Annotated in this window: 49 protein-coding genes and 1 pseudogene (1 of these 50 only partly in view); 26 read left to right on the top strand and 24 right to left on the bottom strand. The window is 54.1% G+C overall.

What is annotated here, in order from left to right; translation table 11 throughout:
- The 3 genes from BG55_RS22770 to BG55_RS04315 form a co-directional block, all read left to right on the top strand.
- On the top strand, positions 1 to 987 hold a 987-nt coding region (locus BG55_RS22770), incomplete at its 5' end, for a hypothetical protein (protein ID WP_034934684.1).
- 25 nt (positions 988 to 1,012) lie between these two features.
- Entirely contained in the window at positions 1,013 to 1,267 is a 255-nt protein-coding gene (locus BG55_RS04320; protein ID WP_034934681.1) for an acyl carrier protein, read from the top strand.
- Between the two features lie 382 nt (positions 1,268 to 1,649).
- Positions 1,650 to 2,201, top strand: a complete 552-nt coding sequence (locus tag BG55_RS04315) for a YagU family protein (RefSeq protein ID WP_034934679.1) — start codon at positions 1,650 to 1,652, stop codon at positions 2,199 to 2,201.
- A gap of 59 nt (positions 2,202 to 2,260) precedes the next feature.
- On the opposite strand, the gene BG55_RS04310 is transcribed toward BG55_RS04315, so the two are convergent.
- Complete coding sequence (locus BG55_RS04310) at positions 2,261 to 3,589, bottom strand: MFS transporter (protein WP_034934677.1); 1,329 nt, start codon at positions 3,587 to 3,589, stop codon at positions 2,261 to 2,263.
- Positions 3,590 to 4,040: 451 nt separating this feature from the next.
- Here BG55_RS04310 and BG55_RS04305 point away from each other — a divergent pair, with 451 nt between their 5' ends.
- From BG55_RS04305 to BG55_RS04295, 3 genes are read left to right on the top strand one after another with little or no spacing between them, the layout of a single operon-like run.
- Entirely contained in the window at positions 4,041 to 5,141 is a 1,101-nt protein-coding gene (locus tag BG55_RS04305; protein WP_034934675.1) for an efflux RND transporter periplasmic adaptor subunit, read from the top strand.
- An 11-nt stretch (positions 5,142 to 5,152) separates the two neighbouring features.
- Complete coding sequence (locus tag BG55_RS04300) at positions 5,153 to 8,260, top strand: efflux RND transporter permease subunit (protein ID WP_034934673.1); 3,108 nt, start codon at positions 5,153 to 5,155, stop codon at positions 8,258 to 8,260.
- Entirely contained in the window at positions 8,260 to 9,315 is a 1,056-nt protein-coding gene (locus BG55_RS04295; RefSeq protein ID WP_034934670.1) for an AI-2E family transporter, read from the top strand. The genes BG55_RS04300 and BG55_RS04295 overlap by 1 nt, the downstream gene beginning before the upstream one ends.
- 50 nt (positions 9,316 to 9,365) lie before the next feature.
- Here the strand turns inward: BG55_RS04295 and BG55_RS04290 are convergent, their stop codons facing one another.
- On the bottom strand, positions 9,366 to 10,814 hold the full coding sequence (locus BG55_RS04290) for an alpha/beta hydrolase (RefSeq protein ID WP_034934667.1): 1,449 nt from the start codon (positions 10,812 to 10,814) through the stop codon (positions 9,366 to 9,368).
- Positions 10,815 to 11,456: 642 nt separating this feature from the next.
- On the opposite strand from BG55_RS04290, the gene mgtA reads away from it, so the two are divergent.
- Positions 11,457 to 14,126, top strand: a complete 2,670-nt coding sequence (mgtA, locus tag BG55_RS04285) for a magnesium-translocating P-type ATPase (RefSeq protein ID WP_235192712.1) — start codon at positions 11,457 to 11,459, stop codon at positions 14,124 to 14,126.
- Positions 14,127 to 14,261: 135 nt separating this feature from the next.
- On the opposite strand, the gene BG55_RS04280 is transcribed toward mgtA, so the two are convergent.
- A complete protein-coding gene (locus BG55_RS04280) occupies positions 14,262 to 14,504 on the bottom strand; it encodes a DUF1158 family protein (RefSeq protein WP_034934663.1) in 243 nt (80 codons plus the stop codon).
- Positions 14,505 to 14,903: 399 nt separating this feature from the next.
- Here BG55_RS04280 and mntP point away from each other — a divergent pair, with 399 nt between their 5' ends.
- Positions 14,904 to 15,473, top strand: a complete 570-nt coding sequence (gene mntP / locus BG55_RS04275; RefSeq protein ID WP_034934661.1) for a manganese efflux pump MntP — start codon at positions 14,904 to 14,906, stop codon at positions 15,471 to 15,473.
- Between the two features lie 257 nt (positions 15,474 to 15,730).
- On the opposite strand, the gene BG55_RS23380 is transcribed toward mntP, so the two are convergent.
- Positions 15,731 to 15,856 carry a hypothetical protein gene (locus BG55_RS23380; protein ID WP_268745050.1) on the bottom strand — a complete coding sequence of 42 codons (126 nt, stop codon included), beginning with the start codon at positions 15,854 to 15,856 and terminating at the stop codon, positions 15,731 to 15,733.
- Positions 15,857 to 16,076: 220 nt separating this feature from the next.
- Here BG55_RS23380 and BG55_RS04270 point away from each other — a divergent pair, with 220 nt between their 5' ends.
- Positions 16,077 to 16,547: a VirK family protein gene (locus BG55_RS04270; RefSeq protein ID WP_034934659.1), complete on the top strand. Its 471-nt coding sequence runs from the start codon at positions 16,077 to 16,079 to the stop codon at positions 16,545 to 16,547.
- Between the two features lie 579 nt (positions 16,548 to 17,126).
- On the opposite strand, the gene BG55_RS04265 is transcribed toward BG55_RS04270, so the two are convergent.
- The 6 genes and pseudogenes from BG55_RS04265 to BG55_RS04245 all read right to left on the bottom strand — a co-directional run bounded on the left by BG55_RS04265 (position 17,127) and on the right by BG55_RS04245 (position 20,313).
- A complete protein-coding gene (locus BG55_RS04265) occupies positions 17,127 to 17,471 on the bottom strand; it encodes a hypothetical protein (protein WP_152542619.1) in 345 nt (114 codons plus the stop codon).
- Between the two features lie 56 nt (positions 17,472 to 17,527).
- Positions 17,528 to 18,139 carry a peptidoglycan recognition protein family protein gene (locus BG55_RS04260; protein ID WP_034934653.1) on the bottom strand — a complete coding sequence of 204 codons (612 nt, stop codon included), beginning with the start codon at positions 18,137 to 18,139 and terminating at the stop codon, positions 17,528 to 17,530.
- Between the two features lie 21 nt (positions 18,140 to 18,160).
- Entirely contained in the window at positions 18,161 to 18,646 is a 486-nt protein-coding gene (locus BG55_RS04255) for an Hcp family type VI secretion system effector (RefSeq protein ID WP_034934651.1), read from the bottom strand.
- A gap of 126 nt (positions 18,647 to 18,772) precedes the next feature.
- Positions 18,773 to 18,963: pseudogene (locus BG55_RS23155) on the bottom strand (transposase); the annotation flags it as partial.
- Between the two features lie 286 nt (positions 18,964 to 19,249).
- Entirely contained in the window at positions 19,250 to 19,597 is a 348-nt protein-coding gene (locus tag BG55_RS04250; RefSeq protein WP_034934648.1) for a hypothetical protein, read from the bottom strand.
- A 263-nt stretch (positions 19,598 to 19,860) separates the two neighbouring features.
- The gene (locus BG55_RS04245) at positions 19,861 to 20,313 is read right to left on the bottom strand and encodes an SgcJ/EcaC family oxidoreductase (protein WP_034934646.1); all 453 of its coding nucleotides are present in this window, start codon (positions 20,311 to 20,313) and stop codon (positions 19,861 to 19,863) included.
- Positions 20,314 to 20,591: 278 nt separating this feature from the next.
- Between BG55_RS04245 and BG55_RS04240 the strand changes: the two genes are divergently transcribed.
- The gene (locus tag BG55_RS04240) at positions 20,592 to 20,864 is read left to right on the top strand and encodes a YdgH/BhsA/McbA family protein (protein WP_071994972.1); all 273 of its coding nucleotides are present in this window, start codon (positions 20,592 to 20,594) and stop codon (positions 20,862 to 20,864) included.
- Between the two features lie 81 nt (positions 20,865 to 20,945).
- On the opposite strand, the gene BG55_RS04235 is transcribed toward BG55_RS04240, so the two are convergent.
- From BG55_RS04235 to BG55_RS04220, 4 genes are read right to left on the bottom strand one after another with little or no spacing between them, the layout of a single operon-like run.
- Positions 20,946 to 21,587: an RpiB/LacA/LacB family sugar-phosphate isomerase gene (locus BG55_RS04235; protein WP_034934643.1), complete on the bottom strand. Its 642-nt coding sequence runs from the start codon at positions 21,585 to 21,587 to the stop codon at positions 20,946 to 20,948.
- A 44-nt stretch (positions 21,588 to 21,631) separates the two neighbouring features.
- On the bottom strand, positions 21,632 to 22,393 hold the full coding sequence (kduD, locus tag BG55_RS04230) for a 2-dehydro-3-deoxy-D-gluconate 5-dehydrogenase KduD (protein WP_034934641.1): 762 nt from the start codon (positions 22,391 to 22,393) through the stop codon (positions 21,632 to 21,634).
- A gap of 13 nt (positions 22,394 to 22,406) precedes the next feature.
- Entirely contained in the window at positions 22,407 to 23,546 is a 1,140-nt protein-coding gene (gene bglB, locus BG55_RS04225; protein WP_034934708.1) for a beta-galactosidase BglB, read from the bottom strand.
- 22 nt (positions 23,547 to 23,568) lie between these two features.
- On the bottom strand, positions 23,569 to 25,182 hold the full coding sequence (locus BG55_RS04220) for an MFS transporter (RefSeq protein ID WP_052018678.1): 1,614 nt from the start codon (positions 25,180 to 25,182) through the stop codon (positions 23,569 to 23,571).
- Positions 25,183 to 25,497: 315 nt separating this feature from the next.
- Between BG55_RS04220 and adhP the strand changes: the two genes are divergently transcribed.
- The 13 genes from adhP (at position 25,498) to BG55_RS04155 (ending at position 38,453) form a co-directional block, all read left to right on the top strand.
- Positions 25,498 to 26,511 carry an alcohol dehydrogenase AdhP gene (gene adhP / locus BG55_RS04215; RefSeq protein ID WP_034934635.1) on the top strand — a complete coding sequence of 338 codons (1,014 nt, stop codon included), beginning with the start codon at positions 25,498 to 25,500 and terminating at the stop codon, positions 26,509 to 26,511.
- Positions 26,512 to 26,892: 381 nt separating this feature from the next.
- Positions 26,893 to 27,903, top strand: a complete 1,011-nt coding sequence (locus BG55_RS04210) for an alpha/beta fold hydrolase (RefSeq protein WP_235192711.1) — start codon at positions 26,893 to 26,895, stop codon at positions 27,901 to 27,903.
- 130 nt (positions 27,904 to 28,033) lie between these two features.
- Entirely contained in the window at positions 28,034 to 29,041 is a 1,008-nt protein-coding gene (gene dgcN, locus BG55_RS04205) for an N-acetyltransferase DgcN (protein ID WP_034934633.1), read from the top strand.
- 2 nt (positions 29,042 to 29,043) lie between these two features.
- Positions 29,044 to 30,009 carry an N-acetyl-D-Glu racemase DgcA gene (dgcA, locus tag BG55_RS04200; protein ID WP_034934629.1) on the top strand — a complete coding sequence of 322 codons (966 nt, stop codon included), beginning with the start codon at positions 29,044 to 29,046 and terminating at the stop codon, positions 30,007 to 30,009.
- 23 nt (positions 30,010 to 30,032) lie between these two features.
- Complete coding sequence (locus BG55_RS04195) at positions 30,033 to 31,916, top strand: ABC transporter ATP-binding protein (RefSeq protein ID WP_034934704.1); 1,884 nt, start codon at positions 30,033 to 30,035, stop codon at positions 31,914 to 31,916.
- Positions 31,913 to 33,454, top strand: coding sequence for a glutathione ABC transporter substrate-binding protein (locus BG55_RS04190; RefSeq protein ID WP_034934627.1), 1,542 nt, complete (start codon positions 31,913 to 31,915; stop codon positions 33,452 to 33,454). The genes BG55_RS04195 and BG55_RS04190 overlap by 4 nt, the downstream gene beginning before the upstream one ends.
- 47 nt (positions 33,455 to 33,501) lie before the next feature.
- Complete coding sequence (locus tag BG55_RS04185; protein WP_034934625.1) at positions 33,502 to 34,434, top strand: ABC transporter permease; 933 nt, start codon at positions 33,502 to 33,504, stop codon at positions 34,432 to 34,434.
- Positions 34,431 to 35,330 (top strand): ABC transporter permease subunit, encoded by a 900-nt coding sequence (locus BG55_RS04180; RefSeq protein ID WP_034934623.1) that lies wholly within the window; start codon positions 34,431 to 34,433, stop codon positions 35,328 to 35,330. Before BG55_RS04185 ends, BG55_RS04180 begins: the two co-directional genes overlap by 4 nt.
- A 3-nt stretch (positions 35,331 to 35,333) precedes the next feature.
- Positions 35,334 to 36,398, top strand: coding sequence for a DmpA family aminopeptidase (locus BG55_RS04175; RefSeq protein WP_034934621.1), 1,065 nt, complete (start codon positions 35,334 to 35,336; stop codon positions 36,396 to 36,398).
- A gap of 60 nt (positions 36,399 to 36,458) precedes the next feature.
- Positions 36,459 to 37,280: a M55 family metallopeptidase gene (locus BG55_RS04170; protein WP_034934618.1), complete on the top strand. Its 822-nt coding sequence runs from the start codon at positions 36,459 to 36,461 to the stop codon at positions 37,278 to 37,280.
- 99 nt (positions 37,281 to 37,379) lie between these two features.
- Positions 37,380 to 37,691 carry a type II toxin-antitoxin system HigB family toxin gene (locus tag BG55_RS04165; protein ID WP_034934702.1) on the top strand — a complete coding sequence of 104 codons (312 nt, stop codon included), beginning with the start codon at positions 37,380 to 37,382 and terminating at the stop codon, positions 37,689 to 37,691.
- The gene (locus BG55_RS04160) at positions 37,688 to 38,131 is read left to right on the top strand and encodes a helix-turn-helix domain-containing protein (protein ID WP_034934615.1); all 444 of its coding nucleotides are present in this window, start codon (positions 37,688 to 37,690) and stop codon (positions 38,129 to 38,131) included. The genes BG55_RS04165 and BG55_RS04160 overlap by 4 nt, the downstream gene beginning before the upstream one ends.
- Positions 38,132 to 38,273: 142 nt before the next feature.
- Positions 38,274 to 38,453: a hypothetical protein gene (locus BG55_RS04155; RefSeq protein WP_235192710.1), complete on the top strand. Its 180-nt coding sequence runs from the start codon at positions 38,274 to 38,276 to the stop codon at positions 38,451 to 38,453.
- Between the two features lie 17 nt (positions 38,454 to 38,470).
- On the opposite strand, the gene BG55_RS04150 is transcribed toward BG55_RS04155, so the two are convergent.
- From BG55_RS04150 to BG55_RS22940, 7 genes are read right to left on the bottom strand one after another with little or no spacing between them, the layout of a single operon-like run.
- The gene (locus BG55_RS04150) at positions 38,471 to 39,970 is read right to left on the bottom strand and encodes a serine hydrolase domain-containing protein (protein ID WP_034934613.1); all 1,500 of its coding nucleotides are present in this window, start codon (positions 39,968 to 39,970) and stop codon (positions 38,471 to 38,473) included.
- Positions 39,967 to 40,707, bottom strand: coding sequence for an ABC transporter ATP-binding protein (locus tag BG55_RS04145; RefSeq protein WP_034934611.1), 741 nt, complete (start codon positions 40,705 to 40,707; stop codon positions 39,967 to 39,969). Before BG55_RS04145 ends, BG55_RS04150 begins: the two co-directional genes overlap by 4 nt.
- An 8-nt stretch (positions 40,708 to 40,715) precedes the next feature.
- A complete protein-coding gene (locus tag BG55_RS04140; protein WP_034934608.1) occupies positions 40,716 to 41,546 on the bottom strand; it encodes an ABC transporter ATP-binding protein in 831 nt (276 codons plus the stop codon).
- Positions 41,547 to 42,446, bottom strand: a complete 900-nt coding sequence (locus tag BG55_RS04135) for an ABC transporter permease (protein WP_034934606.1) — start codon at positions 42,444 to 42,446, stop codon at positions 41,547 to 41,549.
- Positions 42,443 to 43,453 (bottom strand): ABC transporter permease, encoded by a 1,011-nt coding sequence (locus BG55_RS04130; protein WP_034934605.1) that lies wholly within the window; start codon positions 43,451 to 43,453, stop codon positions 42,443 to 42,445. Before BG55_RS04130 ends, BG55_RS04135 begins: the two co-directional genes overlap by 4 nt.
- On the bottom strand, positions 43,453 to 45,048 hold the full coding sequence (locus BG55_RS04125; protein ID WP_034934602.1) for an ABC transporter substrate-binding protein: 1,596 nt from the start codon (positions 45,046 to 45,048) through the stop codon (positions 43,453 to 43,455). Before BG55_RS04125 ends, BG55_RS04130 begins: the two co-directional genes overlap by 1 nt.
- 31 nt (positions 45,049 to 45,079) lie before the next feature.
- Positions 45,080 to 45,295 (bottom strand): hypothetical protein, encoded by a 216-nt coding sequence (locus tag BG55_RS22940; RefSeq protein ID WP_200871590.1) that lies wholly within the window; start codon positions 45,293 to 45,295, stop codon positions 45,080 to 45,082.
- Between BG55_RS22940 and BG55_RS04120 the strand changes: the two genes are divergently transcribed.
- From BG55_RS04120 to BG55_RS04110, 3 genes are all read left to right on the top strand, one after another.
- Positions 45,242 to 46,348 (top strand): dipeptidase, encoded by a 1,107-nt coding sequence (locus BG55_RS04120; RefSeq protein WP_034934599.1) that lies wholly within the window; start codon positions 45,242 to 45,244, stop codon positions 46,346 to 46,348. The two genes, BG55_RS22940 and BG55_RS04120, sit on opposite strands and share 54 nt — an antisense overlap.
- Positions 46,339 to 47,244, top strand: a complete 906-nt coding sequence (locus BG55_RS04115; protein ID WP_034934597.1) for a LysR family transcriptional regulator — start codon at positions 46,339 to 46,341, stop codon at positions 47,242 to 47,244. The genes BG55_RS04120 and BG55_RS04115 overlap by 10 nt, the downstream gene beginning before the upstream one ends.
- 447 nt (positions 47,245 to 47,691) lie before the next feature.
- Complete coding sequence (locus BG55_RS04110) at positions 47,692 to 48,324, top strand: helix-turn-helix domain-containing protein (protein ID WP_160170831.1); 633 nt, start codon at positions 47,692 to 47,694, stop codon at positions 48,322 to 48,324.
- 56 nt (positions 48,325 to 48,380) lie between these two features.
- Here BG55_RS04110 and BG55_RS04105 read toward each other — a convergent pair whose 3' ends face one another.
- The 3 genes in view from BG55_RS04105 to BG55_RS04095 are tightly spaced (at most 7 nt apart) and all read right to left on the bottom strand, a layout consistent with a single transcriptional unit that may run on beyond the window.
- Complete coding sequence (locus BG55_RS04105; protein ID WP_034934698.1) at positions 48,381 to 48,872, bottom strand: DcrB-related protein; 492 nt, start codon at positions 48,870 to 48,872, stop codon at positions 48,381 to 48,383.
- 7 nt (positions 48,873 to 48,879) lie between these two features.
- Positions 48,880 to 50,397, bottom strand: a complete 1,518-nt coding sequence (locus BG55_RS04100) for an OmpA family protein (RefSeq protein WP_152542616.1) — start codon at positions 50,395 to 50,397, stop codon at positions 48,880 to 48,882.
- Positions 50,358 to 50,933, bottom strand: the 3' portion of a protein-coding gene (locus BG55_RS04095; protein WP_052018676.1) for a hypothetical protein. Its footprint extends 39 nt past the window's final position; the window shows 576 of its 615 coding nt (coding positions 40-615); its start codon lies off the right edge, out of view — the gene reads right to left on this strand; the stop codon is at positions 50,358 to 50,360. The genes BG55_RS04100 and BG55_RS04095 overlap by 40 nt, the downstream gene beginning before the upstream one ends.

Here is a 50,933-nt window from a genome sequence, read left to right as displayed (position 1 = left end):
GCCACAGATTCTTCAGTTAAAGGCGAAAGCAATCTGGCAGCTGAGATCAGGCAGGCAGTTGAACGTCGTAATGCTGCGAAAAGGCAGCCGTCTGCTGAAAATGAGGCAACCCCGCGTTTAAACGGTGAGGGGCAGGCGGAAGAGCACCAGCCGCTGGCGAAAGGTGCCACAGATTCTTCAGTTAAAGGCGAAAGCAATCTGGCAGCTGAGATCAGGCAGGCAGTTGAACGTCGTAATGCTGCAAAAAGGCAGCCGTCTGCTGAAAATGAGCCAACTACGCGTTTAAACGGTGACGGGCAGGCGGAAGAACGCCAGCCGGTGGCGAAAGGGGGCCCGGTTTCTGCCCCTGAAGGCAAAAACAATCTGTTAAATGAGCTCCAGCAGGAGATCGCACGTCGTAATGCTGCAAAAAGGCAGCCGTCTGCTGAAAATGAGGCAACCCCGCGTTTAAACGGTGACGGGCAGACGGAAGAACGCCAGCCCTCGTTGAAGCCCTCCGGGTCATCTGTTGCTGAGAAAATCGCTTTATTCACGGAGCAGCAAGAGGCCACCAGAAAAGGTGCTGCGAACCAGAGCGTTAAACCCTCTGCGCAACAGGAAACCAGCCGGTTGACGGATGAGTTGCCAGCTGACCCGATAAACATTGATGCCGGATTGAGTGCCAACGTCGTCGGGAACCAGCCTGCGAATGAGGATCTCGCGATATCCACTAACCCGTCTTCCAAAGCGGTTGATTCATCTGGCCAGCGAATTTACACCACCTGGAATACTGTGGATGTTTTCAATCGCAGAAATAGCATAGACCGGGGGGCATACGTTAAAAAGCATACCGATGCGAAAGCTGCCGAGCTGGAGAGTAATGAACTGCAACAGGCATTTGTGGCACTGGCGAAAAAACCGGACAGCGGTTCTGACTTTGCTGATCGCATTTCTGCGGAGGACCGCACCGCAGAATCCACCTGGTTTCAGGGGCCCAGAGCCAGATAAATGAGGGAGAAGCCGAAGGTGAGAGATGAACTCTGCGCATAATCAACAACAGGCATTTTCACTGATATGCCAGTTAATTCAGGGCGTTAATGGTACGCCAGCAAACCAGATCGGGCTGCATGACAGCCTGATCACCGATTTGGCGATGGACTCTGTTGAGCTGATTGATCTGCTGATGCAGCTTGAAGGGCATGGCGTGGTGATTGAAGAATCAGAAATTACCCCAACATTAACCGTTGCGTGTCTGGTGCGTCATTTTATGTCGGCTACTGAAGCCTGACCACTTCCACTCAGGACTGCCGTCAGGCAGTCCTTTTAAAGCCAGCCTCACTCTGCATTCAGAAAAACATCACAATAATTTTATAGTTTCATGGGTTAATCGTTGTGCGTTTTCTGCCAAAAAAAACCTAACTTGCGGTGATAAAAGGGTTTGGTTGCTGGTACTCAACTAATCACGCAGCGGGAATTTCACAATATTGTGAAATTAAATGGAACTTTTACTGAAGATTTGCCACATAACCAGCCACATCGCCGGGTAAAAATTTTGGGTGTGAAAACAAAGCCTGTGGTGGTCGGCTCATCCGACACAAACAGGCTATTTAACCACCTGTAAATCGAACGGCCCGGTTTCTTTCGCTGATTATTTAGTGAGTCATCAATCTATGAAAATCTGGAACAGTATAAATATCCGCGTGTTGCTATGGGCAACCTTTATTGGCGGTGCTATCAGCTCGCTGGTGAAATCCGGCTCGGAACCCAATATGCCTCCGCGCGTGCCGGGTGAAATATCGCCACCGGCGATGAATATCGATGCGTGGCTTGGCGGATTCGGCATTAACTCTCATTCGCTGGATTATGTTTATCAGCAGGTCACGGTCCCCGGCGCGGTGATGCTCTATCACTGGTTGTTCAGTTTTATCTTTGCGTTCGTCTATGTTTTCCTGTCAGCGTGGATGCCGAAAATCAGGCTCTGGTACGGGGCGTTTTATGGAATCCTGATCACACTGGTGATGCATGGCCTGTTATTTCCGGCCCTGGGTTTCAGAAAGCCGGTCTACATTGAGGGAAAAACAGGCTGGCTGTGGAATCTGAACGGCTACGAGCTGTGGAGTGAGCTGATTGGGCATATTTGCTGGTCAGTGTCGATTGAGATAAGCCTGATCGCGGTTCTGGCTATTTATGCGAAGAAAATAAGCGGTAACTGGACGCTGTAGTCAGCACATCCCATGCTTTACCTGTTAAAAAAACCGGCCAGGCGGCCGGTTTTTTAGTTTCAGTCGTACAGCGACTGATGACGGGTTTCTTTGCTGGCAATCAGCGCAAACAGCGTCAGGCAGGCCATTGTGGCCAGATAGATACCTACCCAGAACAAACCGTAAGCGTGGGTCAGCCAGGTGGCGATGTATGGCGCAACCGAAGCACCCAGAATCGACGACAGGTTATAAGAGAACGACGCGCCGGTATAACGCACTTCGGTGGGAAAAAGTTCTGGCAGCAGCGCACCCATTGGACCAAAGGTCAGTCCCATGATGCTCAGGCCACACAGCAGGAATGCCATTACCAGCAGCGGATGACCGGAACCCAACATCGACGGGAAGACCAGTGCGAAAGCGATAATCGCCAGCGTAATCACAATCATCGTCTTGCGACGGCCATAGCGGTCGGCCAGCAGCCCGGCAACGGGCACCATCACGCCAAAACCAATCACCGCCAGCATTAACATCCACAGCATGGTATTACGCGGGAAACCCAAACCATTGGGGGCCGCCGTGGTGCCGTAACTCATTGAGTAGACGGTCATGATGTAGAACAGCGTGTAGGTCGCCAGCATGATAAAGGTGCCGAGGAGGGTGGCTTTCAGATGGCTGGACAGCAATGTACCGATCGGCACTTTGACCTGCTTTTTCTCTTTTTTCACTTTTGCGAAAACCGGCGATTCGTTCAGCGATACCCGTACATACAGGCCCACCAGCACCAGCACGGCAGAGAGGATAAAGGGCACACGCCAGCCCCACTGCATAAACTGTTCTTCTCTCAGCAGCCAGGAGAGCAGCAAAAAAGTGCCGTTGGCGAAGAAGAAGCCGATGGGCGCACCCAGCTGAGGAAAGGATCCGTACAGCGCCCGCTTTTTCGCCGGGGCATTTTCCGTTGCCAGCAGTGCGGCACCACCCCATTCGCCGCCGAGACCCAGCCCCTGACCAAAACGGGCCAGCGCCAGCAACAGCGGGGCAAAGACGCCGATGGTTTCATAGCCGGGGAGCAGGCCAATCACCACGGTCGAAATCCCCATCGTCAGCAGCGATGCCACCAGCGTCACTTTACGACCGGCGCGATCGCCGAAGTGACCAAACAGCGCAGAGCCGATCGGACGGGCAATAAAGGCAATGGCGAAGGTAGCCAGCGACTGAAGCGTGGCGACGGTGGCATCACCCTGCGGGAAGAAAATATGGGGGAAGACAATGACTGCTGCGGTGGCATAAATATAGAAATCAAAAAACTCAATGGCGGTACCGACCAGCGAAGCGACCAGCACTTTTCCGCGTGAGTTTACCGGAGTGGCATCATGTTCGCTGTCTGGATTTGGGGCGATGGAAGCGTGCATATCTCTTTCTTATAGTTCAAACGTAAAAAAGGAATCTTACGCACCCGCTCTGGCGCATTCAATGGCGAAAAGCCCACCGGCGGGCGCATCGGCAAGGGAAAAGAGGATCCTGCGAAAGATGGCAAAATTGCCGGGAGATGGCAGGGAGAATGATGACTTTCATGGTAATAAACACCAGCAAAGCGTAATAAAAAGTGTCAGTCAGCTTTAAATGTTGAATTTTGCGCAAAAAATGGCCGGCTGACGCGATTTTCAACTCATTTCAGGGTGGCCTTCAGATGAGCTGGCTCTTTTCCGCAACCCGCCATTTTCCGCTAAATCAATCCTAAATGAACGGTAATTAGCGCTCTGCGTAAGGTCTTTTGCTGATCAAAAGCAGGTTGAGCCTGCTGTACAGCAAATAGACTTCTGCCCCACCGTTACTGACTCATTCCCGGAAGGTTTTGTCCAGATGATCATAAAATTCCACATCCTCAACCGTTTGCTGTTGCCGCTACTGCTGGTCCTGAGTGTATCTTCCCCTGCGGCCACGCCTCCGGCGGTTTCCGTCGTCACGCTGACGCATCAGCATGTTGCACCCACTACCCGCTATCTGGGCAGGATTGAACCACTGCGGGCGGTGGATGTCGTTTCCCGCACCGAAGGCATGGTGGCTAAGCGTGGTTTTCTGGATGGTGAAATGGTCAGGGCAGGACAGCTGCTGTTTGCGATCGAACCGGCTGAGCATCAGGCTTTACTGGCAAGGGCGGAGGCACAGGTCAGCCATGCCCGCGCCCAGGCCAGTAACGCCCGCCAGCATCTCAGCCGCTTACAGCGTCTGGGGACGGGCACGGTGGTCAGTCAGTCGGATCTGGACAACGCCATTGCCAGCCGTGACATGGCGGTTGCCGCACTGAAAGAAGCCGAAGCGCAGTTGCAGACCCAGCGTCTGAACCTCGGTTTTACCCGCATTACCGCGCCTGTCACCGGTCGTGCCGGACACAGCGAGGTGCATGAAGGAAGCCTGGTGAATCCGGCGAGGGGTACGCTGGTGACGCTGAAGGAAATTGATCCCGTGCGGGTGGTGATTGCGGTCAGTGAACGGGATTATATTGCCGCCAGCCAGCAGGGGCTGGTGGCGGATGTGCGCAAGGCCAGTCAGGCGCTGACGCCACGGCTGCAACTTGCCAACGGTGAGCACTACCCACAGCGGGGGGAGTTTGTCTCGGTTGATAATCACATTGACAGCCATACGGGCACGGTGGCGGTCAGCCTGCAATTTGCTAATCCGCAGCACCTGTTGCTGCCCGGCGGCGTGGTAAACGTTGAACTGGAACCCCAGGCGAAAGCCGCATTACTGCTGCCCCTGGCGGCGCTTCAGCAGGATGCTCAGGGCTATTATGTGCTGAAGGTGGTGGAGAATCAGGTGGAGCGTGTTGGCATTACCGTCGGCGCGCAACTGGGTCAGCACTACGTGGTGACCTCTGGTCTGCATGAGGGCGACCGGGTGATTGTTGCTGGTGTGCAACGCGTCCGGCCCGGTATGTCGGTCACCGCCACCGAAGCGCCATAAGGAGCCTGCCGATGTTAAGTTTTTTTGTCAGGCGTCCCCGCTTTGCGATGGTGATCGCGCTGGTTATTGCCCTGGTCGGCGGCGTGGCGCTGAAAATGATCCCGGTCGAGCAGTTTCCTGAAATCACTCCGCCGGTAGTCAGCGTCTCCGCGCTCTATCCCGGTGCCAGCGCCCGTGATGTTGCTCAGGCGGTGGCGGCACCAATCGAAGCGCAGATCAATGGCGTCAGCAACATGCTTTATATGGAGTCCACCAGCAGTAACAGCGGCAGTTACCAGCTGACCATTACCTTTGCCAGCGGCACCGATCCGGACATGGCGGCGGTGGAAGTGCAGAACCGCCTTTCCCAGGTGACCGCGCAGTTGCCTGCTGAAGTGAACAATAATGGGATTTCTGTGCGCAAACGCGCCAGTAATATCCTGCTGGGGATCAGCGTGCTTTCCCCGAATCAGAGCCACGATCCCCTTTTTCTCAGTAACTACACCTCTATCCGCCTGCGTGATGCGCTGGCGCGGATTAACGGGGTGGGGGATGTACAGGTGTTCGGCGCACGCGACTACAGTATGCGTATCTGGCTGGATCCACAGCGGATGGAAGCGTTACATATCACCACCGATGAGGTGATTCAGGCGTTACAACAGCAAAACGTGCAGGCGGCAGCGGGCCAGATCGGTGCGGCACCCACCCCCGCCGCGCAGCAGAATACCCTGACCATCAGCGGCGAGGGGCGGTTAATCAGCCCGGAAGCGTTTTCTCAGGTGGTGCTGCGCAGTAATCAGCATGGCGGCACGGTGCGCATCAGCGATATCGCCAGGACCGAACTGGGAGCACAGAATTATCAGGTCAATGCGGCGCTGAATAACACCCAGGGCGCGTTTTTAATGGTCTATCCTGCGCCGCAGGCCAATGCGCTTAACGTGGCGAAAGCGGTTCGCGCCGAAATGGCCAGCCAGGCGCGGGCCTTTCCGGAGGATATGGCTTATCAGATCAAATTTGATGCCACCCAGCCGATTACCGCCACGCTAAAAGAGATCGGTACGTCGCTGGTGCTGACGCTGATTGTGGTGCTGGCTGTGGTGTGGTTATTTCTGCAAAACCTGCGGGCCACCTTTATTGTGGCGCTGTCGGTGCCGGTATCACTGTTGGGCACCTTTGCCGTGCTGCTGCTGTTTGGCTATTCGGCCAACACCCTCAGTCTGTTTGCCATCATTCTGGCGCTGACCATCGTGGTGGATGATGCCATTGTGGTGGTGGAAAACGTCGAGCGGCTGCTGGCAGATGATGCCGAACTGACGCCTGCGACCGCCACGATCAAGGCTCTGGGGCAGATCGCCGGGCCGGTAGTGGCCACCACGCTGGTGTTGCTGGCGGTGTTTGTGCCGATTGCGGTGCTACCGGGGATCGTCGGTGAGCTCTATCGTCAGTTTGCCGTGACCCTCTCGGCTGCGATGGTGCTCTCCAGTGTGAATGCGTTGACGCTGACGCCAGCGCTCTGCGCCTGTCTGTTAAAACGGCGTACTGCCCCGGTGCAGGGGGTATTCGGGCTGGTAAACCGGGTGATTGACCGCGTCCGGGATGGCTATGTCTTGCTGTCAGACAAGGTCAGCCGCTATGCCCTGACCACGGTTGCCATCATGCTGCTGGCGGGTGGGGTTAGCTGGCTGGCTTATCAGCAACTGCCGGGCGGTTTTCTGCCCGCAGAGGATGACGGTTATATCTTTGTGAATGTTCAGCTTCCCGATGGTGCCGCGTTACCCCGCACCCAGCAGGTGATGGAAGACCTTTATCGGTTGGTTGAGCAGAATCCGGCGGTGGAGGATGTGATTAACATCACCGGCTTCAGCCTGCTGGGGGGAGGTAACGCCGCCAACAGTGGCTTTGCTATCGTGATGTTAAAAGACTGGCAGGTACGCCCACCCGTGGCGCAGGTTTTGCCGCAGCTTCAGCGGCAGCTGGCCGCTATCCCGACGGCCAGCATCATGGCCTTTGTCCCGCCGGCCATCAGCGGATTAGGCAATGCCGCAGGTTTTGATCTGCGAATCCAGGCCATGGAAGGACAGTCGCCGCAGGCGCTGGCGCAGGTCGGGCAGCAGGTGATTATGGCTGCCAATCAGCATCCGCAACTCAGCCGCGTTTTTACCACCTTCAGTGCTAACGTGCCTGAAATGACGCTGTCGGTTGACCGTGAACGGGCTGCGCTGTTGGGCGTCCCGGTCAGCCGCATTTTCTCCGTATTGCAAACCTCACTGGGTGGTCGCAACGTTGGGGATTTCACGCTCAACAACCGTCAGTTTCGGGTTCAGCTGCAAAACGATCCCGATTTCCGCCAGCGCAGCGATCAGCTGATGCAGCTGACCGTACGCAGCGACAGCGGTCATGCTGTCAGCCTGAATCAACTGGTGACGCTGACGCCGTCCACCAGCGCGCCATATATCATGCAGTACAATCAGTTCCCGGCCCTGTCGATCAACGGCTCCGGCGCGGAGGGCATCAGCTCGGCCCAGGCAATGCAGGCGATGGAGGCGGTGCTGGCGCAGGCGTTACCCGCCGGTTACAGCTACAGCTGGAGCGGCATGTCACTTCAGGAGCAGCAGACCGGCAATCAGGCGGTGCTGATTTACCTCGCGGCGATTATCTTCGCCTGGCTGTTTCTGGTGGCGCAGTATGAAAGCTGGAGCGTACCGCTGGCCGTGCTGCTTTCGGTTATTTTTGCCGCAGGCGGTGCCGTGGCCGGGCTGCATCTGATGGGTTTTGCCAACGATGTCTATGCCCAGATTGGGCTGGTGTTGCTGACCGGGCTGGCTGCGAAAAACGCCATTCTGATCGTTGAATTTGCGCGCGAGCGGCATGAACAGGGGGACAGTATTGCCCAGGCTGCCCGGCAGGCGGCCAGACAGCGTTTTCGCGCGGTGATGATGACCGCCATTTCACTGATCCTCGGCGTGCTGCCGTTGGTGCTGGCGACCGGCGCGGGGGCCGCCAGTCGGCAGATTATCGGCGTTACGGTGTTTAGCGGGATGCTGGTGGCAACGCTGGTCGGGGTGGTATTTATCCCGGCCCTTTATCTGCATATTCAGCGTCTGCGTGAGTGGAGCAAAAGGCCGCGTGGAGCAAGATAATGGCGCGAATAATTGAGCGGGAACGCACATTTAACATTATCGTTATGCTCGGAATGCTGGTGATTATTCTGGCCGGATTGCGGGCCGGTGCGGAGATGGTGGTGCCCTTTATTCTGGCCGTGTTTGTCGCGGTGATCCTCAATCCGCTGGTCAGATTGTTGCAGCGTATTGGCGTGCCGCGTGTGCTGGGCGTCTCGCTGCTGATTGGGGTGATCGTGCTGGCAGGCGCGCTGTTACTGGCAACGCTGGTGAGTATGCTGAATGATTTTGCCCGTACTCTGCCGCAATACCGTGCGGGAATGCTGGGATGGCTGCTGGAATTGCAGGAGATGGCGGGGCATCTTGGGGTGCCCGTTTCCACCGAGGCACTGGTCACTATGGTGGATCCGAATCTGGCGCTCAATCTGGTCAGCCGGGTGCTGTCGAATCTTTCTGGCGCGGTGTCCGCTATTTTTCTGTTGCTGATGACCGTGGTATTTATGCTGTTCGAAGTGCCGCTGTTAACGGGTAAACTGCAAAATCTTTTCCACCGTCCTTCTGAAAGTATGGCCGCTATCCAGCGCGCACTCGACGGCATCAGCCGCTATCTGGTGTTAAAAACCGCCATCAGCCTGCTGACCGGCGTGGTGGTGTGGCTGATGTTGCTGTCGCTGAATGTGCGTTTTTCCCTGCTGTGGGGAGCGCTGGCTTTCGTCCTCAATTACATCCCCAACATTGGCTCTTTTATCGCCGCGGTGCCGGCGATTATTCAGGTGCTCATCTTTCAGGGCATACCAGAAGGGTTGCTGGTTACCGCAGGCTACCTGCTGGTGAATCTGCTCATCGGCAACATGCTGGAACCCCGACTGATGGGGCGTGGCCTGGGGCTGTCCACGCTGGTGGTGTTTCTTTCATTGATTTTCTGGGGCTGGCTTTTTGGTCCGGTAGGGATGCTGCTGTCGGTGCCGTTGACCATTGTGGTAAAAATCGTGCTGGAGCAGACGCCGGGAGCAGAGCCGCTGGCCCTGCTGCTCTGCGATGGCCTGATTGCTGAGGATGAGGAACCCTCGCGCTGAGCGGTTAAACCGTTTTCCACGCCCGACGCACCGGTGCGCGGGCGCAGCGGCTATTGCAGCGTCTGATCCACCCGCTGCACCATCCACGGCCAGAAGGGATTAGAAGACTGGCGCATCAGCATATCCAGACTGACGATCAGTACGGAACGCTCACCGCGTGGTGCCAGCCGTCCGAAACTGATGCCAAATTCATTGGGATGCGCTGGCGCGCTGCCGTACAGGGAATCACTGACGGGAAAGGGCAGCGCCACATGGGATAAGGAATAGACATCAGCGGGATAGCTCAGACCCAGCGGCTGTCTGCTCAGCGTGGTCGCTCCGGCGAGGGTCGTTTCGGCCACCACGTCACCGCTCAGCGGCGAGGCATTGGTCACCAGCGTGGTGGTATAACGACGCGGCGTGGGCGGAAGCAACTTTTCAGCTGCCTGCCTGGCGCTGCTGCGCATTAACGGTGACAGATGTACCGACTGGTTAACATCAAACAGCACCAGCTCGCTGCCGTTCGCCGGTAGCAGGTTGTACAGACCATTGACCACCGCAGGGGTGCTCACCGTCGCATCCGCTACCGACTGAAAAGTCAGAACGGGTGGAAGCCGGTTCAGACGTTGATTCTGCCGGGCCTGATGCAGCTGCGTCTGTAAGGCGTTGGTCAGTAACCAGGATTGACGCGCGGCCCTGACCGGAAAGGAGTTGTACTTAAACGGATTGAACTCCGGCAGGATGCTGAGCCATGCCGAACGGGCAAACGCGGGCAGCAGCGAAGGCAGTCCGGCCAGCCCGGCATAACGGGCATAGGGGCTGACGCCAATCATTGGGGAAATCAGAATCAGATGGCTGGGGGCAGGCAGGGTCGGGTCGTCAAGCGCATCGAGCGCATATTTCATCGCCAGCGCGCCGCCGTTGGAAAAACCGATGAGTTGCAACGGTGCGCCGGGTGGAATACGTTGCCTGGCTTCACGCACCGCCAGCCGGGTTGCCGCCATCCACTCCTGCCATCTGACGCGGGTCAGTGCGGCAGGCACCGTGCCGTGGCCTGGCAGGCGAATCGCCACTGCCACATAGCCTTTCTGCTGATAATGAAAGGCTAAATGGCGCAGGCTATAGGGTGAATCAGTCAGTCCGTGCAGCAAAACCACCGCCCCGCGCGGTGTTCCCTGCGGTAACAGCTGATATGAGCGATTCCAGTTGGTGGCGAAATGCTCCGGATAAACGGGGCTGTCCGGGGCATAGCGGTTCAGGATTTCCGGTGAGCCATCGCTGATTTTGCTGCTGACGTTGCGCCGCATCTCGTCAAAGATTTTCTGCTCGTTTTGCAGGTAACCGGCCCAGTCTGAACGGTCTGTCTGGCTGCTGCTCAGTTCCTGCGGGATCCACTTGTGCCAGGGTTGCAAATCGGGGCCACGCTCGGTTAGCGCAATGCGCAGAATCAGCAACGCGACCAGCATTAACAGCACAATAATCAGCGAGCGTATTAACCAGATACGGGTTCTGTTCAGCATTGTCGTCTTGCTCCTGATCTGTTCGCCTGACTGTAAAGTGATATCCGATAGCGGGTGTTGATCCTGTCATTTGTCTGCGGGAATGCAAAGTACGCACTTCAGTGCTAAATGCAAATGGTTGATAAAGGGTTTAGGTAAGAAAGAGGTAGTTATTTCCGGTTATTATCTCTTAACGTTATGTTTTATAGATGATTGTTGATGATTTTTTTTAGAAACGCTCTTTTTATCGAGGGTTTACATCCCCGGCGGGCAGAATTATAGTGGCGGCGATTTCATCAATGGAGAACCCGATTGGACAGTCACCCCTTAAGTTTTAACCTCTGAGGTAAGCCAACTCCGTTGTTTGCTTGCCGAAAAAAAACCGGCGGGCAGTGTTTCACTTCATTCCTGTGTCACATCCCCGTTTTGCTCCTTACATTTTTCCCGCGTATTGCCGGGAGAGGACTGCATTATGAAAGAACCTCCGACCAGCGGCGGGCGATGGCACACAGGCCCAACTGAGCGCGGCTGACGCTTGTAATTTACCGCGCTGTTCCGGGCTATCTGCCCCGTCCCGATCCCCAAAAAAAACCAACATCCTCATGCGCAGGAGAGATTCCCCGCGCCTGAACAAAAATAAAATTAAGGATCTGGCAAATGAAAATGCATAACGCCAACTTAAAACTCGCCCGCAGCTTAGCCATTGCCAGCGAGATCACCCAAAGTGCCGACGGCACGCTGGCCCGTCTGAACACCCAACGCCACGGCCTGACCTCAGAAGATGCCGCTGAACGTCTGCTGGAGCATGGTAAAAACCAGGTTGCCAGCGAGAGAGCGCCTCATGCGCTGCTGCAACTGTTCCGGGCTTTCAATAATCCGTTTATCTGGGTGCTGATGGCGCTGGCGGCGATCAGCTATTTCACTGATTACCTGCTGCCGCTGCGCAAAGGCGAAGAGACCGACCTGACCGGCGTGACCATCATGCTGGTGATGGTCGCCCTCAGTGGCCTGTTGCGTTTCTGGCAGGAGTACCGCACCAACAAGGCGGCGCAAGCGCTGCAATCTCTGGTGCGCACCACCGCCACGGTTATTCGTCGCAGCAGCGAAACGGCGCAGCCGGTAAGGATGGAAATTGCGCTACAGGATGTGGTGCCTGGCGACATTATCTTCCTCTCGGCGGGCGATATGATCCCGGCAGATGTGCGTCTGCTTTCCTCACGCGATCTGTTCGTCAGCCAGGCCGCGCTGAGCGGAGAAGCGATCCCGGTTGAGAAATATCACGCCACGCCGGAGGGTGTGGAGAGCATGACCACGGAGCAGGCTGACGTGCTGAATACGCCGGGTATCTGCCTGATGGGAACCAATGTTGCCAGCGGCACGGCGACGGCGGTGGTGGTGGCAACCGGTAACCACACCTGGTTCGGTCAGCTGGCGAAATCGGTAACAGGCAGCCGCCCGCAAACGGCGTTTGATCGCGGCGTGAACAGCGTCAGCTGGTTGTTGATCCGTTTCATGCTGGTGATGGTGCCGGTGGTGTTGTTCATCAATGGTTTTACCAAAGGTGACTGGACCGATGCCCTGATGTTTGCGCTGGCGGTGGCGGTGGGCTTAACCCCGGAAATGCTGCCGATGATTGTCAGCTCCAATCTTGCGAAAGGGGCGATTGCCATGTCCCGGCGCAAAGTGGTGGTCAAACGGCTCAATGCTATCCAGAATTTCGGCGCGATGGATGTGCTCTGTACCGACAAAACCGGCACCCTGACTCAGGACCGTATCATTCTGGAGCAGCACCTGGATGCATACGGCCGCAACAATGAACAGGTTTTGCAGCTGGCGTGGCTGAACAGCCGTCACCAGAGCGGGGTGAAAAACCTGATGGACAAAGCGATCCTCAGTTTCAGTCAGGGTAATCTGGCGGTCAGTGGTTTGTGGCGCTATCGCAAAATTGACGAGTTGCCGTTTGATTTCGAACGTCGCCGCCTGTCGATTGTGGTCGCTGACGAAAATAATCAGCAGAAGCTGATTTGCAAAGGCGCCGTGGATGAAATGCTGGCGGTTGCCAGTCACTGGATGGATGCAGGTGTGCGCCGGGAGCTGGATGCTGCTGCCCGTTCCCAATGGTGTCAGCAGGTCGAAACGCTGAACCAGCAGGGCTTTCGCGTGTTGCTGATTGCGGAGCGTTGCCTGGGGGATTGCCCGCTGCGTATGCCGCTGAGTAAAGAAGATGAGCGTGAGCTGACTATCTGTGGTCTGCTGACTTTTCTTGATCCGCCTAAAGAGAGCGCCCAGCAGGCGATCGCTGCGCTGCATGAAAATGGTGTGACGGTAAAAGTGCTGACCGGAGATAATGCGGTGATCACCAGCAAAATCTGCCGCGATGTCGGGCTGGAACCCGGTGAACCGCTGTGTGGCAATGAAATCGAACGGCTGGATGACGGCGAACTTTCCCGTCAGGTCGAAACCCGGACGATCTTCTGCCGTCTGACGCCACAGCAAAAATCCCGGGTGTTACAGGCGCTTCAGCATAATGGTCACACCGTGGGTTTTCTGGGAGATGGCATCAACGATGCCCCCGCACTGCGTGATGCGGATATTGGCATTTCGGTCGATACCGCCACGGATATTGCCAAAGAATCGGCCGATATTATCCTGCTGGAAAAAAACCTGATGGTGCTGGAAGAGGGGGTTATCAAAGGGCGGGAGACGTTTGGCAATATCATTAAATACCTGAACATGACCGCCAGCTCTAACTTTGGCAACGTCTTTTCCGTACTGGTGGCGAGCGCATTTATTCCATTCCTGCCGATGCTGGCAATCCATCTGCTGATCCAGAACCTGATGTATGACCTGTCTCAACTGGCATTGCCCTGGGACAAAATGGATAAGGAGTTTTTGCGTAAACCACGCAAATGGGATGCGAAAAATATTGGCCGTTTTATGTTGTGGATCGGCCCGACTTCTTCGCTGTTTGATATCACCACTTTTTTTATTATGTGGCACGTGTTTGCGGCCAACAGCGTGGAGCATCAGGCGCTGTTTCAGTCCGGCTGGTTTATTGAAGGGCTGCTGTCCCAGACGCTGGTGGTGCATATGCTGCGCACCCGTAAAATTCCGTTTATTCAGAGCCGTGCGGCGTTGCCGGTGCTGCTGATGACCGGTCTGGTGATGGTGCTGGGTATTTATATTCCTTTTTCACCTTTCGGACATGCGGTTGGCCTGGTTCCACTGCCCTGGTCTTACTTCCCGTGGCTGGTGGCAACCCTGTTTGGCTACTGTGTGGTCGCCCAGGGAATGAAACAACTCTATATCCGTCGTTTCGGACAGTGGTTCTGAGGAGAAAAGAATGAAGAATAACAACGTGGTGACCACTATTGTGCTGTTTTTTGTGGCGCTGGTGATCTTTGCTAACGGGCTGTTAATGGTTTTGGCGGCCTGACTACCAGGGCGGATAAGTGATCCGCCCGCATTTCACACCTTGAAAAAGCGCTGATAAATAAAGCGGATCACTGCATATTCCAGCGCCCCCAGCAGTAAAAACCACAGGCAGAACACTAACGTATACAGCTGACCCACATCGCTCAGGTGAAAGGTTTCCACCAGCTTATGCGTCAGGCTCAGGCCAAACCAGGGAGCCGGCAACAGTAAGGCGGAAAGAAAGCCCAGCATCAGGGTGCTCATGGGCATTAAAAAAGTCAGAAAAGGGTTTTTCATTGGCATTCCATCCCGGTCAGTGACGGGCATTGTCCGGTAATCTGCCGGTTGGTTCAATCCTGCTGACTTTTACTGGCAGGACTCTTCTTTCCGCCCGGTAAAATTTTCAGGCAAGTTTGGGCTGTTTCTGACAAAAAAAGCCCCTGAACTGCGCAGGGGCGAATACGCTAACGCGGTAATTCTTTTAGGCTTTTTCTTTCTCATTTACGCCGAGTGTTTAGCATTCGTTAAAAAGTATAGCCGTGGCTATACTCAAATCCCTGATTTTATTGTCTTTTTTTTTGCAAAAATTCATGGCAGGATGCGTTCTTCATTCAGCTTCTCGTGCTTATTTTTCCCGCGAGATTTGTTCTTTTGAGGCCTGAGCGGAGACTCAGCTATCAAGTTGGTATAACCACAATGAATTTGTATGCAACTCTCATTCTGGCGTTTGGCATGTCGATGGACGCCTTCGCAGCGGCAATCGGTAAGGGTGCCAGTCTGCACCGTCCGAGCCTGAAAGAAGCGCTGCGCACCGGGTTAATTTTTGGTGTGATAGAAGCCCTGACGCCGCTGATTGGTTGGGCTGTAGGGCTGGCTGCCAGCCGCTACGTTATGGCCTGGGATCACTGGGTGGCATTTACCCTGCTGTTTGTGCTGGGTGCACGAATGATTGTGGAAGGGTTCCGCAAAAAAGAGGTAGTAGAAGAAGCACCACAACGACATGGTTTCTGGCTGCTTGCCGCGACGGCGGTGGCGACCAGTCTGGACGCGATGGCGGTTGGGGTTGGTCTGGCATTTTTGCAGGTCAATATTGTCACCACCGCGCTGGCAATTGGCGCATCGACAATGATCATGGCATCTATCGGCATTTTGCTTGGCCGTTTCCTTGGTCCGGTAATGGGCAAGTGGGCTGAGATTTTCGGTGGCGTGGTATTGATTGGTATTGGCGGCAGTATTCTGGTGGAACATCTGGGCCTGCTGGGCTGAGAAAATAGTGAGCAGGTCAGCATCTGCCTGCTGATGCTTTTGCTGATTTAAAGAAATTTGTGATCTGGTTCAAATTTTATTGCTGCGGAAAGATTCGGTTGTTATAATTTTTCCTGTAATAAATCAACAAAATTTGAATCGGAGACGAGATGAAACGATTTTTTAACTATGTTGCCCGTTGTTATGTGGAAACCTTCAGACACGTTCCGCCTGGTGCAATGTACTGAAATTGATGCAGATACCCTCTGTGAGTACGGTCAGGGAATGACCGGGCCAGTCCATCCAGCCACCAGCCACCAGCCACCAGCCACCAGCCACCAGCCACCAGCCACCAGCCCCCAGCCACCAGCCACCAGCCACCAGCCACCAGCCTCTAATCCCATTTAAAAGCCAATAACATCCCCTCCCGCCATGTCCTGAACATCACAGCTTACTAACCTGAACTGCTTATTCTGACAGTCCACAACGATATGACTGCTAACACAGTGGCCGGTTTAACCATCCGGGCCAGAGTCTTAAGCGGTTGTTCCCTCCGGTTTTTCAGGTTAATTTTATCACGCTGTTTTTTTGGAAATTTTATTCTCTTACTGGAGGCTGTGTTTAATGTTCAGAAAGATATTACTTTCCGCTGTATTAGCGGGTATCAGCAGTTACGGCGTGGCAGCTTACGCTGCATCATCCACCTCTCTTGGTGACTATCAGGCGATCAAATCCGCGCTGAGCACGGGCAAAGCGGTCAGAATGGTCACCACATTTGACCACTGTGAAGGTCAACGCGATGGTAAGCCGCGCAGTATCAAAATGATCGGCGGTCTGGTGATCGACAGCTTCCTGATCCCTGACGACAAATATATTATTTTTTCTGACTACCATCAGCGGCTGAGTGACAAGGGCGGCTCACCAGAAGTTGAGTTCACGCGTTACAAAATCATGCCGGACAACCACCTGCTTATCGAAACGAAAAGATACTCATCTGTGGCCTCTTCGGGCGCATCGCAACAACCTGGCGGTTTTTCTCCGGTCACCTGGAACTGCAAAATTGGTAGCGACGCACAATTTTATACCGCGTCCTGACAGTCCTCTCTGCCGGTATGGCGTGGTGTGGAAGCATCCGGACTCCCGGCAGGAGCAGGGCAGAAGTCGTTTTATACGCTTCGTCTGACAATCAACTTATGGCCGGAAACCCGCGCAATTAATCGGGGTGTGGGTTTTCAGCTGCCGTAGCCGGATGCCGCCTGATTGGGAGATTGCTCAGGAGGTGAATGCGCAGATTTAGCTATTGCTGTATGAATTTAGCATCACATTAAGTTCCGCAAGAAGCTATATGAAGACCCGGAAAGTCTGTAAATGGACATGAATAGCTTGCTGTGGCATTACAATAATGAGCGAACTCCTCAGGGGGAAAATGTTCTTCTGAAGTGCGCCAATGGTCACTTTACTTGATGGAAAACGGGTCTGGGCAGAAAAGAATCTGACCAGATTTAATCTGACAGACACCTGTATGAATAACCGGTAACTGTCAGATCAGATCCGAGTTAGCACATCCCATATATGCCGCCTTCAGGCTGTGTACCGATAATAAAAAAATACAGAACTTTGAACAATCTCCATTTATCATCAAGAATCTGTTAATAACAGATTTTTTCTTTTGATCTAATCCTCAAGCCATTTGCTTTTTAAGTTGAGGAAATATTTTTGTTTTATGATTTTATCGGTCTTGTCCTTAAAATCTACAGATCCATATCCAGTATCATATATACCCCACTCTCCATAAGAACCGTCTTTGAATGTGACAGTGCCGGTAGCGATGCAGGGAGAGTAATACTCATGAAGCCACCCATAACCTTGATCTGATATCTGCGCTTTAGCAAAAAAATCTATTAATTGCTTTTCTGTGGGGTTCCAGCCTTTACAAACTACCTTATAGTTATTCGGATCGTCTTTAGTGTCTTCCACAGGGTGACCGCTTTCCAGTATCTCCAGACGAATAACTTTCATACCTGCCAGGCTAAATAAAGGAAGAGAAAAAAGGATTGAACATATGAATATTTTTTTTAGTCCCATTGTGCTGTACTCGCTTCCGTTTTATTTTTTCTTCCTATATCGGGATGTCTGTAAACTTCACTCATGGATACTCTGAATACCCTGGCCAGTTCCGGAACTAACCATTTAAGAGATTCATTCTGCTTGTCTGTAACCGTTTCGAAAACTTCTTTTCCCTTAGGACCTGTGGCCAATCCAACAAGCTCTATGCCTATACTGTCACTGTTATTGGGGAATCTTTCAGGAAAGTTTTTTTCCTTTTCTATGTCATAGATATTCTTAAATGTTGTTTTTTTCCATGGGCTGTTATGCAAACTTATCAATGCGGTTTCAGTAGGTTTGCATTTCTTCTTTAAAAAGCATCTGGACTTCATCAAGCCAACATGCCAGGTCACTTTAAATAACGACGCTGTTTGATAAACTTTACCGTTCTTATCTATTAAAAAATGCGCACCGGTTGCATTTTTATTATTGTAGCTGTTAAAGGTACTTTGTACTGTGGGACTTTGAGTCTGATGCACCACAATACCATTAACTTTTCCCAGCCTGCCGCGTTCTATGGTCTTGAATATTTTTCTCTCTATACGCTCATCAAAAATATAACCATCCTCGTCTATATACATCTCATATTCCTTTATTAATGATTAGATGGATGAATTCGCTTTGATATCGTAACCCATCGCCACCACACCCATTTTTCCACCTTCTGCACTCTGAGGCAGGTATTCCATTTTTACTTTTGAAAAAGCCAGTCCCACTTTCTCTACTGGCATGGGCATATACCTGTATCCAACAGGAAAGACACGAGTGATAATTAGCTCGCGGAGAGTGATTTTAAAAAAATCTACAGGTGATGAGTCTCCGGCTTTTCTGACCGTTAGGGTTGCTTCAGGGATGTGTTTACCACTCAGGCAGTACTGAAGAAGCGTTGTCGAAGAGTTATCGATGAAGTGATTAAAATATAAATCGTTAACCTTAGCTTTTCCGGCGCCACCGCCACTGCCGGAGTGCATATTGTTTTTCTGAAAGACTGACCAGTCCCACCGTAAAACCTCAATCTCTCCCCGGTGCGTTGCATCCTGAGATTCGCCCGTAATACCCTCAATTCTGATAAAGATGTCCTGTGCCATCGTATCTGCTTCCCTGTAAAAATAATCGATAAGTTCAGATCAAGTCTGAGCTGGTACATATTAAATAAAGGTTGGTCAAACTTCGACTGCTGTTGACATTTCCATTATGCCAATCACATTTTCACCCTTTTTTTCATTCTCCAGCTGCCACAAGCATCGCTGGTCTGTCACGCCCGACCGGCAAATCTCTTCTTCTGGTTTAAAAAATTACCCTCAGGAATGCCCATCTTCTTACGGGCTTCGCCGACGCGAGTGCCGGTCTCGGCCTGCTTCAGTACATGCGCAATCTGTTCTTTGGTATAACGAGTCTTTTTTATATAAAGATGAGCCTCCCGATTATGTGAAAAAAGACCGGGTTCTGTAATTTAGGCCATATCTGACACGTAGAATTGCACTTCAGCGGAGGTCAGCAGATATCTGTAAAAATCCCAGTCGTCTTCTTTAATCTGCGTGCAGAACAGCCTGGCTGAAGTGAGCAAAAGAGGTTCGGCCAATGCCTGTTTTCCCCTGTCGTCTGATTTTCTATCGCTATTTCAACGGCCCGAGAGATTTTGTGGCGGGTTTACGCTTATTAAGGCCCGCCAGACGCCGTAAAACAGCCCCTCAATCCTGGCTCTGATACTCGTCCCAGGTCGCATTCTGGCAGGCTTGTTGGCTCTGACGTGCGACTTTCTTTTGATCTTCATTCAGATTCATCCACGCGGCGACCACGGTTCTCGCCTCGTCTTCATCGAATGCCGTATCTTCCTGCTGGGGAGACGCCGCGTCACCGGGTGGGGTGAGGGTTTTTAACCGGGCAATATAGCTGTCGGCAGAGCCTGAGGATTTTTCCTGCGTGACGATAGTACAAAGGTTAGCGATGTAGCTCTGTGCCGGATCGTCAGTTTCACCTTCAGCATGGGCCGCACCGATTGCTGTTATAACAGCGAGCAGTAACACCACTTTTTTCATACCTGCTCCTTATCAAAGGTAAAAATTAAAATTTATTTTGCGCCTGTAACGGCGAGCACTCCAGGCACCTCGTGGTCAGGATTTTGCCTGAATCAGAACACGACTTCATGCAGGATCGAACAATTGAAGCAATTTTTTACCGTTCAGGCCTGGTGGAACAGGCAACGGCTGGCTGGCACAGTCCGGGGTTAACCGGTTTTGACAGGATGGGGCAGAAGCAGAGCAAAAACTCTCCACATCCCGCAGGACGTGGAGAAAAAATCTTATTCAGGCATTGCGGAAGAGTGGTGAGTGGAGATTAACCACTTTTCGCCGTTCCAGCTGTAGGTGAAGGTATAGCGTGCTGCGGCTTTACTGCCGTCTCCAAAGGTGAAGGTGTAGGTGCCGGTATCAATGGCTTTGTTGCAGCCGATGCGAACCGTCCGGCTGTCAATGTGCCCGACGGGTTTTTTAGCCAGGAATTTCTTGAAGTAATCGATTCGTTCTTCGTCAGTGAGGCGAACCTTATCAGATAATGTTGGTAGCAACACGGCGTCGGACAGGTAATTTTCTGATACCGTTTTTGCATCCCCGGTTTTCAGAGAGTCGTTCCAGCGGTCAAACATTGCAGCCACTTCAGACTCAGTCATCTTAACGCACGGCGTATTTTCCTGAGCAAAAGCAACAGAAGATGTCAGTACTCCGGCAACCATAAGTCCAATAATTCCAGCTTTCATTGCGTTATCTCCTTGGTGATTAATGACCAGAAGATAACACGGAATATTAAATAGTAATTAAATAGATATTCTTAATTTTCGATATTTATTTTTATTTAAAATAAGTCTTTTATTTGTTATTTTTTCTGATATTTCCTGTGTCTTATAAAATTAATGTATGTGGTTTAATCTTCAGTTTTTCTGATATATAAACGTAATTATACTTAAATTTACTCGTGGCAGAGATTTATCTTATTTGTTTTTTGTATGATGCCTTCAGGTTAATTACTGAGGGTAACATGATGAAAAATAATTTGATTATAGGTTTTGTCGCGTGCTCGCTTTCCCTGCCAGCTTTTGCTGCCGTCTCAGTCAATCAGTATGAGGCTCAGGGTTTAACAAAGATGGGGGTGGTGAGTCTGAGCGCTTTCAGAGGCAGCCCAAATGAGGCGATGGAGGCCATCCGGGAAAAAGCAATCAATGCGGGTGCCGAACGCTATCGTATTACCAGTTTTGATACTCCGGGCGACTCCAGTTTTATCAGAGCAACGGCCGTCATCTATCGGGATTAAAATCCCCCCTTCACCAGGAAAATATTAATGAAGGGGGCAACTGAACAGCTGTGAATATTATCACAGCTGATTAAATTTAAATCAGGCGTGAATAAGCTGTCTGACCCAGGCAACAATCTCTGCGTCTTTACCCTGTTCAAACAGACACTGCTGGAAGCGCTTGCCGCCCACTGCCGTTTTGACCAGTTCAGGATCGATGGCGCGCAAGGTATCCAGATAGTTATCTTTGATTACCGCACTTTTAACCTGGTTCAACAGCCCGGCATTACGAACCTGCGGCTCTTTACGATCGACCGGATATCCTTCGCCCCTCCGGCCGGTAAAGGCTTTTTCGAAGATATAGCGAACATTCAGCTCGGCTCCCCAACCAAAGCCTTTGGCAAAGGGCAGCGAAAGCGCATTGCCGTTATTGATCTGGGCGAAAAGAAAAGCATCCGCCGGATCGATACAGTAACCACAGACCACGCCAGGATGGATATTGAGTGACATCAGCGCACCCTGGCCTGTGCCACAACCCGTCACCACAAAATCCACCGCCTTAGCGTTGAGTAAAATGCTGGCCATAATGCCAAGATGGATATACGTCAGGTGGTGATCCTGTTCATCGCTCATTCCGACGTTATATACCGCATCATGGTTATCTTTAGCTACGGCCTGCAACTGTTCCAACACCGTGGCATTTTTTGCTGCCTGGCTGTTTTCCATCATCAGTGCAATATTCATGTTCTCTCCTGCATTAAGCATTGAGTCGTTAAAAGGTCCGGGGGTCAGCGCGCCAGCCAGCCGCCGTCCACCGCGAGGGTATAGCCGTTTATATAGTCAGAAGCCCTGGAGGCAAGAAACACCACCGGGGCGGCTAAATCTTCAGGCTGTCCCCAGCGCCCGGCGGGAATTCGGGACAAAATTTCCTCACTGCGCGTTTCATCTTTACGCAGCTTTTCTGTGTTGTTGGTGGCGAAGTAACCCGGAGCCAGCGCGTTAACGTTGATATGGTATTTAGCCCATTCGTTAGCCAGCTCGCGCGTCAATCCCATCACTGCGCTTTTTGACGCAGTATAGGAGGGAACCCGGATGCCGCCCTGAAATGAGAGCATGGAGGCAATGTTGATAATTTTGCCGCCGCTGCCCTGAGCGATAAACTGGCGTGCCACCCGTTGTGATAAGAAAAACATTGTCTTGATGTTGACGTTCATCACATCGTCCCAGTCCTGTTCACTGAAATCCACCGCGTCTTCGCGACGGATAATGCCAGCGTTGTTCACCAGGATATCGATCTGCCCCATTTCGTCTACCGCACGTTCCAACAGGGAGGAGAGTTGATCCTGCCTCATCAGGTCGGCCCTCAGGCTGAGAAAACGACGTCCCAGCGCGTTGACTTCTGCCGCTGTTTCCACCGGCTCACTGCGGTTAATCGCCACAATGTCACAGCCTGCCTGTGCCAGACCTGTTGCCATGCTTTTCCCTAAGCCGGTATTGCATCCGGTGACGATGGCCACCTTTCCGTGAAGAGAAAAATCATCAAGAATCATGCGGTTTCCTTATTCAGAGATAGGCGTGCAGATACTCCACCAGACAAAGGATCGCCATCGCCTGGCCGTAAGGCATCGAGGTGAGCGGTATCTGGCGGTAGAATTCAAGATCTTTGCCCATGCCGGTTCCGAAGGAGACCTGAGTCAGTTCGCCATCGTCATTGATGCGTGCGATCAGCCCCTTCAGTGCCTTCTCTGCTACGGCGACATAGCGCGGGTCGGCATAGTGGCGACGTGCCGCTTTCAGCATACCGAACGCAAAGCCAGCGGTTGCTGAGGCTTCAAGATAGGAATGGGGATCGTCAAGCAGCGTATGCCACAGACCGCTGTCATCCTGGCATTGCTCCAGTGCAGCCAGCTGGCAGGCCAGCACCTGTTGCAGGAAGCGGCGCGTGGCATCGTTTTCCGGCAGGTCCAGCAACTCCAGGAACTCCGGAATAACGATGGTCAGCCAGCTGTTACCCCGCGCCCAGCGGGCGTTGGCAAAGTTATGGTGACCGTCGAATGTCCAGCCGTGAAACCACAACCCGGTTTCTTTATCCATCAGATGCTGGGTATGCAGCATAAACTGATATTTTGCTTCTTCGATGTACTCTGGACGATTCAACAACTTGCCAATTTTTGCCAGCGGCAGCACGGTCATCATCAGGGTGTCATCCCATAGCTGCTGATGATTCTCTTCAGCCAGGGTGATGTGCTGCAAGCCTGCCAGTTCGGTGCGCGGCATAGCGTGCATAATCCAGTCTGCCCAGCTTTCCAGGTAAGGCAACCAACGTGGATCGCGCGTCTCTTCATAGCGATACGCCAGCGTCAGGAAGGGACAAACTGTATTGACGTTCCGCGTGGTCGAGCCCTCGGCAAATCTGTCGCTGAACCAGTCGTCGACAATCTGCCGCAGACGATCGTCGCCGGTTAACCGGTAATACTGGTGGATACCATACAGGCCAACGCCGTGGGTCCATTCCCAGCCAGCCCAGCCTTTGGTATCGATCACCCTGCCGTCGTCGAGACGCAACAGAAATTCGCCGGTTTCATCGGTAATATTGACCAGGTTATCCACCAGCTTATTAATCAGCCGATGCAGTTCCCCTCTTTCGATAAACCGCTCTGGCTGTCGCAGCAGCGGGCTGTGTTTTACCGGATATACCACCATCATGCACTATCCTCTGAATCTACTAAAGTTGGCCAGGACGGGATAAGTTGTCGCTGGCATTTTTTACTGTTGCCTCAGCCGCTTTGGCGGACAGCGTTTTGGCTGCCGGTTTGTCGCGGTTGAGAAACCCAATATTGTTGTTTCCCCACAGTGACTCGTATGGCATACCGGCTAGCATCTCCAGCGTGGCGCGTGCCAGGGGGGTAATGTCGTTGGGAACGATGTCGCCTGCCACCCGCATTTTTTCTGCTTCATTACGCAGAATCTGGTGTGTTTGCAGGTTCAATTTGAAACGTAAAGAGATGAGGAAGCCCATCAGCAGTACCAGCAGTGTTCCCACACAGAGAATGGCCAGAATGGTATGGCTGACGGTGCTGTTTTGCTCACTGCTGCCGGTGACAAAGCCCGACAGCTGCATCAGAATGCCCACCAGCATGACGGCTCCCGCCTGAGAGGCTTTGCGCGTCAGCGTCATCACCCCGGCAAAAATGCCTTCGCGGCGCTGGCCGGTGATCACTTCATCCACATCAGAGATGTAGGTGTAGATATTCCAGGGCACATAGTTGATGCCCCCGCGTCCCAGACCTGCTACGGCCGAGATCAGCAGCAGCAGCGAGAACACATCGCTCATTCCCGCGTAGTAAAGTACGCCATAGGAGAAAGCGCTGAGGCCAAACAGCACCACGACAATCCGGTAAGAGGGGGCTGGTCCGAAGCGAATGCACAGTGGGATCATGCCGATAACGGCAACAAATTGCAGAATCGCCATCGTGCCCATCAGATTGGAGGCCACGGTGGCGCTCTGCATCAGTACAAACACCACGTAGTAGGTAAACACGGCGTTAAACACGTCCTGGGCGATATAGCCGCCAAGATACATCCCCAGATGCTGGCGGAAGATGCGGATGCGCAGCGTGGAGAACAGATCAACCTTCAGACGATGCAGGCTCTGACCCAGCGTCAGTTTTTGTTGTTCATCGGCCAGTGCGGCGGCGGATTTCTTCTCTGCTGGCCGTTCCCAGGTGTACAGATAGACCAGGGTCAGCACAAGCGCACAAAGTATTGAGAACACCAGGCTGGAATAAAAGAAGGATAAAGGATTATCTTTGCCGAAATAGCTGAGCAGAATACCTGGTAAAAATGCGGCCAGGATAGCCGAAAGCTGCGCCAGCGCAATGCGTGCGCCGGAAAATTTGGTTTTCTCTTTAAAGTCATCGGTCATTTCCGGCACCAGGGTTTCATAAGGCACCAGAATCGAGGTATAGACCACTTCAAAGATCAAATAGGTCAGCAGGTAATAGACATAGGTCATATCGCCGACCCACATCAGACTGTAGCTGAACACCAACGGAATACCGATAAGAATAAAGAACTTACGTCGGCCAAAGCGTTTGCCGAGCCGGGTGGCACCGAAATGGTCGGTCAGATAGCCCATTAGCGGGCTGACCACGCCATCTACAATACGGGCCATCGCAAAGATGGAGGTTGCCTGGATGGGACTTAAACCACAAAAGGTGGTGTAAAAATACAACAGCCAGGCTGAAGTTAATGCCATCGTTCCGGCGCCGAGAAAATCTCCCGATCCATAAGCCAGATAGTTGAGCATTCCAGGTTTACGTGTCGTCATAGTATTCATCCTGATTAGCCTATATACACGCCCGGCGAGATGTCGGGGGAAGTGGGTAAAGTAGAAGGATGAAGGGAGGAAAACCTTTGCGATTCTGCCAACAGTGAAGGGGCAATGGCGGTAGAAGGAAGAAAATACCGGACAGCTTCACTAATTTAATAAAATAGCGTTTCATTTTTATTGAATTTGCATCCCTGCAATCCTGCCGATCTCCAGTTGCTATAATCTGTTGTCGAGAATTTTTTATCCTGTTCTGAATCAAAATTCCTTTGCAAAATCATCTTATAGTAGACGTGCTTATAACACTCAAAAGAGGAATGGAAGATGAAAGCTGCCGTGGTAAATCAAGATCACTCTGTTGACGTCGTGGACAAAAAGCTGCGCGCCCTTGCACACGGCGAGGCGTTGCTGAAAATGGATTGTTGTGGCGTTTGCCACACTGATTTGCATGTAAAAAATGGCGACTTTGGCGACCGCACCGGCGTGGTGCTGGGACATGAAGGTATCGGTGTGGTGAAAGAAGTGGGCCCGGGAGTGACGTCGCTTAAGGTGGGCGATCGTGCCAGCGTTGCCTGGTTCTATGAGGGATGCGGTCATTGTGAATATTGCACCACCGGCAATGAAACGCTGTGTCGTGATGTTAAGAATGCCGGTTTCACCGTAGATGGTGGCATGGCCGAAGAGTGCATCGTGGTGGCGGATTATGCGGTGAAGGTGCCGGATGGTCTGGATTCAGCCGCGGCCAGCAGTGTTACCTGCGCAGGGGTGACAACCTACAAAGCGGTAAAAGTTTCCGGCATTCAGCCGGGCAAATGGATCGCCATTTATGGTCTGGGTGGCCTGGGCAATCTGGCATTGCAGTATGCGAAGAATGTGTTTAATGCCAAAGTGATTGCGATAGATGTCAACGACGCCCAGTTACAGTTTGCCCGCGATATGGGCGCGGACCTGCTGATTAACCCGGCGAAGGAAGATGCGGCGAAGGTCATCCAGGAGAAAACCGGCGGCGCTCACGCGGCGGTGGTCACTGCGGTAGCCAAATCGGCATTTAACTCTGCGGTGGATGCGATGCGCGCCGGGGGCAGGGTGGTTGCGGTGGGTCTGCCGCCAGAATCCATGAGCCTGAATATTCCACGCCTGGTGCTGGATGGTATTCAGGTGGTGGGTTCGCTGGTTGGCACACGGGAAGATCTGGCGGAAGCGTTCCAGTTCGCCGCCGAGGGCAAAGTGGTGCCGACCGTGACCAGAAGGCCGGTTGAGGACATTAACACCATTTTCGATGAGATGCTGGAAGGCAAAATTAAAGGACGTATGGTTATCGACTTCGCCATGAAGTAGCCCCGGAGCTGGGAGCAAGCGATAGATAAAAAGGGGGCGAGTGCTATATCGCCCCCTTTTCTGTTGGTGACCGGGCAGAGCCGCCGCCTGTCAGGCGCTCATAAAAAAACTGGAACGCTCAGGCGCTTCAGGCTCCAGACAATTACAGACAGTGAGCCACAACAATGAGAGCAACCAACCGGTATTGTTTAACATCGACTTTCCCTTGATTAATGGCGTTGACAGCATAAATGTATATCTGAAAGTAAAAATCGCCACTTCCCCCGCCCTTTTTGTTCATCCGCTCGTTTTATCATCCCGCCCCGCAAAAAATATCCTCTATGTTTATAACCTGTCTGGCGCGGTTTCTGGCCGGATGTGATGCCCCTGCTGAGGATGATTATGGTGTTAAAAATTTTTCACGTTCTGTTACCTGCGGCCCTGTTAATGTTCAACGCAGCGGCAGCCGAGTCGGCCACGCCGCAGTTTGGCGCTGAATTACAGGGCTTTGATTTTACCTTGCCGGTGCAGAGATTCAGCTTTACGTCCCAGGGACAGGCGCTGGTGATGGGCTATATCGACAGCCAGCCGCAGGGAGAAGCGAATGGCCGGACGGTGGTATTGCTGCACGGCAAAAATTTTTGCGGTATCACCTGGCAGGACACCATCACGGCATTAAATCACGCCGGATACCGGGTTATCGCGCCGGATCAGATCGGCTTTTGCACCTCAACCAAACCGATGCGCTATCAGTACAGTTTCCAGCAGCTGGCGGCGAATACCCGGCAGCTGCTCGACAGTCTGCATCTCAGTGACATCATTCTGGTGGGACATTCAACCGGCGGCATGCTGGCCACTCGTTATGCGTTGATGTATCCGCAGCAGGTGCAGAAGCTGGTGCTGGTGAATCCGATTGGTCTGGAGGACTGGAAGGCGAAGGGGGTGCCGTGGCGCAGCGTCGATCAGTGGTATCAACGTGAACTGAAAACCTCGGCGGCCAGCATTAAAAAGTATGAGCTGAATACCTATTACGTTGGCAAGTGGAAGCCGGAATATGACCGCTGGGTCACCATGCTGGCCGGACTGAACAACGGGCCAGGGCATCAGGCCGTGGCCTGGAACTCCGCTTTAATCTACGACATGATTTTCACCCAGCCGGTGTATTACGAATTCAAAGACCTCGCCGTGCCGACCACGTTAATTATTGGTACGGCTGACACCACGGCAATAGGTAGCGATATCGCGCCGCCGCAGGTCAGGGCAAACATCGGCCATTATAATGTGCTGGGCAGGCAGGTGGCGGCCCTGATCCCTCACGCCAGGCTGATTGAATTGCAGGGGATGGGACACGCGCCGCAGATGGAAGATCCGGCAGGTTTCAATCGGACGCTGTTAAGCGATATCAAAAAATAGCGAGGTGCCCGGTGTTTGCCAGGCTATAACCTCAGGCTATAGCCTGGCAATAAACAAGCATTATCCCGCCCCCGGCATTGATGAAATAGTCTTCTCAGGCAACCCTGCAACCTGACAAGAGACTCTGGCTATGCTTATCCCTCAACCCTATCTGTTATTTCTTGGCGATGTGACTGACCCGCTGGCGGCGAAAACGGCGCGCGGCATTCAGGTCTGGCGGCCTGAACAATGTGTTGGGCAGATTCGCCTGCCCGGCTGCTCTGTCTCACTGGGCCTGAGTGATATGACGATTGCTGACGCCATCACGGCCGGAGCCAGAACGCTGGTGCTGGGCACCGCCAATGCCGGCGGTTTTCTGCCAGAGCACTGGCTGGAGACGGTGCGTGCTGCTATCAGCGCAGGTATGAACGTTGCCAGCGGCCTGCACTATCGGCTGGTGGATAATCCGGAGCTGGTGGCGCTGGCGAAAACGCATCAGGTTGAACTGTTTGATATCCGCCACATGCGGCCAAAACTGGACGTCGGCAGCGGTAAAAAACGCAGCGGCAAGCGCGTGCTGACCGTTGGCACCGACTGCTCGGTGGGCAAAATGTACACCTCCCTGGCACTGGAATCCGCGATGCGCGAGGTGGGCCTGAAGGCTGATTTCCGGGCGACCGGACAGACCGGCATTCTGGTGGCAGGCGAAGGTATCGCCATTGATGCGGTGATCGCTGATTTTATTGCCGGTGCGGCGGAAGCTCTTTCTCCGGCCAACGATGACGACCACTGGGATATCGTTGAAGGACAGGGTTCTTTGTTTCACCCCTCCTATGCGGGTGTCAGCATGGGGCTGATCCACGGCGCGCAGCCGCACTGGCTGGTGATGTGTCACGAAATGCATCGCCCGCATATGCGCCATCTGCCCCACCAGCCGATGGTCAGCCTTGCGGACTGCGTACAGGCCAACCTGCAAGCCGCCAGAGTCACCAGCGAGAACGTCCGGCTGGCGGGTTTTGCCATCAATACCTCCGACTTCAGCGAACAGCAGGCCCGTGACTATTGCCAGCAGGTGAGCGATGAGTTTGGCGTACCGGCGACCGACCCGGTGCGTTTTGGTATCGCTGACATTGCCGCCCTGCTGAAGGAGCAGGGCTGATTATGCGCCGTATGCAGGTTGAAGTGGTGGAGCTACCGCTGGCGCGGCCCTTTGCCATTGCCCGGGGCACCCGTACCGCAGTTACCGTGGTGCGGGTGACGCTGGAGCAGCAGGGGTTTATCGGGCGCGGCGAATGTACGCCGACCGCGCATTACCGCGAAAGCGCTGACAGCGTTACCGCGCAACTGGCCGCCGTGCAGGAAGACATTGAAAATGGCCTGTCGCGGGAGGCATTGCAAAGCCGGTTACTGCCTGGTTCTGCACGAAATGCGCTGGACTGTGCGCTATGGCGTCTGCAGGCGGCGCTGAACAAACAGACCCTGTGGCAGCATCTGGATACCGTGCCGCCGCAAACGGTCATCACCGCGGAAACCCTCAGTCTGGACGGCGTCGAACAGATGGCGACGGCGGCAGCCGACGCGGTTTCTCGCGGGGCGGTGTTGCTGAAAATCAAGCTGAACCGCGAACTGATTCTGGAGAAGGTGGCGGCCATTCGTGCGGTAGCCCCGCAGGCCACGCTGATTATTGATGCCAACGAATCCTGGAGCGGTCTGGATCTCAGCAGCCTGTTCACTGCGCTGACGCAGTACAGCATAGCGATGATTGAGCAACCCCTGCCTGCCGGAAATGACGCGGATTTGCAGCGTTTTGACCATCTGATCCCGGTCTGCGCGGATGAAAGCTGTCACCACCTGGGCGATATCGCGGGCCTGCGCAATCGTTACGAAATGATCAACATCAAGCTGGATAAATGCGGCGGTCTGAGCGAAGCGCTGGCGATGGTGCAGGTCGCCCGGCAGCATCAGCTGCGGCTGATGGTGGGCTGTATGCTCGGCTCGTCGCTGGCCATGGAAGCGGCGCTGCCGGTGGCGGTGGCGGCGGAGCACGTCGATCTTGACGGCCCAATCTGGCTGGCGGCAGACAGTTCGCCTTATCTCTCTTATCACCAGGGACGTATCTGGCTGTGACGCAGCCTGCAACCGGAGCCAGCATGACGGAAATTCTTCAGTCCGCCTCAGCAGGCGGCACCTGCTCACCGGTATTACAGGTGAAGGACCTCAGCGTCAGCTTCAGCGGCCGGGCTGGACGAAATCTGGCGCTGAAAGGCGTCTCTTTCAGCATCAATAAAGGAGAAATTGTCGCCGTGGTGGGGGAAAGCGGCTCCGGTAAATCCGTCACCTCGCTGGCGGTGATGGGACTGCTGGCACCGTCGGCCACCATTGAGCAGGGAAGTATTCACTTCACCCCGCGCAGTGGCACGGCGACCTCTCTGCTCAGCATGAACAGCCAGGCGCGGCGCAGGCTGCGCGGTCGGGAGATGGCGATGATTTTTCAGGAGCCGATGACCTCGCTGAATCCGGTGCTGCGGGTGGGCGACCAGCTGACCGAAGCGCTGAAAGACCATCAGCTGTGTGACAGCAAAACCGCACAGGCGAAAGCGCGGGCGCTGTTGCGCAAAGTGCGTATTGCCGATGTGGAGCGGGTGATGAAAAGTCATCCCTACTCGCTTTCCGGCGGGATGCGCCAGCGGGTGATGATTGCTCAGGCGCTGGCCTGCGATCCACAGCTGCTGATCGCCGATGAGCCGACCACCGCGCTGGATGTCACCGTGCAGGCGCGTATTTTACAAATTCTGCGGCAGTTGCAACAGCAGAGCGATATGGCGGTGCTGTTTATCACCCACGATATGGGCGTGGTGGCAGAAATTGCCGATCGCGTGGTGGTGATGTATCGCGGCGAAGTGGTGGAGCAGGGCAGCGTACAGCAGATTTTCAGCCAGCCGCAGCACAGTTACACCCGGGCGCTGCTGGCCGCCGTACCGCGGCTGGGCGATATGCAGGAAAAGCGCTGGCCGCAGCGTTTCCCGCTGCCGGGTGAGGAACGGGATGACGACGCGGGGGTGCAGCAAACCGCACGCTACGAAGAGAAGCCGCTGCTGGATATCCGTGGGCTGAAAGTTTACTACCCGATCCGCAGCGGATTGTTTTCGGCGCTGACCCACCGCGTCCATGCGGTGGAGCAGATTGATTTTTCCCTGTGGCCCGGCGAAACCCTGGCGATAGTCGGGGAGAGCGGCTGCGGCAAATCCACCACCGGCCGGGCGCTGTTGCGGCTGGTGTCCAGTGAGGCGGAGAGCATCCATTTTCGCGGTGAAGAGATAACGCAGCTGAAGGAACCGGCTTTTCAGCTGTTGCGCCGTGAGATGCAGATGGTCTTCCAGGACCCTTATGCCTCGCTTAACCCGCGTCTGACGGTGGGCTTCACCATCGCTGAACCCCTGCTGTTGCACGGACTGGTTAAATCCCTGGAAGAGGCGACACCGCAGGTGCAGGCGCTGCTGAAAAGCGTCGGACTGCTGCCGGAGCACGCCCGCCGCTATCCACATGAGTTTTCTGGCGGCCAGCGTCAACGTATTGCCATCGCCCGCGCCATGGCACTGAAACCGCAGGTGATCATTGCGGACGAAGCGGTATCTGCTCTCGACGTCTCGATTCAGGCACAGGTGATTAACCTGATGATGGATTTGCAAAAAGAGACCGGTGTGGCGTGGATTTTTATCTCCCATGATATGGCGGTGGTGGAGCGTATCGCTAACCGCGTGGCGGTAATGTATCTGGGCCAGATTGTCGAAATGGGTCCGCGCCAGTCGGTGTTTAACCATCCGCAACATGCTTACACCCGTCGCCTGCTGGCTTCCGTGCCCGTCGCCGATCCTGAGCGACGCACCGTGCGTGAGCTGGACGACGCTGAAATTCCTTCGCCGCTGCGCAAAGCAGGCGTTGAAGTGGCAAAACTTCGCTACCGCCAGGTTGCCCCGCACCACTGGGTGGCAGAAGGCGATGCTTTTAATACCTCACCAGGAGAGACACCATGAAGCCTTCAGTACGCCGTTCTGCCGTCGCCCTTGCGCTGTCACTGTGCCTGTGCGGCATGGTTCAGGCCCAGGATTTGCGGATTTCCGCCTATGTCGATATCACCGGGCTTGATCCGCACGACACCTCGGATAATGCCAGCTATTCCGTGCAGAGCGGCATCTTCGAGCGCCTGTTCCAGTTCGACAACAAAATGAAACTGGTGCCGTGGCTGGCTACCGATTACAGCAGTAATGCCGATGCGACCGAGTTCACCCTTAACCTGCGCAGCGGTGTGACCTTCCAGGATGGCACACCCTTTGATGCCGAAGCGGTAAAAGCCAACCTCGACAGGCTTGCCGATCAGAGCAAAGGCCTGAAGCGTAACAGCCTGTATAAGATGATTAACGCGGTCACCGTCACCTCCCCGACTCAGGTGAAGGTGGCGCTCAACCGCTCCTTCGGCGCGTTTATCAATACCCTGGCGCACCCGTCGGCGGTGATGTGGAGCCCGGCGGTGCTGAAGCAATATCCGCAGGAAGCCCAGTTGCGTCTGCATCCGACCGGCACCGGTCCGTTCCGCTTCGTCAGCTGGCAGCCGGGTAAAGAGGTGAAGCTGACTAAATATGACGGCTACTGGCGCAAAGGCTGGCCGAAGGTGGATAACGTGATGATCTCTCCGGCACCGGAAGATGCCACCCGGGTGGCGGCGCTGAAATCCGGTCAGGTCGACGCCATCTATCCGTTACCTTCCGACCTGATTGCCACCGTGCAGAACGACAGCAAACTGGCGGTGCAGCGTGATGAAAGCATCTACCTCTATTACCTGGCGATGAATAATCAGCATAAGCCGCTGGCGGATTTACGCGTACGTCAGGCGATTAACTACGCCATCAACCGCGATATCTGGCTGAAAGTGGCCTGGGCGGGAATGGGCAAACCGACCACCTCTGCCATTCCGCCAGCGGTGCAGTTCTACAGCAAACAGAGCGAGCCGGACTACAGCTATAACCCGGCGAAGGCAAAAGCACTGCTGAAAGAGGCGGGTTACGGCAGCGGATTAGCGTTAAAGCTGTGGGTGACCAACACCACCTCCAGCGTCCGCGCGGCGCAATTCCTGAAACAGCAGCTGGGCGCAGCCGGGATCAGCGTCACGGTGACGCCAATGGATTCCGGGGCGCGTGACGCGAAATTGTGGGGCGTGAAAGATCCGAAGCAGGCTGAATTCGACCTGTACTATGGCGGCTGGTCCACCTCCACCGGCGACGCTGACTGGGCGCTGCGTCCGCTGTTCGCCAGCGAATCCTGGGTGCCGACGTCGTACAACGTCTCTTACTACAGCAACCCGGAAACGGACAAAGCCATTGCCGCCGGACTGCAAACCGCCGATCCGGCGAAACGGGCTGCGGCCTATGCCGACGCGCAAAAAATCATCTGGAAAGATGCGCCGATTGCCTTCCTTGGCTCACCGGACAACCTGGTCGGGAAAAAGAAGAATCTTGAAGGTGTGTCATTGCTGGCTGACGGCTCGTTGCTGTTTACGCAGGCCGAGTTCAAATAATCCATCCGGGCGGGAGCGCTCCCGCCTGTGCTACCGGGAAATCGCCAATGTTTGCTTATCTCCTCCGACGTTCGCTGGAAATGATCCCGGTGCTGCTGGTGGTCTCGCTGTTGGTTTTTGCCTTTATTAAGTTATTGCCGGGCGATCCGGCGCGTATTTATGCCGGTCCGGACGCGCCCGTGGAAGCGGTCGAGGCGGCGCGGCAGCATCTGGGGCTGAACGACCCGTTGCCGCAGCAATATCTGCACTGGCTGAGTGGCCTGTTCAGGGGCGATTTGGGCGTCACTTACCGCACCCAGCAGCCGGTGACCGAGGTGATTGCCCAGGGATTTATGCCGACGCTGTGGCTGGCGATGGCAGGTTTTACCTGGTCGGTGCTGCTGGGGCTGGGCATTGGCGTGGTGTCGGCGCTGAAACGCGGTAAATGGCCGGACTGGCTGCTGATGAGCGTGGCGGTCGGCGGCATCTCCATGCCGCCATTCTGGCTGGGACTGCTGCTTATCCAGTTTGTGGCGATGCCGTTTGGCCTGTTCTCTGTCAGTGGTTTCAACAAGGCCAGCGATATTATTCTGCCCGCGCTGACGCTGGGTTCATCGGTCGCGGCGGTGATGGCGCGCTTCACCCGCTCGGCGTTTCTGGAAGTGGCCCAGGAAGATTATGTGCGCACCGCCAAAGCAAAAGGGCTGCGTAACCGGCTGGTGACATGGAAACACATTATGCGTAATGCGCTGATCCCGGTGATCACCATGCTGGGGTTGCAGTTTGGCTTTTTGCTGGGCGGATCGATTGTGGTGGAAACCGTGTTCAGCTGGCCGGGCCTGGGCTGGCTGCTGATCGAGTCGATCAAAAGCCAGGACCAGCCGGTAATTCAGGCACTGGTAATGCTGTTTGTATTTGAATTCATTGTAATTAATTTGCTGGTGGATCTGCTGTATGCGGTGGTTAATCCGGCGATCCGACTGCGTCAGGAGCCTGCATGAAGACTCACTCCCACACCGCGCTGGCCGGTAGCGCAGAGGATAACAGCCGGTTGCGTTCCCCGTGGCGTGATTTCCTGCAACAGCTGTTGCGTAACCCGCTGGCGCTGCTCTCCGGAGGATTTATCCTGCTGCTGGTGATGGTGGCGCTGTTCGCGCCCTGGCTGGCACCGTGGGACCCGATGACGCCGGACTGGATGGCGCTGTCGTCACCGCCTTCCGCCGCGCACTGGATGGGGACGGATGATCTTGGGCGGGATGTGATGAGCCGCATTATCTACGGCGCGCGCATTTCGCTTTATGTCGGCGTGCTGTCGGTCACCTCCGGAATGCAGGTCGGCATCCTGCTGGGGTTGCTGGCGGGCTACTATGGTCGCTGGGTGGACACGCTGATTATGCGCGGCTCTGACGTGCTGTTTGCCTTTCCTGGTATGCTGCTGGCGATTGCGGTGGTGGCGATTCTGGGGCCAGGGCTGAATAACGTTATCATTGCCGTGGCCATTTTCAGCGTGCCGGTATTTGCCCGTATCGTGCGGGCGTCGACGCTGTCGCTGAAGCAGGCGGCCTATGTCGAGGCGGTGCGCTGTGCAGGCGCGCCGGACCGGGTGATCATCCTTCGTCATATCCTGCCGGGCACGCTGTCCAACGTTATTGTCTATTTCACCATGCGCATTGGCACCAGCATCCTTACCGCCGCCGGGCTGAGTTTTATTGGTCTGGGGCCGGAGCCGGACGTCCCGGAGTGGGGCAATATTCTGGCGATGAGCCGCAGCATGATGATGGCCGGGCAGTGGCATGTCAGCGTCTTTCCCGGCCTTGCCATTTTTATCACCGTGCTGGCGTTTAATCTGTTGGGAGATGCGCTGCGCGATACCCTCGACCCCAAACTGAAAGGATGACGGATGGATTACCAACGGGCGGCGGTTGAGCTGTTACTGCAACGCTGGCGTGCCAGCCGCCAGCTGGGCGCACCGCGTGGTACGCCTGGCCTGAGCAACAGCCTGAGTGATGTGCCTGGCGTACGCGTCGGGCATAACACGCTGGCTGAAGGTGAACGGCAGACCGGCGTAACGGCAATCGTGCCACCGGGCGATAATCTGTTCCTCAACCCATTGCCCTGCGGCGTTGCGGTGCTGAACGGTTTCGCCAAGCCGGTGGGGTTGATCCAGATTGAGGAGCTTGGCGTACTGCAAACGCCGATCCTGCTGAGTAACACGCTGGCGGTGGGGACGCTGTTTACCGCGCTGGTGCGCGATGCCATCGGGCGCAATCCTGAACTGGGCCGCTCGTTGCCGACGGTCAATCCGCTGGTGCTGGAGTGCAATGACGGCTGGCTGAATGATATTCAGGCGCTGGCGGTAAGCGAACAGATGGCGTTCCGCGCGCTGGCCGATGCCCGTGCCGACTTCGCCCGTGGTAGCGTTGGTGCCGGTCGCGGGATGAGCTGTTTCAGCCTCAAGGGCGGCATTGGGACGGCCTCACGGCGGTTACCTGCGCTGAATGCCACGCTGGGCGTACTGGTGCTGGCAAACTTTGGTGCCCTGAATGCGCTGACCCTCGACGGCGTGCGGATGGGGGAGGTGATCGCGCCATTACTGCCTGCGCTGACGCCGCAGCGTGATGCCGGTTCCATTATCATCATCATGGCCACCGATGCGCCGCTGGATGCACGACAGCTGAAGCGCGTGGCGAAACGCGCAGGTGCCGGGCTGGGGCGGCTGGGTAGCTACTGGGGACACGGCTCCGGTGATATCGCCGTGGCGTTTTCCACCGCCGGCACCCCACAACCGCCGGAGGAGTCCACCCTTGAGCCGCTGCTGGCGGCGGCGGCGGATGCGACCGAATATGCGGTGCTGGATGCGCTGCTGAGCGCGCAGCCGGTAACCGGCTTTCGCGGTCATCACCGTCCGACACTGAGTGAGGTGCTGGACAGGCTGGCGCTGTCCGGCGTCAGCCCGCTTATTTAACTGTTGCGTCGAACAGGTTGTTTACCGGCCCGGCGCGTTGCTTATTACCAAAGGTCACCGATGAAAATTTTTATTTCTGCCGATATCGAGGGTGTTGCGGGCGTGATGCGCCCGGAGCAGTGCAGTCCGGGCCATGCGGAATATCAGCTGGCGCGGGGACTGATGGAACAGGAGGTCAACGCTGCGATTGCCGGTGCGTTTGCCGGAGGGGCCAGCGAGGTGGTGGTCGCGGACAGCCACGCTCAGATGACCAATCTGCGGGCGGAAAATATCGACCCACGGGCGCGTCTGGTGCAGGGCAAACCGCGTGGCCTGTCGATGGTGGAAGGGCTGGCGCAACAGCAGTATGACGGCATGATGTTTGTTGGCTATCACAGCGCGGCCGGGGAATCTGGCGTACTGGCTCACACCATCAACGGGCGGGCATTTTACCGGGTGAAGATCAACGGGGAAGTGATGGGCGAGAGCGACATCTATGCCGCCGCCGGTGCGGAGCGTGGTACGCCGCTGTGGCTGGTGACCGGCGATGATACGCTGCAAAAATGGATCGCCCATTACTATCCCACCGTCGATTATGTCTGCGTCAAACGGGCCATTTCGCAAACCTGCGCGGAATCTCTCAGTCCACAGTCAGCCTGCGCTGCCATCATTGATGCGGCGGAACGGGCAGTAAGGCAGGCGCGTACAGGGCAAACCACCCGGTTGCAGGCACCTCTGACGCTGGAGCTGATGGTGGCAAAGCCGGTGCTTGGCGATCTGTTCTGCCTGATCCCCGGCGTGCAGCGGCGGGATGCGGTGACGGTCAGCTATAGCGCGGCGGATATGGCAACCCTGGTCAGCCTGCTCAGTGCCTTTTCGTATCTGGCCACCACGCAGAACTAAGGTGATCTCCTTTATTTCAGAGGAAGAAGTGTGTTCACATATTGTGAACGTATGAATTCTGGAGTAGTTTTTGCCAAAACAAAACGCGTAGAGGGAATGATGCGAGTTATATCAAGGAAACCTTTTTACGAGGCGGCGAGATCTTATCCCAATGATGCACGCGCTCTGGATGATACATACCGGGTTTTGCAAACGGAGAAATTCCTTTCGCCACAAAATCTGAAGGCGAGATTTGCCAGTCTTGATCGATTTAAATATCGGAAAAAGTGGTGGGTGATAGATGTTGGGGGAAATAATCTCAGAATTATTTCCTATATCAGGTTTGAAACGCAGAATGTTTTTATTAGACACATTGTACCGCACAAAGAGTATGACAGGCTGACAGAGTACTACCGGAGGAATCCAGAATGAGAGCAGCAACAGCAGAAAAATACCAGCTGGTGCTTAATGTAACAAAAAACCTGGTCGATGCCGTGCCTCTTCTTGGCACCAGCCCTACATCAACAGACTATCAGGAAGCGCTTTTACTGGTTGAATTTCTCATCGACCATGATGATGAAAATCCGCTAATCGATCTGTTAGCCAAGAAAATAGCTGACTACGAAAATAACGCGCCAGAATATAAAGATTTCAATGCGCGCATTGCTACCTTACCACGCGACCTGGCGATGCTGAGGACATTAATGGATCAACACGGCCTCAATCAAAGTAGTTTTGTCGCAGAGATTGGTTCCCGTTCGTTGGTAAGCATGATTATGCGTGGTCAGCGAGCCCTTACTCTGGAACATATGCGAGCGCTATCGGCGCGTTTCAACATTCCTGTTTCTGCGTTTATAGAAGATAATCTCTGATAACAGATGCGTTTTGTATTTACAGAACCTGAGGACACTTTTATGTTCAGCTTCACGGCAGGGATGCCTGGATGCAGTCTGGTGACATACTGGCAAAGGCGAAGAATGAGCCTGTTACCATTACCAGTGAGGGGGCTGCTCTGTGGTGATATCCGCTGAAGAATACGACGAGTCAGAAGCGGTCAGACTGCAAAAACTGAAGGCGCTGATTGCCCGCTCAATTGCTCAGGCAGAAAGAAATGACCTGGATGGAATTGATAATGTGTTCAGCGAGCTTTCGGTTGATGAACTGACTGCTACAGGAGATAAAGCACAGAGATAAGCAGTTTTCCCTGTGCTTCAACGCTGCCAGCGCACCATGCGGCTTCTGTTCAGCGCCAGACGCAGGCTGTCGCCGTCGACCTGCATCGCAAAACGCTTCTGCCAGGGGCCGTCCTGCGCGGTAGCCAGCAGTCTGCCGTTGCCCAGTGAAATCAGCGAGGCGGTCATCGCCGCCGGGCCGATCCCCATCACCATTCTGTCACCCGTAATCACTAACTGGCTGCGCTGAGCGGGTAAAACCCAGCGGCCCTGCACCGCATCCAGCGAGGCGCTGTCAGCGTTCGCCGGTACAAAACGCCTTGCCGCAAGGCCAATCTCTCCGCAGATGGCGTTGCCATCCTGTCGCAGGCGCAGCGGGAACGTGCCGGAGAGCGAGACGGTTTCCCCCGGATTTTCGCCGTGATACACATTTTCGCTGTGGCCCAGCCATTCGATACTGTCGGCCCTGACGTTCAGCCAGTCGCAGTCATCCTCCGCCACGTAGAGGCCAGGCCTCAGCGCATGGCCGCGCACCGCATCTGCCTGGCCGAGCAGGCTGTTCATCACCGCCAGCGCGGAATCATAACTGGCGACATCCTCGCGGTTTGCCACCAGCGCCAGGCCCACTTTTTGCTGTGGATCGAGCAGAAAGTAGCTTTTGTAACCGGCATGAGAGCCCCCGTGGCCCACCAGTTGCACACTGCCCGATTGCGAATGCGCGATACCCAGGCCATAGCCGGTCAACCGGCCATCTGCCAACTGACGTGGGGTGGCAACAGATGCAAGCGCGTCCGGTTGTTGCAGCAGATGTTGCAGCCAGCGACTGAGGTGGTTAACGCTGCCGGTAAGACAACCGGAGGCGGAGAGGTGCAGACCGGCACTGGCCAGCCGCCACTGCTGCCCCTGCCGCCAGTAGCCCGGCACCAGCCCCGGCACGATATCGAACCAGCTTTCGGGTGCGGTGAAGTTGAGATCCAGCGGTTGATTGATATGTTGCCGCAGCAGATCGGCAAACAGAATGCCCTTTGCTTTTAGCGCCTCTTCCACCAGACGGTAACCGGTGTTGGAGTAAGAGATTTCGCTGCCGCACGGATAGCTCAGGCTGCGCTCTTCACTGAGAAACGCCAGCAGATCGGCCGCCTGGGTGGCGTTGTACACCGACAGGCCAAGCAGCGACAGGGTTTCCCGCACATCGGGCAGGCCTGCGGTCATATCCAGTGCCTGACCGACGGTCACCTGGCCGTTCTCACCGCTCAGTTGCGGCAGATGCTGCGCCAGCCGGTCTGTCAGCCTGATATGTTGTTGACAGTGGCCGGTGACCAGTGCGGCGAAAATGTGCTTGGTAACGGAGGCGAACCGCACCACCGTATCGCCGCTGAAAGGCGTCCCCTGTGCCAGATCGGCCAGCCCGCCGCAGCTGACGCTGTGCACCGTGTCGCTGTCGAACAGGACGATTGCGCCGCCGGGTTCGCCCGGCTGGCCCCAGCCTGCGGTGATGCTGTCCGCCAGCTGCCGCGCTTTCTGCCAGTTGAGCGTCATGCCGGTTCCTCCAGCGTGACGCTGAGATCGAACAGCTCAGCGGTGTGTGGATGTTGAATACGGCGGGCGCGCAGATCGTCCGCACTCAGCTGTTCGACCATTTTCCCCTGCTGCATCACGCCGATTTTCTCGCAAAGATGGGTCACCACCGCCAGGTTATGGCTCACCATAATCCAGGTCAGTTTGCGCTGCTCGCGCAAGTCGCTGAGCAGATTGAGGATTTCTGCCTGAACGGAGACATCCAGCGCCGAGGTTGGCTCATCCAGCAGCAGGACTTCCGGCTCGATTATCAGCGCCCGGGCAATCGCCACGCGCTGGCGCTGGCCGCCGGAGAGCTGGTGGGGGAAACGAAAGCGTACTGCGGCAGGCAGGCCAACTTCCGACAGCGCCTGGGTGATGCGCTGCTCGGCACGATCGAAACGATGCACCAGCAGCGGCTCATGGAGAATGCGGTCGATAGTCTGACGGGGATGCAGCGAGCCATACGGGTCCTGAAACACCATCTGTACCTGGCGAAAGAAGTTACGGCCACGCACTGCTGAGAGCGCCATGCCGCCAAACCGCATCTGCCCGCGCCAGTGGTGATTCAATCCAGCCAGCGCACGCAGGATGGTGGACTTACCGGAGCCGCTTTCGCCAACGATTCCAAAGCTGCCGCCATTCGCCACGCTGAACGACACGCCTTTCACCACCTGCTGTGCTGCAAAATCAATTTGTAAATCGGTAACCTCGATCATAACGCTCCTTATTTGTCCCGCCACGCGGCTTCGCGCTGCATGACCGGCAGCCGATTGCGGGGATGACGCAGCGACGGCAGACAGGCCAGCAGTCCCTGAGTATAGGGATGCTGCGCCTGATGCAGATCGGCGGCGTTGAGCATCTCAACGATCCTCCCGGCATACATCACCGCGACGCGGTCGCAAAAATGCGACACCAGCGGCAGATCGTGGCTGATCAGAATCAGTCCCATTCCGCGTTGCGAAACCAGATCGTCAATCAGCCGCAGGATCTCAGCCTGCACCGTCGCATCGAGCGCGCTGGTTGGCTCATCGGCGATCAGCAGTTCCGGATCGGGGGCCAGCATCATGGCGATCATCACCCGCTGGCCCATGCCGCCGGAAACCTCATGCGGATAACGTTTTGCCACCTGCTGTGGGTCGCGGATTTTCACCTGAGCCAGCAGATCGACAGCGGCAGCCATCGCTGCACGCCTGCTGCCACCTTTGTGCTCACGCCAGGCTTCGGCAATCTGCTGACCAATGGTCATTACCGGATTCAGCGAATATTTCGGGTCCTGCAAAATAAAACCAACCCGTTTACCGCGTACCTGACGCAGGGTTTTTTCGCTGGCACCGCGCAGATCGATGCCGTCAAAACTCAGTGCATCCGCCTGCACCTTCGCGCTGGCGGGCAGCAGCTGCATCAGGCTGCGGGCGGTCAGAGATTTGCCGGACCCGCTTTCACCGACGATGGCGAACTTCTCTTTGCCAACGCTGAAAGAGACACCGCGCACCGCGTCGAACGTCTCTGAACCGCTGGTGAAGCTGATGCGTAAATTTTGAATATTAACCAGCATTTACTGCTCCTTCGGATCAAGGAGATCACGCAGGCCGTCACCAAGAAAGTTAAACGCCAGCGAGGTTAAAAAGATGGCGATGCAGGGCATCAGCGGCACCCACCACTCGCTGAACAGAAAACGCCGTGCGGTGGCGATCATCGTGCCCCATTCCGGTGAGGGGGGCTGGGCGCCCATACCCAGAAAACCCAGGCTGGCCGCGGTGATGATGATCGAACTCATATCCAGCGTCACGCGCACAATCAGACTGGGCACGCACAGCGGCATGACGTGGCGCAGAATAATGCGCAGTGGCGAAGCGCCGCTCAGGCGGCTGGCGGCGATAAAGTCGCTGTTGCGAAACTGCAAGGTTTCGGCGCGCGCCAGACGGGCATAAGGCGGCCAGGCGGTCAGCGCAATCGCCAGAATGGCGCTTTCCACGCCGGGTTTCAGCGCGGCAACGAAAGCCAGTGCCAGAATCAGTCTGGGGAACGCGAGAAAAATATCGGTCAGACGCATCAGCGCTTTATCCAGCAGCCCGCCGGTATAGCCTGCAATGCAGCCAATAAACAGCCCGACAGGGGCGGTGATCAGCACGATAATAATCACCATGCCCAGGGTGGTACGGCCGCCGAACAGAATGCGCGTCCAGATATCGCGGCCCAGCTCATCGGTGCCCAGCCAGTGAAGAGATGAAGGGCGCGCAAGGCGGTTAGCCAGGTCCTGGAAGCCAGGATCGTAAGGCGTTAACAGCGGTGCGGCGATCGACACCAGCAACATCAGCACAATGATCGCCAGCCCGCTCATTGCCAGTGGATGGCGCTTCAGGCCCAGCCACAGCCGGTAGCGACGTCCCCATATCGCCTGGCGACGGGTGCCAGGCGTTTCATCGAGCAGCCAGGCTCTGGTTAACATAGTCATTTCACTCTTGGGTCCCATAAGCGGTAGAGAATATCGGCGCAGAGGTTAAGCAGCACATAGACCGTGCCTACCAGCAGCGTCGCGCCGACTACCGGATTCATGTCGGCATTCAGCAACGAGGTGGTCAGATACTGGCCCAGCCCCGGCCAGGAGAAGACGTTTTCTGTCACCACCGCACCCTCCAGCAGACCGGCATAGGTCAGCGCCAGCACGGTGACCAGCTGTACCGCCACGGTCAGAAAAGCGTGCCGCCAGATAACCCGGCGTGATGACAAGCCCTTTGCCCGCGCGGTAATCACAAACTCGCCGCTCAGCGCATTGAGCATAAAGGTGCGGGTCATGCGGGTGATATACGCCATGCTGAACCAGGCGAGGATCAATACCGGCTGGGCCATATGGGCGAGGGCATCGCGAAAAGCGTCATAGTCTTTTGCCAGCAGCGCATCCACCGTCAGCAGGCCGGTGACCTGGGGGACCATATCCTGATAAATGATGTCCTGCCGTCCCGGCCCTGGCGCAATACCCAACACGGCGTAGAAGATAAGCAAACTGAGCAGCGCCAGGACAAATACCGGCAGGGAGTGCCCGGTCAGGCACACCACGCGTATCAGCTGATCGCTCCATTTGCCCTGCCTGACCGCCGCCCAGACGCCCAGCGGGATGCCGATAATGGCGGCGACAACGATCGCTGCCGTTGCCAGCTCCAGCGTCGCCGGGAAAAAGCGGGCAATATCCTCGCTGACCGGATTTGAAGTCAGCACCGAACGGCCTAAATCACCGTGCAGAATCTGCACCAGATAGTGCCAGAACTGCACCCACAGCGGCTGATCCAGCCCCATCTCCTGACGCACTCGTTCCACCGTCGCCTGCGGAGCGTTATCGCCTAACGCGGCCAGCACCGGATCGGTCGGCATCACCCGCCCAATAAAGAAGGTCAGCAGCGCCAGGCCACATAGCGTCAGCAGCAGGCTTCCCAGCGTGCTGAGAATTCTTTTTAATTGCGGCATCAGACTTTTTTTACCCGCTCATAAGGGTTGTCGTTCAGCACGGTAATCTGCATCCCTGTCACGCCTTTGCTACCGGCCCAGGTGTTCAGTTTCTGGAACATGAAGATAAACGGGCTTTTTTCACGATGTAGCGTCTGAATCTTTTCATACAGCGCGATGCGCTTCTGTGCATCTTTCTCGTGCAGCGCGTCCGCGGTCAGCTGGTTGAACTGTTGATCCGACCAGCTGCAACGCCACGCCAGCGAGCGCACCCGGGCATTATCGCTGTTATCGGTGTTGACGCTGAAGGCTTCGGTATTGGAGTTGGGATCGAAGTAATCGGCACCCCAGACGGTCAGCGCCAGCTGATGTTGACGGGCGCGCATTTTCGTCAGTACCTGCCGGTTTTCAGCGGCGATCAGTTGCAATTTAATGCCAATTGCCGCCAGCTGTGTCTGGAGAGTCTGGGCAATATCCGGAAACGGCTGAGCGGAATAGTGATCGAGTGTCAGTTCAAAGCCATCCGGATAGCCCGCCTCAGCCAGTAACGCTTTGGCTTTTGCCACGTTAAGGCGAAAAGGCTGATCGTCAAGTGCCGCCGGGAATCCGGCAGGCAGCAGGCTCTGGTGGGTTTTCCAGGTCAGTGGAATGATATTTTTCTGAATGCTGTCATAGTCGATCGCCCATTTCAGCGCCTGCCATACCTGTGGTTTGCTCAGATGCTCATTTTTGGTATTGCAGGACATCAGCATGATGGTTCCCACTCTCTGCTGCACCACATGGAAATTGCTGTCGTTAAGCAGCGGCCGTAGCTGTTCTGTGGTCAGGTCGCGAGCGATATCCACATCGCCTTTTTGCAACATCAGCAGCTGCGCGGAGGGGTCGATAATGTGTTTGGCAATCACCCGTTTGATGGCGCTTTGCGAAGGATGATAGCTATTTTTCTCCAGAATCACGCTCTCGCTGGCTTTCCACGCGCGCAGGGTGAAAGGGCCACTCCCCGCACTGTGCTGCTTGATCCAGCCATTGCCCTGGTCATCGCCATTTTGATTAGCCAGCGCGATTTTCTTCTGCACGATGCTGCCGACCGGTGCGGAAAGGCAGTAGAGCAGGAAGGTTTCGGCGGTGGGCTCACTCAGATACAATTCCAGCGTGTGCTCATCTTTCGCCACAATCATCTGCTCAACATTCTCTTTGGTGAAGCCAAACTGATTGATAATAAAGGCCGGACTTTTATCCAGTTTAACCACGCGTTGCAGAGAAAATGCTGCGTCATCGGCGGTCAGCGGGCTGCCATCGGCAAATTTTATCGTGGGGTCGAGATGAAAAGTGCAGGTCTTGCTGTCACTGCTCATTTCCCAGGATTTTGCCAGTTCACCCACCACTTCATTGGGCTTTTCCGGATTTGACATCACCAGACGCTGATACAGGTTGCCGCAGATTTCAGAGCCAATCGCTTCGAAGCTCTCCGCCGGATCAAGGCTGGTCATATTGTCGAGCTGCATCGCCATCACCAGCATGGTCGGTGGGGTGGCGGCAAAGGCGCTGTCAAACGAGAGATAAGAGAGAAAAGGAACGGCGCTACATCCTGCAAGAAAACGTCTTCTGGTAACCATAACTTCTCCAAGATATTGAAAATAAACAATTTTAATGGTGGATTTTGCGTCGTTTATCTTGACAACCCGCCGCGTACTCAGGTACTAGTGGAGGGGTGAAACTTATTTTATCCGGCAAATCAGGTTGCGCTGTGGTGGTGCGGTTGCGCCATAAAATGGCAGTCTGGCCTTTATCAATCGGGAGCGGAAAACCATGTCTCATTCTCAGAGTGTTGAAGCGGTCACCGAGCCTGTTTTTGATGGCCATAATGATCTCCTGATGCGTCTCTGGCTGTCTCAACATGACGATCCCGTCACGGCATTTCTCAACGGGTTGAGCGTCGGGCAGATGGATTTGCCACGGATGCGTCAGGGCGGTTTTGCCGGAGGCCTGTTTGCGGCTTATGTGCCTTCTGAAGGATTTAAAGCAAGAACCGCGCCAGCTGTTAAAAATCACCGTTCAGGGCCGGTTTTTGGTCAGGCAGAATCAACGCCTGCACAACAGGACGCGCTGGCGATTACGCTGGAGATGTTTTCCACCCTGCTGCGTATTGAGCAACAATCTGCCGGTGCGGTGAAAATTTGCCGCAGCGTGGCGGATATTCGCCAGTGTATGCGTGGCAGGGTGGTGGCTGCGGTGATGCATATTGAAGGTGCGGAAGCGCTGGACGCGGATTTGTCGCAGCTGGAAGTGCTCTATGACGCTGGTTTGCGCAGCCTGGGGCCGCTGTGGAGTCGTCCAAATATCTTTGGCGAGGGTGTGCCTTTCCGCTTTCCCTCTTCACCCGATACCGGCAATGGTCTGACGGCGGCGGGGCTGCGACTGGTGCGTGCCTGTAATCAGAAGCGCATCATGGTCGACCTTTCACATATGGATGAGAAAGGGTTCTGGCAGACTGCTGCCATCAGCGACGCGCCATTGGTTGCCAGTCATTCCAATGCACATGCGCTTTGCGCCCAGTCCCGTAACCTGACCGATCGCCAGCTGGCTGCTATCCGGGAGAGTAACGGTTTTGTGGGGGTAAATTTTGGTATCCGTTTTCTCCGCAGCGATGGCAGAAATGCACAGGAAGCCACGGTGATGGAAATCGTGCGCCACATGGATTATCTGCTGGAGAAACTGGGTGAGGACAACGTCGGTTTTGGCTCAGATTTTGATGGCACTACCCTGCCTCCCGATTTACCCGGCGTTGCCGGGCTGCCGCTGTTGATCACCACGCTTGCAGAGTGTGGTTACGATAAACCGTTGTTGGAGAAAATTTGCTGCGGCAACTGGCTGCGTGTGTTGCAGGCAACCTGGGGTGACGCATCATGCGGCTGAGACATATTGAGGTTTTTCAGGCAATTATAGAGACAGGCAGCATCAGCGGGGCGGCCCGCCTGCTGCATGTTTCCCAGCCCAACGTCAGCCGTGTGTTAAGCCATGCCGAGCAGCAGCTGGGCTTTGCGCTGTTTGAGCGTGGCAGCCAGGGGATGATCCCGACGCCAGAAGCGCAGCGTCTTATACCGGAAATCCGCGAACTTTTTACTCGCCTTCAGGCTATCAGCCTGTTAACCAGCCAGCTGCGTAAGGGAGAGGGTGAAACGGTCCGGGTAGGGGCTGCTCACGCGTTTGGACAGATGATCCTCGCACCCGCTCTGGTGGAATACCGCCGCAACAATGGTTATGTGAACGTTGAGCTGGTGACAGAGCATTTTCAGACGCTGTGTCAGAATTTACTGGCGGATCAGCTCGATTTTGCGCTGGTTTTTGGTCAGCAGGTGTCTGGAGAACTGGTTGCTGAACCGCTGTTTCACTCGTCGATGGTCGCTATTTTGCCCCGGTCAATGACCATCAACGGTCCGGTTTCTCTCGACTGGTTGTGCCAGAACAATCTGCTGATGATGCAGAAGGAAGATCCGTTAGGCCAGGTATTGCATCGGGCATTGCGTGATAAAGGCTTACAGCCAGTGGGCTCGTTATATATCAAAACCTATTCAGTCATTGCCGATATGGTATCGGCAGGAGGCGGGGTGGGTATTGTCGATTTGTTTACGGGCAAACGCTATGCCGATCAGCTGTTGGTACTTCCGGTGGCTCAGCCGTTACCGTTTGAAGTCATGTTAATCAGTCGTCGTGATCGCCCTCAGTCGCAGTCTACTCTACAACTTAAGCAGATAATTCGTAGTCGTTTATGGGAGCTGGCACGTCAGTATGAGCTAAAAATGTATAGCTAATATCGATAATATAATGGGGGTTATACAGCTAAAAAAATGAATAAGATGAAGCAGGGAAGAGTAAATAATACATTACTGCAATGATTTTCCGTCATTAATAATCATTGGAGAAGGCGACGCTATAATAAATTTTTTTGGAATTATATGATTTTTATTGGTGGAATAATGAGTGATGATAAATGATGATTTTTTATCAGGCTGGTCGATTGTTTCATTATGTTTTCAGCTACAAAAATGCTGAAAACATACCTGCTTTACTTCGACGAACATTAAACGTATTATGCCAGCGGCACCAGAGTGCATTTAAAAATCCTCAAAATATTTCAGTAGTTTTCTTCTTAAACAGCAATTATTCATAAGTCAATATCGTCAATTACCGCCCGGAGGCAGGAATGACTCCAGGTTATCCAGATCGGGATTATCAGGTAAAAGGAAAATTCGATGGTTATGTCTGATGCTAATGATGCCAGATGCAAAAGTATTGTGAGAATATCATTACATAGTGATAACTTCTATTATACTTTTGGTCTTGGCCATCTCATCAAAGAATTCAACGGCAGGTGGAACAACTCCGCGTTTTGTTTTTTGATTGATGAAACTGTTGAGGAAGTGGGTAACGTAGCAAATGTTGTTATTCGGGACTCGATGGTCAGCATTCGCCTGAGAAATGGCTGTAATAGTTGGAAAAAAAATAATAATTCAGAGTGGCAGGCGACGATTCACATTCCGTTCACTTGCCGGCGACATAATGTTTCGGAAGTTATGGAAAAGATAAAGAAAATACTCCTGATCGCCAGTATGGATTATCCAGCTTTTATCAGTCCGGAGAACCATAAGTCGATTGGGCTGAAAAAAATTAAACAGCTGTCATTAACAGAGTGCAAAATTTTACTGCTGGTTGGCAAAGGGTATAATGTAGGTTATATATCCAGAATCCTCAATCGTTCGGAAAAAACAATAAGCAATCATTGCCGAAATTCTATCCGAAAACTCGGAATGCTTAATCGGGTTGAATTCTACAAATATGCCACCTTTATTGCTCATTGTGCTAATAAAGAGCGTAGTATAGTCTGTCTCTGATTATAAGCGCATGTGTCAGTTTAATGCTGACAGACATGCGCTTTTTTTTAAAATAATTATAGCTTGCTATTCAATGTGGCGGCCTCGGGATCGAAGCTGTTAATGAGCTGAACATAATGTTTACGTTGATATTCAGTAAATTCTTTTTCAGCACTGAGGGTAAAAATAATGACGTTTCTTCGAGCGCCGTTAATAACCGGATGATAAGGTAGCGCGACCATTGTCTGCACCTGTTTCATTAGCTGTCCCTCCAGATAAAAACGATTTCCTATCTGTACAACAGGCAGCTTTGCCGGACCAATTTCACTGGTGAGTTGTTTTCCTTCCACGGCAAAGGCAGGCATAGTATTTGTCATAAATGACATTTGTGACTCACAAAACTCTGCCAGAGTTTGATCTTCAGCCAGAAAAGCACGATTAACCAGAATTGTATATTCATTATCTTCCGGATCACGAAATCGTAAGACATTAACGCTTTGATCAAAGATAGGTGCTTCGGTTAAAAGTGTGCCTTCATAGAGGGTGTAGGTTATTTTATTTTTACTCATGATATTTTTACTCATTATTGATGTGATAATTTTCAGGTAAAGGGATAATGTCCACCCGCCTGTTTCGTTTTCGACCTTCATCTGTGTCGTTACTGGCTATCGGAGCACTTTCACCAACCCCCTTAATCACAAATCTGGTGACAGGTATATTGGTGTGTTTAATTAACCAGTCGCGTACTACGATGGCTCTTTCTTTGGAAATTTGCATATTTCTTTGATGAGTACCTGAATTATCAGAGTGCCCAATAATCATGAAAGTGGTCTGAGGGTTATTGCTAATGACAGGGAGTAACGCTGTCAAAATTTCATCACTGCCCTCTTTAAGCTGCGAACTATCTGAAGAAAATAGTGCTACTGACTCAGAGGAAAACAACAGCGGTTCGGCACGGGTATTTTTGATGACTTTGTTAAGTTCGGCCAGCACCTTATTACAATTTGACAGTTTTAAAATTTGTAATAGTCGGCTGGAAGAACAACCAGAAAGTTCATCACGGTATTTGATAAGTTGAGACAGAGCACTGCGTTTTTGCTGAAAATGAACAATGTCCAACTGGTTAAATGCAAAGAGATTATTCCTCATCCGGGTCAGCCGTTCTCCCTCATGCCAGGTTATTCCCACCATCAACAGTGCAAGTAGCAGCGTGATAGTGGCGGGGATCCAGGTTACCCGGCGTCGGGGTTTTCGCGATTCATAAACCCATGTTTTTATCGCGGGCATGTGCAGGGCGTCGGGAAGTTGAGGAAGGCTCATGGTTGAAGCAAGGCCCGGATAAATTTGAAATCTGTCGGCAATCCAGTTTGCCCAGGCCCCATGTCTGACAAAACCCGCACCATAGTCAGAGAGCAATACAGCTGTAAGCATCAGGGACGTTCTGCTGAACAGCGTCTGTAATGACTTTATGATTCCTGTTTCATGCATCCACAATTGCAGGGCATCAGCCATAGCTAAACGCTGTACGGCGTGATAGCCGCCAGAGTGACTAATCTGCATCAGCATGGTGTTAAGAGTGGAAAGCTCATGATTGAAAGTGGTTTCTTCACTGACGGTAAGATCAAAGTTTCCCAGCCATATTGCCTGTTCAGGATCGTCAACAGAACGCTGATGACTTAACTGTGCGTATAAGCCAAATACGCACGGAAGGGGCTCAGTAAGCGGATGCGCGAGAAACTGGCTCTGCCAGTCATTAAGCTGGGCATGGATCAGCTCACTGCTTTCCTGCCCGTCGGGCAGAAAAGGAAAGAAAGCCCTGATGACAGTGCGGGAGTCAGGAAGGCGTAATCGTTTCCATTGCTTGTGCAGGTCTTCAGCTTCCGGAGCCAGGATCCAACGCACAGGCGCATGTTCAACCGGTTCTGAGGCAGGTTGAGAAAACCATTTCCGGGCGTAGGGACCAATAATGAAAATGATAATGATAATGACCTGGTCTCTTTCTTCTGAGGAAAAAGGGTGTTGGGAATTATTATTCATGTTAGTTTTCGCGGACATTAATAAAGGCCACCCAGGTATTTTATGCAAAAAAACCACAGAATTATTAACAGAAAAATACCGATAGCTGATTGCCAGATGAATGAACCATACCAGCGGCTACGTGGTTTATCGGGAACAAGAAAGATGACTGATTCGGGTTCTTTATTTTCAGCGTGAGGAATACTATTTTCGACCGGTTCACCCGGATAACACGCAAGTAGCGCATGAATTTTCCCATCACTGTCAGGATAATGAGATATCAAAATAAGCAGTTGGCGTGTGTAATCGAAAATTTTCCCATCACTGTTTTTCAACAGGAATTCAAGCCGGGCGCTTAATGAACCCGATTCGACATCATAACCGTAAAAATGACGGCTAAGTAAATGTCGTTCCCAGGAAATGTTGTTAGCCTTAAGACGAAAGGTGATATGTTTATCGAAGTAAAGACAAATGATATAACACAATTTATCACTCAGTTGTTCACATTGCCCTTCAGAAACAAGCTCCTTGCTGAATTGTTCTATCAGATTAACCAGCTTAAGCTGAAATTCTGAAAGAGAAGGAATGATCCCATTGAAAGATAACAAGGTATC

Origin of the sequence: Erwinia mallotivora, from assembly GCF_000590885.1 — a bacterium.
In the GTDB taxonomy this organism is placed as follows: domain Bacteria; phylum Pseudomonadota; class Gammaproteobacteria; order Enterobacterales; family Enterobacteriaceae; genus Erwinia; species Erwinia mallotivora.
This window is presented reverse-complemented; position numbering and strand designations above follow the sequence as displayed.

What these genes read in the sequence shown, in the direction of transcription:
- BG55_RS04305 (WP_034934675.1), top strand. Translation starts at nt 4,041, where the DNA reads ATGATCATAAAATTCCACATCCTCAACCGTTTGCTGTTGCCGCTACTG.
- dgcN (WP_034934633.1), top strand. Translation starts at nt 28,034, where the DNA reads ATGCTTATCCCTCAACCCTATCTGTTATTTCTTGGCGATGTGACTGAC.
- BG55_RS04105 (WP_034934698.1), bottom strand. Translation starts at nt 48,872, where the DNA reads ATGAGTAAAAATAAAATAACCTACACCCTCTATGAAGGCACACTTTTA.
- BG55_RS04320 (WP_034934681.1), top strand. Translation starts at nt 1,013, where the DNA reads ATGAACTCTGCGCATAATCAACAACAGGCATTTTCACTGATATGCCAG.
- BG55_RS04115 (WP_034934597.1), top strand. Translation starts at nt 46,339, where the DNA reads ATGCGGCTGAGACATATTGAGGTTTTTCAGGCAATTATAGAGACAGGC.
- BG55_RS04315 (WP_034934679.1), top strand. Translation starts at nt 1,650, where the DNA reads ATGAAAATCTGGAACAGTATAAATATCCGCGTGTTGCTATGGGCAACC.
- kduD (WP_034934641.1), bottom strand. Translation starts at nt 22,393, where the DNA reads ATGATTCTTGATGATTTTTCTCTTCACGGAAAGGTGGCCATCGTCACC.
- BG55_RS04160 (WP_034934615.1), top strand. Translation starts at nt 37,688, where the DNA reads ATGAGAGCAGCAACAGCAGAAAAATACCAGCTGGTGCTTAATGTAACA.
- BG55_RS04210 (WP_235192711.1), top strand. Translation starts at nt 26,893, where the DNA reads ATGGTGTTAAAAATTTTTCACGTTCTGTTACCTGCGGCCCTGTTAATG.
- BG55_RS04125 (WP_034934602.1), bottom strand. Translation starts at nt 45,048, where the DNA reads ATGGTTACCAGAAGACGTTTTCTTGCAGGATGTAGCGCCGTTCCTTTT.
- adhP (WP_034934635.1), top strand. Translation starts at nt 25,498, where the DNA reads ATGAAAGCTGCCGTGGTAAATCAAGATCACTCTGTTGACGTCGTGGAC.
- BG55_RS04250 (WP_034934648.1), bottom strand. Translation starts at nt 19,597, where the DNA reads ATGAAAAAAGTGGTGTTACTGCTCGCTGTTATAACAGCAATCGGTGCG.
- BG55_RS04170 (WP_034934618.1), top strand. Translation starts at nt 36,459, where the DNA reads ATGAAAATTTTTATTTCTGCCGATATCGAGGGTGTTGCGGGCGTGATG.
- bglB (WP_034934708.1), bottom strand. Translation starts at nt 23,546, where the DNA reads ATGGTGGTATATCCGGTAAAACACAGCCCGCTGCTGCGACAGCCAGAG.
- BG55_RS04265 (WP_152542619.1), bottom strand. Translation starts at nt 17,471, where the DNA reads ATGAAAGTTATTCGTCTGGAGATACTGGAAAGCGGTCACCCTGTGGAA.
- BG55_RS04280 (WP_034934663.1), bottom strand. Translation starts at nt 14,504, where the DNA reads ATGAAAAACCCTTTTCTGACTTTTTTAATGCCCATGAGCACCCTGATG.
- BG55_RS04310 (WP_034934677.1), bottom strand. Translation starts at nt 3,589, where the DNA reads ATGCACGCTTCCATCGCCCCAAATCCAGACAGCGAACATGATGCCACT.
- BG55_RS04300 (WP_034934673.1), top strand. Translation starts at nt 5,153, where the DNA reads ATGTTAAGTTTTTTTGTCAGGCGTCCCCGCTTTGCGATGGTGATCGCG.
- BG55_RS04270 (WP_034934659.1), top strand. Translation starts at nt 16,077, where the DNA reads ATGTTCAGAAAGATATTACTTTCCGCTGTATTAGCGGGTATCAGCAGT.
- mntP (WP_034934661.1), top strand. Translation starts at nt 14,904, where the DNA reads ATGAATTTGTATGCAACTCTCATTCTGGCGTTTGGCATGTCGATGGAC.
- BG55_RS04255 (WP_034934651.1), bottom strand. Translation starts at nt 18,646, where the DNA reads ATGGCACAGGACATCTTTATCAGAATTGAGGGTATTACGGGCGAATCT.
- BG55_RS04130 (WP_034934605.1), bottom strand. Translation starts at nt 43,453, where the DNA reads ATGCCGCAATTAAAAAGAATTCTCAGCACGCTGGGAAGCCTGCTGCTG.
- BG55_RS04295 (WP_034934670.1), top strand. Translation starts at nt 8,260, where the DNA reads ATGGCGCGAATAATTGAGCGGGAACGCACATTTAACATTATCGTTATG.
- BG55_RS04245 (WP_034934646.1), bottom strand. Translation starts at nt 20,313, where the DNA reads ATGAAAGCTGGAATTATTGGACTTATGGTTGCCGGAGTACTGACATCT.
- BG55_RS04140 (WP_034934608.1), bottom strand. Translation starts at nt 41,546, where the DNA reads ATGCTGGTTAATATTCAAAATTTACGCATCAGCTTCACCAGCGGTTCA.
- BG55_RS04110 (WP_160170831.1), top strand. Translation starts at nt 47,692, where the DNA reads ATGTCTGATGCTAATGATGCCAGATGCAAAAGTATTGTGAGAATATCA.
- mgtA (WP_235192712.1), top strand. Translation starts at nt 11,457, where the DNA reads ATGCATAACGCCAACTTAAAACTCGCCCGCAGCTTAGCCATTGCCAGC.
- BG55_RS04120 (WP_034934599.1), top strand. Translation starts at nt 45,242, where the DNA reads ATGTCTCATTCTCAGAGTGTTGAAGCGGTCACCGAGCCTGTTTTTGAT.
- BG55_RS04220 (WP_052018678.1), bottom strand. Translation starts at nt 25,182, where the DNA reads ATGAATACTATGACGACACGTAAACCTGGAATGCTCAACTATCTGGCT.
- BG55_RS04240 (WP_071994972.1), top strand. Translation starts at nt 20,592, where the DNA reads ATGATGAAAAATAATTTGATTATAGGTTTTGTCGCGTGCTCGCTTTCC.
- BG55_RS04235 (WP_034934643.1), bottom strand. Translation starts at nt 21,587, where the DNA reads ATGAATATTGCACTGATGATGGAAAACAGCCAGGCAGCAAAAAATGCC.
- BG55_RS04180 (WP_034934623.1), top strand. Translation starts at nt 34,431, where the DNA reads ATGAAGACTCACTCCCACACCGCGCTGGCCGGTAGCGCAGAGGATAAC.
- BG55_RS04175 (WP_034934621.1), top strand. Translation starts at nt 35,334, where the DNA reads ATGGATTACCAACGGGCGGCGGTTGAGCTGTTACTGCAACGCTGGCGT.
- BG55_RS22940 (WP_200871590.1), bottom strand. Translation starts at nt 45,295, where the DNA reads ATGGCCATCAAAAACAGGCTCGGTGACCGCTTCAACACTCTGAGAATG.
- BG55_RS04135 (WP_034934606.1), bottom strand. Translation starts at nt 42,446, where the DNA reads ATGACTATGTTAACCAGAGCCTGGCTGCTCGATGAAACGCCTGGCACC.
- BG55_RS04145 (WP_034934611.1), bottom strand. Translation starts at nt 40,707, where the DNA reads ATGATCGAGGTTACCGATTTACAAATTGATTTTGCAGCACAGCAGGTG.
- BG55_RS04290 (WP_034934667.1), bottom strand. Translation starts at nt 10,814, where the DNA reads ATGCTGAACAGAACCCGTATCTGGTTAATACGCTCGCTGATTATTGTG.
- BG55_RS04165 (WP_034934702.1), top strand. Translation starts at nt 37,380, where the DNA reads ATGCGAGTTATATCAAGGAAACCTTTTTACGAGGCGGCGAGATCTTAT.
- dgcA (WP_034934629.1), top strand. Translation starts at nt 29,044, where the DNA reads ATGCGCCGTATGCAGGTTGAAGTGGTGGAGCTACCGCTGGCGCGGCCC.
- BG55_RS04190 (WP_034934627.1), top strand. Translation starts at nt 31,913, where the DNA reads ATGAAGCCTTCAGTACGCCGTTCTGCCGTCGCCCTTGCGCTGTCACTG.
- BG55_RS04260 (WP_034934653.1), bottom strand. Translation starts at nt 18,139, where the DNA reads ATGTATATAGACGAGGATGGTTATATTTTTGATGAGCGTATAGAGAGA.
- BG55_RS23380 (WP_268745050.1), bottom strand. Translation starts at nt 15,856, where the DNA reads ATGGGATTAGAGGCTGGTGGCTGGTGGCTGGTGGCTGGTGGCTGGGGG.
- BG55_RS04185 (WP_034934625.1), top strand. Translation starts at nt 33,502, where the DNA reads ATGTTTGCTTATCTCCTCCGACGTTCGCTGGAAATGATCCCGGTGCTG.
- BG55_RS04150 (WP_034934613.1), bottom strand. Translation starts at nt 39,970, where the DNA reads ATGACGCTCAACTGGCAGAAAGCGCGGCAGCTGGCGGACAGCATCACC.
- BG55_RS04195 (WP_034934704.1), top strand. Translation starts at nt 30,033, where the DNA reads ATGACGGAAATTCTTCAGTCCGCCTCAGCAGGCGGCACCTGCTCACCG.